Annotated in this window: 55 protein-coding genes (1 of these 55 running past the window's edge); 20 read left to right on the top strand and 35 right to left on the bottom strand. The window is 67.0% G+C overall.

Going from position 1 to position 54,441, the window contains the following annotated elements:
* The 6 genes in view from RZA67_RS03870 to RZA67_RS03895 are tightly spaced (at most 55 nt apart) and all read right to left on the bottom strand, a layout consistent with a single transcriptional unit that may run on beyond the window.
* Window positions 1–1,093, bottom strand: partial view of an RNA polymerase factor sigma-54 gene (locus RZA67_RS03870; protein WP_317211281.1) — the 5' portion only. The gene continues 344 nt to the left of window position 1, outside the view; only the first 1,093 of its 1,437 coding nucleotides appear in the window; it begins with the start codon at window positions 1,091–1,093; the stop codon falls past the left edge of the window.
* 40 nt (window positions 1,094–1,133) lie between these two features.
* Window positions 1,134–1,853: an LPS export ABC transporter ATP-binding protein gene (lptB, locus tag RZA67_RS03875; RefSeq protein ID WP_317211284.1), complete on the bottom strand. Its 720-nt coding sequence runs from the start codon at window positions 1,851–1,853 to the stop codon at window positions 1,134–1,136.
* Window positions 1,853–2,377, bottom strand: coding sequence for a lipopolysaccharide transport periplasmic protein LptA (gene lptA / locus RZA67_RS03880; RefSeq protein WP_317211285.1), 525 nt, complete (start codon window positions 2,375–2,377; stop codon window positions 1,853–1,855). Before lptA ends, lptB begins: the two co-directional genes overlap by 1 nt.
* Window positions 2,378–2,432: 55 nt before the next feature.
* Complete coding sequence (lptC, locus tag RZA67_RS03885) at window positions 2,433–2,996, bottom strand: LPS export ABC transporter periplasmic protein LptC (protein ID WP_317211286.1); 564 nt, start codon at window positions 2,994–2,996, stop codon at window positions 2,433–2,435.
* A complete protein-coding gene (locus RZA67_RS03890) occupies window positions 2,993–3,541 on the bottom strand; it encodes an HAD hydrolase family protein (protein WP_317211287.1) in 549 nt (182 codons plus the stop codon). The genes lptC and RZA67_RS03890 overlap by 4 nt, the downstream gene beginning before the upstream one ends.
* Window positions 3,542–3,591: 50 nt before the next feature.
* Entirely contained in the window at window positions 3,592–4,593 is a 1,002-nt protein-coding gene (locus RZA67_RS03895) for a KpsF/GutQ family sugar-phosphate isomerase (protein ID WP_317211288.1), read from the bottom strand.
* A 54-nt stretch (window positions 4,594–4,647) separates the two neighbouring features.
* On the opposite strand from RZA67_RS03895, the gene RZA67_RS03900 reads away from it, so the two are divergent.
* From RZA67_RS03900 to RZA67_RS03910, 3 genes are read left to right on the top strand one after another with little or no spacing between them, the layout of a single operon-like run.
* Window positions 4,648–4,878: a BolA family protein gene (locus tag RZA67_RS03900; protein WP_005408396.1), complete on the top strand. Its 231-nt coding sequence runs from the start codon at window positions 4,648–4,650 to the stop codon at window positions 4,876–4,878.
* Between the two features lie 20 nt (window positions 4,879–4,898).
* Window positions 4,899–6,170 carry a UDP-N-acetylglucosamine 1-carboxyvinyltransferase gene (murA, locus tag RZA67_RS03905; protein ID WP_317211292.1) on the top strand — a complete coding sequence of 424 codons (1,272 nt, stop codon included), beginning with the start codon at window positions 4,899–4,901 and terminating at the stop codon, window positions 6,168–6,170.
* Window positions 6,167–6,475, top strand: a complete 309-nt coding sequence (locus RZA67_RS03910) for an EF-hand domain-containing protein (protein ID WP_317211293.1) — start codon at window positions 6,167–6,169, stop codon at window positions 6,473–6,475. Before murA ends, RZA67_RS03910 begins: the two co-directional genes overlap by 4 nt.
* A gap of 212 nt (window positions 6,476–6,687) precedes the next feature.
* Here the strand turns inward: RZA67_RS03910 and RZA67_RS03915 are convergent, their stop codons facing one another.
* The 5 genes from RZA67_RS03915 to purM all read right to left on the bottom strand — a co-directional run bounded on the left by RZA67_RS03915 (window position 6,688) and on the right by purM (window position 10,458).
* Entirely contained in the window at window positions 6,688–7,371 is a 684-nt protein-coding gene (locus RZA67_RS03915) for a DUF3108 domain-containing protein (RefSeq protein WP_317211294.1), read from the bottom strand.
* A 1-nt stretch (window position 7,372) separates the two neighbouring features.
* On the bottom strand, window positions 7,373–8,170 hold the full coding sequence (locus RZA67_RS03920) for a DUF3108 domain-containing protein (protein ID WP_317211295.1): 798 nt from the start codon (window positions 8,168–8,170) through the stop codon (window positions 7,373–7,375).
* 73 nt (window positions 8,171–8,243) lie between these two features.
* Window positions 8,244–8,897, bottom strand: a complete 654-nt coding sequence (gene purN / locus RZA67_RS03925) for a phosphoribosylglycinamide formyltransferase (RefSeq protein ID WP_317211296.1) — start codon at window positions 8,895–8,897, stop codon at window positions 8,244–8,246.
* Window positions 8,898–8,903: 6 nt separating this feature from the next.
* Window positions 8,904–9,374 carry a hypothetical protein gene (locus tag RZA67_RS03930; protein ID WP_317211297.1) on the bottom strand — a complete coding sequence of 157 codons (471 nt, stop codon included), beginning with the start codon at window positions 9,372–9,374 and terminating at the stop codon, window positions 8,904–8,906.
* Between the two features lie 25 nt (window positions 9,375–9,399).
* Window positions 9,400–10,458, bottom strand: a complete 1,059-nt coding sequence (gene purM / locus RZA67_RS03935) for a phosphoribosylformylglycinamidine cyclo-ligase (protein ID WP_317211298.1) — start codon at window positions 10,456–10,458, stop codon at window positions 9,400–9,402.
* Window positions 10,459–10,568: 110 nt separating this feature from the next.
* Between purM and RZA67_RS03940 the strand changes: the two genes are divergently transcribed.
* From RZA67_RS03940 to hda, 3 genes are read left to right on the top strand one after another with little or no spacing between them, the layout of a single operon-like run.
* Entirely contained in the window at window positions 10,569–11,678 is a 1,110-nt protein-coding gene (locus RZA67_RS03940) for a DUF2066 domain-containing protein (RefSeq protein WP_317211299.1), read from the top strand.
* Window positions 11,675–12,844 (top strand): AI-2E family transporter, encoded by a 1,170-nt coding sequence (locus RZA67_RS03945; protein WP_317211300.1) that lies wholly within the window; start codon window positions 11,675–11,677, stop codon window positions 12,842–12,844. Before RZA67_RS03940 ends, RZA67_RS03945 begins: the two co-directional genes overlap by 4 nt.
* Window positions 12,841–13,551, top strand: a complete 711-nt coding sequence (hda, locus tag RZA67_RS03950; RefSeq protein ID WP_317211301.1) for a DnaA regulatory inactivator Hda — start codon at window positions 12,841–12,843, stop codon at window positions 13,549–13,551. The genes RZA67_RS03945 and hda overlap by 4 nt, the downstream gene beginning before the upstream one ends.
* Before the next feature lie 49 nt (window positions 13,552–13,600).
* Here hda and murU read toward each other — a convergent pair whose 3' ends face one another.
* The 4 genes from murU to RZA67_RS03970 all read right to left on the bottom strand — a co-directional run bounded on the left by murU (window position 13,601) and on the right by RZA67_RS03970 (window position 17,253).
* Window positions 13,601–14,347 carry an N-acetylmuramate alpha-1-phosphate uridylyltransferase MurU gene (gene murU / locus RZA67_RS03955; RefSeq protein ID WP_317211302.1) on the bottom strand — a complete coding sequence of 249 codons (747 nt, stop codon included), beginning with the start codon at window positions 14,345–14,347 and terminating at the stop codon, window positions 13,601–13,603.
* Window positions 14,344–15,369, bottom strand: coding sequence for a phosphotransferase (locus RZA67_RS03960; RefSeq protein WP_317211303.1), 1,026 nt, complete (start codon window positions 15,367–15,369; stop codon window positions 14,344–14,346). Before RZA67_RS03960 ends, murU begins: the two co-directional genes overlap by 4 nt.
* 50 nt (window positions 15,370–15,419) lie before the next feature.
* A complete protein-coding gene (locus RZA67_RS03965; RefSeq protein ID WP_317211304.1) occupies window positions 15,420–15,689 on the bottom strand; it encodes a GlsB/YeaQ/YmgE family stress response membrane protein in 270 nt (89 codons plus the stop codon).
* A gap of 70 nt (window positions 15,690–15,759) precedes the next feature.
* On the bottom strand, window positions 15,760–17,253 hold the full coding sequence (locus tag RZA67_RS03970) for a M20 family metallopeptidase (protein WP_317211305.1): 1,494 nt from the start codon (window positions 17,251–17,253) through the stop codon (window positions 15,760–15,762).
* 159 nt (window positions 17,254–17,412) lie between these two features.
* Here RZA67_RS03970 and RZA67_RS03975 point away from each other — a divergent pair, with 159 nt between their 5' ends.
* Together RZA67_RS03975 and RZA67_RS03980 are read left to right on the top strand one after the other, a co-directional pair.
* Entirely contained in the window at window positions 17,413–17,817 is a 405-nt protein-coding gene (locus tag RZA67_RS03975) for a ComEA family DNA-binding protein (RefSeq protein WP_317211306.1), read from the top strand.
* Between the two features lie 299 nt (window positions 17,818–18,116).
* Window positions 18,117–18,749: a HutD family protein gene (locus tag RZA67_RS03980; protein WP_317211307.1), complete on the top strand. Its 633-nt coding sequence runs from the start codon at window positions 18,117–18,119 to the stop codon at window positions 18,747–18,749.
* 143 nt (window positions 18,750–18,892) lie between these two features.
* Here the strand turns inward: RZA67_RS03980 and RZA67_RS03985 are convergent, their stop codons facing one another.
* The 14 genes from RZA67_RS03985 to RZA67_RS04050 form a co-directional block, all read right to left on the bottom strand.
* Window positions 18,893–20,494 (bottom strand): sulfite reductase subunit alpha, encoded by a 1,602-nt coding sequence (locus RZA67_RS03985; protein ID WP_317211308.1) that lies wholly within the window; start codon window positions 20,492–20,494, stop codon window positions 18,893–18,895.
* Window positions 20,491–21,450, bottom strand: a complete 960-nt coding sequence (locus tag RZA67_RS03990) for an FAD:protein FMN transferase (protein WP_317211309.1) — start codon at window positions 21,448–21,450, stop codon at window positions 20,491–20,493. Before RZA67_RS03990 ends, RZA67_RS03985 begins: the two co-directional genes overlap by 4 nt.
* A gap of 51 nt (window positions 21,451–21,501) precedes the next feature.
* The gene (locus tag RZA67_RS03995; RefSeq protein ID WP_317211310.1) at window positions 21,502–22,305 is read right to left on the bottom strand and encodes a DUF4198 domain-containing protein; all 804 of its coding nucleotides are present in this window, start codon (window positions 22,303–22,305) and stop codon (window positions 21,502–21,504) included.
* 74 nt (window positions 22,306–22,379) lie between these two features.
* Window positions 22,380–22,892 carry a DUF2271 domain-containing protein gene (locus RZA67_RS04000; protein WP_317211311.1) on the bottom strand — a complete coding sequence of 171 codons (513 nt, stop codon included), beginning with the start codon at window positions 22,890–22,892 and terminating at the stop codon, window positions 22,380–22,382.
* Window positions 22,893–22,918: 26 nt separating this feature from the next.
* Entirely contained in the window at window positions 22,919–23,560 is a 642-nt protein-coding gene (locus tag RZA67_RS04005) for a PepSY-associated TM helix domain-containing protein (protein WP_317211312.1), read from the bottom strand.
* A 119-nt stretch (window positions 23,561–23,679) separates the two neighbouring features.
* Window positions 23,680–26,106 carry a TonB-dependent receptor gene (locus RZA67_RS04010; RefSeq protein ID WP_317211313.1) on the bottom strand — a complete coding sequence of 809 codons (2,427 nt, stop codon included), beginning with the start codon at window positions 26,104–26,106 and terminating at the stop codon, window positions 23,680–23,682.
* Window positions 26,107–26,227: 121 nt separating this feature from the next.
* The gene (locus RZA67_RS04015) at window positions 26,228–26,635 is read right to left on the bottom strand and encodes a hypothetical protein (protein WP_317211314.1); all 408 of its coding nucleotides are present in this window, start codon (window positions 26,633–26,635) and stop codon (window positions 26,228–26,230) included.
* Window positions 26,636–26,851: 216 nt separating this feature from the next.
* Window positions 26,852–27,184, bottom strand: a complete 333-nt coding sequence (locus RZA67_RS04020) for a non-heme iron oxygenase ferredoxin subunit (protein WP_317211315.1) — start codon at window positions 27,182–27,184, stop codon at window positions 26,852–26,854.
* Window positions 27,181–27,720: a GNAT family N-acetyltransferase gene (locus RZA67_RS04025; RefSeq protein WP_317211316.1), complete on the bottom strand. Its 540-nt coding sequence runs from the start codon at window positions 27,718–27,720 to the stop codon at window positions 27,181–27,183. Before RZA67_RS04025 ends, RZA67_RS04020 begins: the two co-directional genes overlap by 4 nt.
* Before the next feature lie 251 nt (window positions 27,721–27,971).
* Complete coding sequence (locus tag RZA67_RS04030; protein WP_317211317.1) at window positions 27,972–29,228, bottom strand: cysteine desulfurase; 1,257 nt, start codon at window positions 29,226–29,228, stop codon at window positions 27,972–27,974.
* Window positions 29,225–30,487, bottom strand: a complete 1,263-nt coding sequence (sufD, locus tag RZA67_RS04035; RefSeq protein WP_317211318.1) for a Fe-S cluster assembly protein SufD — start codon at window positions 30,485–30,487, stop codon at window positions 29,225–29,227. The genes RZA67_RS04030 and sufD overlap by 4 nt, the downstream gene beginning before the upstream one ends.
* Complete coding sequence (sufC, locus tag RZA67_RS04040) at window positions 30,487–31,251, bottom strand: Fe-S cluster assembly ATPase SufC (RefSeq protein WP_317211319.1); 765 nt, start codon at window positions 31,249–31,251, stop codon at window positions 30,487–30,489. Before sufC ends, sufD begins: the two co-directional genes overlap by 1 nt.
* Window positions 31,252–31,317: 66 nt before the next feature.
* Complete coding sequence (gene sufB / locus RZA67_RS04045; RefSeq protein ID WP_317211321.1) at window positions 31,318–32,793, bottom strand: Fe-S cluster assembly protein SufB; 1,476 nt, start codon at window positions 32,791–32,793, stop codon at window positions 31,318–31,320.
* A gap of 16 nt (window positions 32,794–32,809) precedes the next feature.
* The gene (locus tag RZA67_RS04050) at window positions 32,810–33,262 is read right to left on the bottom strand and encodes an SUF system Fe-S cluster assembly regulator (protein WP_317211322.1); all 453 of its coding nucleotides are present in this window, start codon (window positions 33,260–33,262) and stop codon (window positions 32,810–32,812) included.
* A 196-nt stretch (window positions 33,263–33,458) separates the two neighbouring features.
* Here RZA67_RS04050 and RZA67_RS04055 point away from each other — a divergent pair, with 196 nt between their 5' ends.
* Window positions 33,459–33,926: an SET domain-containing protein-lysine N-methyltransferase gene (locus RZA67_RS04055; protein WP_317211323.1), complete on the top strand. Its 468-nt coding sequence runs from the start codon at window positions 33,459–33,461 to the stop codon at window positions 33,924–33,926.
* 234 nt (window positions 33,927–34,160) lie between these two features.
* Here RZA67_RS04055 and RZA67_RS04060 read toward each other — a convergent pair whose 3' ends face one another.
* The 4 genes from RZA67_RS04060 to RZA67_RS04075 form a co-directional block, all read right to left on the bottom strand.
* The gene (locus RZA67_RS04060; protein WP_317211324.1) at window positions 34,161–34,757 is read right to left on the bottom strand and encodes a DUF1439 domain-containing protein; all 597 of its coding nucleotides are present in this window, start codon (window positions 34,755–34,757) and stop codon (window positions 34,161–34,163) included.
* Window positions 34,758–34,831: 74 nt separating this feature from the next.
* On the bottom strand, window positions 34,832–35,377 hold the full coding sequence (locus RZA67_RS04065) for a hypothetical protein (RefSeq protein ID WP_317211325.1): 546 nt from the start codon (window positions 35,375–35,377) through the stop codon (window positions 34,832–34,834).
* Between the two features lie 46 nt (window positions 35,378–35,423).
* The gene (locus RZA67_RS04070; protein ID WP_317211326.1) at window positions 35,424–35,732 is read right to left on the bottom strand and encodes a DUF3861 family protein; all 309 of its coding nucleotides are present in this window, start codon (window positions 35,730–35,732) and stop codon (window positions 35,424–35,426) included.
* 253 nt (window positions 35,733–35,985) lie between these two features.
* Window positions 35,986–36,384 (bottom strand): HU family DNA-binding protein, encoded by a 399-nt coding sequence (locus RZA67_RS04075; RefSeq protein WP_317213800.1) that lies wholly within the window; start codon window positions 36,382–36,384, stop codon window positions 35,986–35,988.
* 361 nt (window positions 36,385–36,745) lie between these two features.
* Here RZA67_RS04075 and RZA67_RS04080 point away from each other — a divergent pair, with 361 nt between their 5' ends.
* Window positions 36,746–37,177, top strand: a complete 432-nt coding sequence (locus RZA67_RS04080) for an OsmC family protein (protein ID WP_317211327.1) — start codon at window positions 36,746–36,748, stop codon at window positions 37,175–37,177.
* 47 nt (window positions 37,178–37,224) lie between these two features.
* Here RZA67_RS04080 and RZA67_RS04085 read toward each other — a convergent pair whose 3' ends face one another.
* Window positions 37,225–38,094, bottom strand: coding sequence for a PhzF family phenazine biosynthesis protein (locus tag RZA67_RS04085; RefSeq protein WP_317211329.1), 870 nt, complete (start codon window positions 38,092–38,094; stop codon window positions 37,225–37,227).
* A gap of 154 nt (window positions 38,095–38,248) precedes the next feature.
* Here RZA67_RS04085 and RZA67_RS04090 point away from each other — a divergent pair, with 154 nt between their 5' ends.
* From RZA67_RS04090 to murD, 3 genes are all read left to right on the top strand, one after another.
* Window positions 38,249–40,843, top strand: a complete 2,595-nt coding sequence (locus RZA67_RS04090) for a bifunctional aspartate kinase/diaminopimelate decarboxylase (RefSeq protein ID WP_317211330.1) — start codon at window positions 38,249–38,251, stop codon at window positions 40,841–40,843.
* A 65-nt stretch (window positions 40,844–40,908) separates the two neighbouring features.
* Window positions 40,909–42,261 carry a UDP-N-acetyl-alpha-D-muramoyl-L-alanyl-L-glutamate epimerase gene (gene murL, locus RZA67_RS04095; RefSeq protein WP_317211331.1) on the top strand — a complete coding sequence of 451 codons (1,353 nt, stop codon included), beginning with the start codon at window positions 40,909–40,911 and terminating at the stop codon, window positions 42,259–42,261.
* The gene (gene murD / locus RZA67_RS04100; protein WP_317211332.1) at window positions 42,242–43,651 is read left to right on the top strand and encodes a UDP-N-acetylmuramoyl-L-alanine--D-glutamate ligase; all 1,410 of its coding nucleotides are present in this window, start codon (window positions 42,242–42,244) and stop codon (window positions 43,649–43,651) included. Before murL ends, murD begins: the two co-directional genes overlap by 20 nt.
* 45 nt (window positions 43,652–43,696) lie before the next feature.
* Here the strand turns inward: murD and RZA67_RS04105 are convergent, their stop codons facing one another.
* A complete protein-coding gene (locus RZA67_RS04105; protein WP_317211333.1) occupies window positions 43,697–44,701 on the bottom strand; it encodes a polyprenyl synthetase family protein in 1,005 nt (334 codons plus the stop codon).
* Window positions 44,702–44,890: 189 nt separating this feature from the next.
* Here RZA67_RS04105 and RZA67_RS04110 point away from each other — a divergent pair, with 189 nt between their 5' ends.
* The 7 genes from RZA67_RS04110 to RZA67_RS04140 all read left to right on the top strand — a co-directional run bounded on the left by RZA67_RS04110 (window position 44,891) and on the right by RZA67_RS04140 (window position 54,301).
* Window positions 44,891–46,504 carry an alpha glucosidase gene (locus tag RZA67_RS04110; protein ID WP_317211335.1) on the top strand — a complete coding sequence of 538 codons (1,614 nt, stop codon included), beginning with the start codon at window positions 44,891–44,893 and terminating at the stop codon, window positions 46,502–46,504.
* A gap of 208 nt (window positions 46,505–46,712) precedes the next feature.
* Window positions 46,713–47,270: a sugar dehydrogenase complex small subunit gene (locus tag RZA67_RS04115; protein WP_317211336.1), complete on the top strand. Its 558-nt coding sequence runs from the start codon at window positions 46,713–46,715 to the stop codon at window positions 47,268–47,270.
* A gap of 67 nt (window positions 47,271–47,337) precedes the next feature.
* Window positions 47,338–48,978, top strand: a complete 1,641-nt coding sequence (locus RZA67_RS04120; RefSeq protein WP_317211337.1) for a GMC family oxidoreductase — start codon at window positions 47,338–47,340, stop codon at window positions 48,976–48,978.
* Entirely contained in the window at window positions 48,975–50,363 is a 1,389-nt protein-coding gene (locus RZA67_RS04125; protein ID WP_317211338.1) for a cytochrome c, read from the top strand. Before RZA67_RS04120 ends, RZA67_RS04125 begins: the two co-directional genes overlap by 4 nt.
* On the top strand, window positions 50,363–51,625 hold the full coding sequence (locus RZA67_RS04130; RefSeq protein WP_317211339.1) for a carbohydrate porin: 1,263 nt from the start codon (window positions 50,363–50,365) through the stop codon (window positions 51,623–51,625). Before RZA67_RS04125 ends, RZA67_RS04130 begins: the two co-directional genes overlap by 1 nt.
* A 549-nt stretch (window positions 51,626–52,174) precedes the next feature.
* The gene (locus RZA67_RS04135; protein ID WP_317211340.1) at window positions 52,175–53,032 is read left to right on the top strand and encodes a hypothetical protein; all 858 of its coding nucleotides are present in this window, start codon (window positions 52,175–52,177) and stop codon (window positions 53,030–53,032) included.
* A gap of 15 nt (window positions 53,033–53,047) precedes the next feature.
* Window positions 53,048–54,301, top strand: a complete 1,254-nt coding sequence (locus tag RZA67_RS04140) for a DUF2235 domain-containing protein (protein WP_317211341.1) — start codon at window positions 53,048–53,050, stop codon at window positions 54,299–54,301.
* Window positions 54,302–54,441 lie beyond the last annotated feature (140 nt).

The raw sequence follows: 54,441 nt of genomic DNA on the forward strand, positions 1-54,441 counted from the left end.
GGCGCAGCGCCTGCGCGCCGAACTCCAGAAAGCCTGCCTGCTGCTGGATCAGGCTGCGCACCACCCGCAGCAGGGTTTCGCCGCGGGCCTCCAGCCCTTTGAGCAGCCAGCGCGCCTCCTGCAGCTGCCCGCGCAGGTAGCCGGCGTCGGCCTCGCCGCAGCGGCCGATCAGCTGTTCGTAGCCGCGATGGATGACCACCCGGGGCCCGGCATGGCCGGCCAGTGCCGCACGCCACACCCCGTTGTGCCGCCAGATGACCGCATCCGGTATGACATAGGCGTCCTGCTCCACGGCGGCAATGCGCGCACCCGGCCGCGGATCGAGCGAGCGAAGCAGGGCGATGGCGGTGTCCACATCGGCCACCGGCTGCTTGAGTTCCTGGGCCAGACCGATCGCACCGCTGCGCGGCAGCCGCTCCAACGGGCCAGCGGCGATCTGCAGGGCCAGCTCACGACCCGGGTGATCCGGCGCCAGCAGCGCCAGCTGCAGCTGCAGGCATTCGCCGAGCGTGCGGGCACCGACGCCGGGCGGGTCGAAGCGTTGGATCTGGTGCAGCACGGTGAGAATCTGCGCATGGTCAGCCCGGATGCCGGGCAGCAGACTCTCGGCAATGGCCGTGAGCGGCTCGCGCAGGTACCCGTCATCGTCCAGAGCGTCGATCAGCACCGCGCCGATGCTGCGGTCGCGCGGCGTCAGGTGCGACAGGTGCAGCTGCCACAGCAGGTGGTCAGCCAGGGTCTCGGTCTGGGCGACACGCTCGGCTGCGCTGCTCGCCTCGTCGTCGTCGAATCCGCCGCCGCTGGCGGCGCCGGTCCAGTCCAGTTCGGCCGGGCGCCCGTCATCGTCGGGGCCGCCTGCCTCGGCCACTCCGCTGCTGTTGTCGGCCGGGCTGGCAGCGGGCTCACTGCCAGCCGGATCAGGCGCGTGGGCCTCGGCAGCGTAGGCCCATTCGAGCAGCGGATTGCTCTCCACCGCAGCAGCGATCTCAAGCTCAAGCTCGGTGCTGGACATCTGCAGCAGCTTGATGGCCTGACGCAGCTGCGGCGTCATGACCAGCTGCTGCCCCAGCGATGTCTGCAGCCGTGTTTTCATGCCTGTGCCGAACACAGAACGAGAGGTTCGGCGGTCGCCCTCACAGCTTGAAGGCGTCGCCCAGATACACCCGGCGCACGTCGGCGTTCTGCAGCAGGTCGTCCGGTGCGCCCTGCGCCAGCACCTTGCCTTCGGCCAGGATGTAGGCGCGGTCACAGATGCCCAGCGTCTCGCGGACGTTGTGGTCGGTGATCAGCACGCCGATGCCGCGCTGCTTGAGATGGGTGACGATGCGCTGGATCTCGCCGACCGAAATCGGGTCGACGCCGGCAAATGGTTCATCCAGCAGGATCAGGCGCGGCTGCGCGGCCAGCGCGCGGGCGATCTCGCAGCGACGACGCTCGCCGCCGGAGAGGCTGGCACCGAGCTGCTCGGCCACGTGGGTCAGCTGCAGCTCCTCGAGCAGGCTGGTGAGCTCGCGCTCGCGGCCGGCGCGGTCCAGGTCTTCGCGCAGTTCCAGCACCAGACGCAGGTTGTCGGCCACGGTCAGTTTGCGGAACACCGAAGGCTCCTGCGGCAGGTAGCCCACGCCGCGCTTGGCGCGCGTATACATCGGGTCGCTGGTGATGTCGGTGCCATCGAGCACGATGGTGCCGGCGTCGGCCGCCACCAGGCCGACGATCATGTAGAAGCAGGTGGTCTTGCCGGCGCCGTTGGGACCGAGCAGGCCGACGACCTCACCGGCTTCCAGGGTCAGGCCGAAGTCCTTCACCACCTCGCGCTGCTTGTACGCCTTGCGCAGGCCCTTGGCGACGAGCATTACTTCTTCCCCTGGCCCGCAGCGGGCGTGGCGGTCTTGTTCTTGGGCTGGATGACGGTGCGAACGCGCGTGCCATCGCCACCACTGTTCATCTCGCCGGTACGGGTGTTGTAGACCATGCGCTGGCCGGCGTTGGTACCCCGCGCGCTGACCACGTTGTAGTTGCCGGTCAGGGTGATGATTTCCGAGGTCACGTCGTAGTCGATGCGGTCGGCCTTGGCGTCCATCCAGCTGCCGTCGTCGAGCTGCTGCTTCATGGTCGCCTGGCGGCCGTTGAAGATCACCCGCACAGGCTCGCCGCCGCGCAGGTGGATTTCGGCATCGGCCGAGCGCAGGTCCAGCGTGCCCTGGGTGATGATGACGCCCTGGGACAGGGTGGTCTTGCCATCGCCGGTCAGCGTGCCGCTCTGTGCACCGGCGTCGATGGTCATCGGCTCATTGCGGTCGCTGGATCTGGCCAGGGCCGAACCGGCAAGGACCAGTGAGGCCAGGACGAGCAATGCGCGGGAGGTGGCGGTCTTCATCGATCATCTCTTAAGTGGGGCCGCGCGGCCGGTGCGGCCCGCGGATGCCGCGCAGTCAACGCGCGGTGGGCGTATAGCGGGATTTTACCGAACTGAGGAAGCGGTAGGTGTTGGCAGCTGAATCGACCTCGAAACCGGTGCCGGCCTGCTCCATGCCCGGGCGGGTCATGGTCACACGGGCATCGGTGCGCGCTTTCTTGTCCTTCGGAAACACGTCCAGGTGGGTGGTACGGAACGTGGTGGGCGGCGTATTGCCGGTGGTCGGGCTGTCGCCGGAGACGTTGCCCTGCAGTTTCAGTTCATCGCCTTTGGGGCTGAGCCAGCCGGTATCGGCGCGCAGGGTCCAGTGCTGGCCCTGGTCATCAGGCATCTCGAACACCGGCGTGGCGATGGCCACGGTCTGATCGGCACGCGTGCGCTCCAGCTTGGGCGCACGCAGGGTGGTGGATTCCTTGCCCTGGTCGTCCAGTGCCACGATCTGGAAGTCGTGCAGCACGTAATCAGTGGTGCCATCGTCCACGGTCACCTCCAGTGGTTTCTGCCGCTCACGCAGCAGCGCCCAGCCACTGAGCAGCACAACCACCAGCAGGATGCCGCCAATGATGCTTCGGTTGTTCATGCGCCAAACTCCGCCAGTACGGCATCGATTCTGCCCTGCGCTGCCAGCAGTACATCGCACAGTTCGCGAGCGGCGCCGCGGCCGCCGGCGGCCCCTGTCTGCCAATGCACGCGCTCGGCCACCCACGGATGGGCGTCGGACGGCGCTACGGCCAGACCCACCTGGCACAGCGGTGCCAGGTCGGGCAGGTCGTCGCCGAGGAAGGCGACCTGGTCCAGCCCGATGCCGTGCTGGTCTGCCAACGCCTTGACGCTGGAGAGCTTGTCACCGACGGCGATCTGCGTGTCGATGCCCAGGTCAGCCCCGCGCTTGAGTGCCGACTGGCTGTTGCGCGCGGTGATCAGCACCGGATGGATGCCGTGCCGCTGCAGCAGTTTCAGGCCCAGACCGTCCTGCACGTAATACGCCTTGCTCTCGTTGCCGTCCCGGTCGTAGTAGAGCCGACCGTCGGTGAGCGTGCCGTCCACGTCGAAGCAGGCCAGGCGGATGCGGGCCGCAGTGGCATGCAGGTGGGTGGGGAAGGCGGGCAGCGGTGACCAGGGCATGGCAGGGTATCGGGTCCGGGTAGTGACTGAATGGGGGCTATTACCTTGGGTTAAACCACCCGCGCCCGCAACAGGTCATGAATGTTCAGCGCGCCGACCGCGCGGCCGGCGCCGTCAACGACGATCAGTCCATTGATTTTATGGGTTTCCATCAGGCGCGCGGCTTCCACCGCCAGCTGGTCGGCACCGATCGTACGCGGGTTGCGGGTCATCACCTCGGCAATGCTGGCGGTACGCACATCCAGTGCGCTGTCCAGCGCCCGGCGCAGATCGCCGTCGGTGAACAGGCCGATCAGGCGCTCGTGTGCGTCGACCACGGCGGTCATGCCCAGTCGCTTGCGGCTCATTTCCACCAGCGCCTGGCTCAGGCTGGCGCCCTCGTCGACCTTGGGCAGTTCCTCGCCGGTATGCATCACGTCGGTGATGTGCAGGAGCAGGCGGCGGCCGAGGCTGCCGGCCGGATGCGAGCGGGCGAAGTCATCGGCGGTGAAGCCGCGGGCATCGAGCAGGGCCACCGCCAGCGCATCGCCCATCGCCAGCGAGGCGGTGGTGCTGGAGGTCGGGGCCAGTGCCAGCGGGCAGGCTTCGGCCGGCACGCTCACGTCCAGATGCACGTCGGCGGCGCGGGCCAGAGTGGACTGCGGCCGGCCGGTCATGGCGATCAGCACATTGCCCTGGCGCTTGAGCACCGGCAGCAGCATCAGCAGTTCGTCCGACTCGCCCGAGTAGGAAAGGGCCAGCACCACATCGGCCTCGGTGATCATGCCGAGGTCGCCGTGACCGGCTTCACCGGGATGCACGTAAAAGGCGGGGGTGCCGGTGGAGGCCAGGGTGGCGGCGATCTTGCGTGCCACATGGCCCGACTTGCCCATGCCGGTGGCCACCACCCGCCCGCCGCAGCGCAGGATGTGCTGGCAGGCCTGCGCGAACGCCTCACCCAGGCGGCCACCCACGGCGGCAAGGGCCTGGCCTTCGATGTCGAACACCCGCTGGCCGCTGGCGACCAGGGCGGCCGGCTCGGCGGAGGAGGGGGGCAGGTTGGAATCGACCATGCGGACGCCACGCAGCGGAAGTAGAATGAGCCGACATTTTATTAGGAAAGCCCGTTGGACGCCGACACCATCCGCAATCTGATCGAAACCGGCCTGCCGGGCGCCCGCGCCGACGTGCAGGGCGACGATGGCGTGCACTTCGAAGCGACCGTGGTCTGCGAGGCCTTTGCCGGCAAGATGCCGCTGGCCCGTCACCGCATGGTCTACGCCACCCTCGGCGACCTGATGGGCGGTGCGATCCACGCGCTGGCACTGAAAACCGTGACCCCGGCCGAAGCCGGCTGACCCGAACAAGAATCCCATACATGGCCAAGATCGTTGTGACCGGCGGCAAAGCGCTGCACGGTGAAGTGAGCATTTCCGGCGCCAAGAACGCCGTACTTCCCATCCTCTGCGCCACGCTGCTGGCCGACGCGCCGGTGGAAATCACCAACGTGCCGCACCTGCACGACGTGGTGACCACGGTGAAGCTGCTGGGTGAGCTGGGCGCCAAGGTCACCATCGACCAGGGCACGCTGTCGCGCGGCAGTGCGATCGTGGTCGACCCGCGCTCGGTGAACCAGCATGTGGCCCCGTATGAGCTGGTCAAGACCATGCGCGCCTCGATCCTGGTGCTGGGCCCGCTGCTGGCCCGCCACGGCGCGGCCGAAGTGTCGCTGCCCGGCGGCTGTGCCATCGGCTCGCGGCCGGTGGACCAGCACATCAAGGGCCTGCAGGCACTGGGCGCGGACATCGTGGTGGAGAACGGCTTCATCAAGGCCACGGCCAAGCGGCTCAAGGGCGGTCACTTCACCTTCGACATGGTCAGCGTCACCGGCACCGAGAATGTGCTGATGGCTGCGGTGCTCGCCGAAGGCACCACCGTGCTGGACAACTGCGCGATGGAACCGGAAGTCACCGACCTGGCGCACTGCCTGATCGCGCTCGGCGCGAAGATCGAGGGCCTGGGCACCGCCCGGCTGGTGATCGAGGGCGTCGAGCGCCTGGAAGGTGGGCGCCACGAAGTACTGCCGGACCGCATCGAGACCGGCACCTTCCTGGTGGCGGCGGCGATGACCGGCGGCAAGGTCACCGTCAACCGTGCCCGCCCGGATACGCTGGACGCGGTGCTGGCCAAGCTGGTGGAAGCCGGTGCGCACATCGAGACCACCGCCGACTCCATCACCCTGGACATGCAGGGCAAGCGGCCCAAGGCGGTCAACCTGACCACCGCGCCTTACCCGGCGTTCCCCACCGACATGCAGGCCCAGTTCATGGCGCTCAACTGCGTTGCCGAAGGGGTCGGGGTGATCAACGAAACGATCTTCGAAAACCGTTTCATGCACGTCAACGAGCTGCTGCGTCTGGGTGCGGACATCCAGGTCGAAGGCCATACCGCCATCGTCCGCGGTGCCGAGCGTCTGAGCGGTGCGCCGGTGATGGCCACCGACCTGCGCGCTTCGGCATCGTTGATCCTGGCCGGGCTGATGGCCGACGGTGATACCACCATCGACCGTATCTACCACCTCGACCGCGGCTACGAGAACATCGAAGAGAAGCTGGGGTCACTGGGGGCCGGTATCCGGCGCATCGCATGATTCTGCGCGGCCGCTTCACCCGTCGCCGCAAGGCGTTGCTGGTGCTGGTGCTGATCGTGCTGGCGTGGCTGGGCTATGCCTGGTACGCCGGCATCGCCATCACGCAGGGCATCGAGCAGAAGGACATGGACTGGAACGGCGACGGCACGGTGACCCGTGATGAGATCCTGCAGTCGTTCTACGCGGTGGGCGTGACCGAAACCCAGGAAGGCAACCGGCACTGCCGCACCTTCGTCTGGCGCCGCAGCGGCGAACAGATCCGGGTCGATTGCCGCACGGTGTTCGGCGAGGCCAAGCCCGAATAAGGGGCACTGCCCGCCACCGTAGCGTCTGGTAGGTGACGACCGTTGGTCGTCACATCTCTGCGGCACCGCCGTGCTTTCGTAGCGCCCGGTGTCCGGCGTGCGCAACAGCGTGACGACCAACGGTCGTCACCTACCGGCTTCATCACGCGTTGGCTGCAGCCTCTGGTAGGTGACGACCGTTGGTCGTCACCCCGTATCGACCGGTCAACGTATCAATTCATCGACTTGATGGTCAGGTCGAGCGCGTCCTTGCCGCTCTCACGCTGCAGCAGGCGGGTCGGCACCGGGAACTCCGGCACGATCCAGGCCAGCAGTTCCTTGTTGCCGTCCACACGCGAGACCTTGGTCGCCTCGTAGTTGCGGCCGTTCACTGTTACCTGTTCCTTGCCGACCACGCGGTAGGTCATCTGCTTGATGCGGCCCTCATCGACCATGCGGTAGTTCAGCGGCCGGTTGGCGGCCACATCGCGGGCGATGGCCAGGTTGATCAGCAGCGCATCCATGTCACCGGCGCGCAGCGCCACCGGGCCACGGCGCTCCGGCTTCACATCGCCGGTCCAGGTGGCCTGGTTGCTGGTCCAGTTGTAGGTGGCCTGCACATTGCGACGCTTGACCAGCAGCACCGAGGTGTCTTCGCTGGTCAGCGGACGCAGGCGGTTGCCCGCTTCCTCGAAGACGGTGCTCTGGCGCAGGTCGGCAAGCTGATTCTTCACCTGCAGGCTGTAGCGCCATTTGCCACTGCCTTCGCTGGCCAGGGTCATGCTGCCGTTGGCCTGCATGCCCATGTAACTGGCCTGGTACTCGGCCTTGAACGGGGCCAGCGCCATGGCTGGCAGGCTGGTCAGGGTCAAGGCGGTGGCGGCGATCCAGGTGATCGGGCGGCTCAATACGGTCATCTCAGACTCCTTGGTATTCGATCAGGCGAAGATCGATGCGGTCTTCGCCGTCTTCACGTTGCAGGATGCGTACGGGCGTGGGAACGCCGTTGGCGATCCACAGAATGGTTTCGTCGTTGCCGCCATTGGTGCGGTGGACCCGCAGGGCGTTGTAGCTGAGCTCGCCCACGGCGACGTTTTCGGTTTCGGCGGCCGCCTGGTAGTCATGCTGGCGTACGCGGCCCACATCGACGTAGCGGTAATGCAGGCTCTGTCCGGGCCGCGCATCGCGCATCAGTGCAAGGTTCAGCAGCAGCGCGCTCTGGTCGCCCGGCTGCAGCGGGATCGGCTGGGTGCGTTCCTTTTTCAGATCGCCCTGCCAGCGCGCCGTGCCGGCCTGCCAGTCATAGGTGCCGGTGACTTTCTTGCCGAGGAACAGGCCTTTGCGCACCGTGCTCTGGCTCAGCGGCACGTATTGCCCGCCACGGTTCTCGAATACCGTGCTCTGTTCCAGGTTCAGCCCCAGCACGCTGGCAAAGCCGCGCCGGCCGATGACCTGCATGTCCACACGCCACTGCGCGCCGCCGGTGTGGGTGACGGTCATCACCGCATCACCGGCTTCCTTGCCCTTGTAGAAGGCCTGGTAGGTGGCAGTGAAGGGCTGCAGTGCGGGCGCCTCCCACGGCAGTTCGGACAACGCGGGCGGCGGTGCCTGCGTTGCCGCAGCCGGTGCAGGTGCAGCAGGCTGCTGGGCCGCCGCAGGCAGCATCAGCAGGGCACTCAACAGCAGGGCAGGACGGGACAGCGGCGTGGTCTTCATACCGGGCAGTGCAGAAGGGAGGGGGGAGGATGCCAGAACGCCGGTCAGTGGCGTGTGCAAGCCAGGCGCGTGTTCAGACGAGTACGCCTGTTGCCGAATCTAGAGTCAGCGGGCTAAACCGGGGATGACCGTCAACGACGATGCTGCCCTCGCGTTCAGCTGCGCGGCCGCTGGTCAACAGCTGCAGAGCGGCTATCAGCAGCGGATGCTCGACGCCGAGCACGCGGGCGGCGAGACGCTCGGGGGTGTCGTCGCTGTGCACGGGCACGCGCGCCTGCGCCAGCACCGTACCGGCGTCCAGCGCGGGCACGACGAAATGCACGCTGGCCCCGTGTTCGGCATCGCCGGCCTGCAGGGCGGCCGCATGGGTATGCAGGCCCTTGTGGCGGGGCAGCAGCGACGGATGGATGTTGATCAGGGTGCCGGCAAAGCGCGCCACGAACGGCGCGCCGAGGATGCGCATGTAGCCGGCGCAGACGATCCAGTCCGGGCGGGCCTGGGCAACGGCATCGGCCAGTGCGGCGTCGAAGTCGGCACGGCTGGCAAACGCTGCCGGTCGCGCTGACCAGCGCTGCGCCGCCGGCACGCGCTGCAGTGCCGGCGCATCGGGCCGGTCGGAAAACACGCCGACCACCCGGGCCGACAACTGACCGGCCTCGATCGCATCAAGAATGGCCTGCAGGTTGCTGCCACGGCCCGAGGCGAGGACGGCCAGACGCGCGCTCATGCCGACTCAGGCCACCGCGTTGGAAACAAACGCCTGCCTGACCTGCGGGCGCAGCAGTACGACCAGCGAGAACACACCAAGGATGGTGCCGATCGGGGTGACCAGGCAGGACAGGCCGGCCACCACCAGACACAGCGTGTGTCGACGACGTTGGGTCAGGCAGCGCCCGGCGTACGCCATGAAGCCGGCCAGGGTGAGCCCACCGAGCACCACGGCACCGCCCATGATGACGAAGATCCAGCCCATGTTCTGCGGGGCGAAGGGCGGCGGCGGGCCGTCTCCGGTTTCCATCGGCAGTGCGCCGTTGACGATGGCAAGGCCCATCACCACGTGCAGGATGAAGATCAGCGAGAACAGCCCGGTGATCGCCGCGACCACGTAGTGGCCGATGGCCAGCATCCGCAGCTGGTCGCTGTCCTGCGGGGTCAGCGACGGGACGCTGGGCGTGACCGGCGGCAGCGGCGGGGTGGCTTCCATGTCGTGCTCCTGTGCGTGCGTAGGCTCAGCCGATGTGGACGCGCTCGTCGCCAACGGCGACGGTCACCTGGCCGATCGTCCAGTGGTCCAGCGCCAGGTCCTTCAGCGCAGCGCCCACCGCAGCCACCTGGTCCGGCGCCACGATCAGCACGAAGCCGATGCCGCAGTTGAAGGTGCGCCACATCTCGGCATCGGCCACCGCGCCCTCGGTCTGCAGCCACTTGAACACCGGCGGCAGGGTCCAGCTGCTGGCGTCGATCTGCAGGCCGAGACCTTCAGGTACCACGCGGATGATGTTCTCGGTCAGGCCGCCGCCGGTGATGTGGGCCATGCCGTGGATGGCCGGACCGTGTGCCTTCAGCAGCGACAGCAGCGGCTTGACGTACAGGCGGGTCGGGGCCATCAGGGCGTCGACCAGCGCGGTGCCGTCTTCCAGCACGTGCGTGGCCGGCTGGCCTGCGCGGTCATAGATGCGGCGGATCAGCGAATAGCCATTGGAGTGCGGACCGGAGGAGGCGATGCCGATCAGCACATCGCCTTCGCGCACGGCAGCGCCGTCCTTGAGCTCGCTCTTTTCCACGCCGGCCACGGTGAAACCGGCCAGGTCGTACTCACCGGGGGCATACATGTCCGGCATTTCCGCCGTCTCGCCACCGATCAGCGCGCAGCCGGCCTCGGTGCAGCCGTTGGCAATGCCACCGACGACCGCTGCGGCGGTGTCGATGTCCAGCTTGCCGGTGGCGAAGTAATCCAGGAAGAACAGCGGTTCGGCGCCCTGCACCAGCACGTCGTTCACGCACATGGCCACCAGGTCGATGCCGATCGTGTCGTGGCGACCCAGCTGCTGGGCCAGCTTGAGCTTGGTACCCACCCCGTCGGTGCCGGAGACCAGCACCGGCTCGCGGTACTTGGCCGACAGGTCAAACAGCGCGCCGAAGCCCCCCAGTCCACCCATCACTTCGGGGCGGAAGCTGCGCTTGACCAGCGGCTTGATCCGCTCGACCAGCTCGTTGCCGGCATCGATATCGACACCCGCATCACGGTAGGTAAGGGGGGACGGGGCGGAAGACGGGCTGTTGGTCACGGGCGTCGGCGCTGGCAGGGTGAAAAAGCGATTTTAACAGGCCACGTTGGCGCACGGGCCGTATTCGCGCAACAATTCCCCCCGGATACGTCGAGCCCATGGAAATCCAGATGCCCCGCACCCTGTTAATGATCCTGCTTCTGGCGTTGTGCCTGCCCGGCACGACGCTGGCCCAGAGCGGCCTGCGCACCGAAGGTGACGTGGCCCAGGCCACGGGTGCCTATGAAGCCGAGGTGCCGGTGCGCGGCCAGGCCGAGAGCGACCGCAACGGCGGCATGGCCCGGGCGCTGGGCGTGGTGCTGGGCAAACTCTCCGGCGACCGCAACGTCACCGCGCGCCCGGGCGTGGCACAGGCGCTGCGCAATGCCAGCGATTATGTGCAGAGTTACGACTTCAAGCAGGACCAGGGCACGGCGGCCAACGGTGCGCCGAGCTTCCAGACCCTGCTGGTGGCCCGCTTCCGCCAGGACGACGTCGATGCGCTGGCCGCCGGCCTCGGGCTGCCGATCTGGCCGCAGCCGCGACCCAAGCCGGTGCTGTGGCTGGCCATCGACGATGGCAGCGGACCGCGGCTGGTGAGCGTGCAGCAGGCCAACGCGGTGCGCCCGGTGCTCAACCGCGCCATCGAGCGTGGCTACAAGCTCGGCCTGCCTACCGGCGGCGCCGCCGAGCAGGCGCTGGTAGGTGCGATCTGGCGCCAGGACACCGCAGCCGTCGCTCGTGCGTCGGCGCGCTACTCACCGCCCATGCAGCTGATCGGCAAGCTGTACCGTGCCGACAACGGCTGGAAGGCCGACTGGGTGTTCATCGACAACGGTCGCGAGCTGAACCGCTGGAGCACCAGTGATGGCAATGCGATGCGCGCGATGTCCGCCGGTGCCGATGGCGCGGCCGACGCGCTGGTGCGCCGCTACGCCAAGGCCGGTGCAGCGACCGGCCAGGCCGGCAGCTACCGCATCGTGGTGGGCGGCGTGGACAGCGCCGACGACTACCTGCGGCTGGTTTCGGGCCTGCGCGCAGTGCCGGTGGTGCGCAACATCACTCCCGTGCGTGCGCAGGGCAGCCAGCTGGAGCTGAGCCTGGACATGACCACCGGCCTGGCCGGCCTGAACCGCATGCTGGGCGACGGCGGGGTGATCGTGCCGAGCGCGGTGCCGTCGGCTGAACCCGCCGCTGAAGGGCAGCTGCCCACGGTCGGCAACGAGTACCGCCTGCGATGAACCTCACCCCTGAAGCCGAGATCGCCCAGTTCCTGCGGCGTCTGAAGTATTTTTTGATTGCGGGCCTGATCGGCTGGGTGATCCTGCTGTTGGGGCCGATTCTGACCCCGTTCGTGCTCGCCCTGGCGCTGGCCTGGCTGGGCGACCCGCTGGTCGACCGCATCGAGGCCACCGGCCGCTCGCGCAACACCGGCGTGATCCTGGTCTTTGTGGCCATGGTGCTGGGCATCACCGGGCTGCTGCTGATCCTGGTGCCGATGATCGAGCGGCAGATTTCCACGCTGGTGGCCGCCGCGCCGCAGGCGCAGGCCTGGGTGCTGGAAAAGGCCGTGCCGTGGTTCGAGCAGAAGACCGGCCTGGAAGTGATGCAGTGGCTGGACCCGGACCGGGTGATGGAATGGGTGCGCAGCCACTGGCAGCAGGCTGGCGGCGTGGCGCGTTCGTTCTTCGGCTATGTGCAGCGCTCGGGCTTTGCGATGGTCACCTGGGTGGTCAACATCGCCCTGCTGCCGATTCTGGCGTTCTACTTCCTGCGCGACTGGGACAAGCTGGTGGAGCGCGTTCGTTCGCTGATTCCGCGCAACCACGTACTGACCATCACCGCGCTGGCGCGGGAATCGGACGAAGTGCTCGGCGCCTTCATCCGTGGGCAGTTCCTGGTGATGGTGGCGCTGGGCATCTTCTACGCGGCCGGCATGAGCCTGGTCGGCCTCAAGCTCGGCCTGCTGATCGGCCTGATTGCCGGCCTGATCAGCTTCATTCCCTATCTGGGCGCCACCACCGGCATCGTGCTGGCAGTGCTTGCGGCACTGGTGCAGGCGCAGGGCGTGGACCTGAAGCTGCTGCTGTTGGTAGGGCTGGTGTTCGCTGCCGGGCAGCTGCTGGAAAGCTACGTGCTGACCCCGCGCATCGTCGGTGACAAGATCGGCCTGCATCCGGTGGCCGTGATCTTCGCGGTGATGGCCGGCGGCCAGCTGTTCGGCTTCCTCGGCATGCTGCTGGCCCTGCCGGTGGCGGCGGTAAGCAACGTGCTGCTGCGCTATGCGCACCAGCGCTACCGCGAAAGCGAGCTGTACGCGGGCGAGAAGCCGACCATCGTGCTGGACTCGTACATCGACAAGCCGACCATCGTGGTCGAAGCACCGAAGGGGCCCGACCTGCCGTGAGTGCGGTGCCGCAGCTGCCGTTGGCCTTGCGTTACCCGCAGGACCAGCGGCTGGAGAGCTTCATCGGTGCCCCGGACGGGGCACTGGCGCAGCTGCGCGCGATTGCTGTTGGTGCCAGCCAGGACTGGGTATACCTGGAGGGCGCGGCGGGTACCGGCAAGACCCACCAGGCGCTGGCCACCTGTTCCAGTGCCGAGCAGGCCGGACGCCTGCCGACCTACGTGCCCGTGCCGGCCGTGGCCGGTCGCCTGCAGGCGGTGCTGGAAGGGCTGGAACACCGCGACCTGGTGGCGCTGGACGGGCTGGACGCGATTGCCGGTTCGCGCGACGACGAAGTGGCGCTGTTCGATTTCCACAACCGTGCCCGCGCAGCTGGGGCGACCGTGCTGTACACGGCCCAGCATGCGCCGGCCGAGCTGGGCCTGCGGCTGCCGGACCTGCAGTCGCGGTTGGGCCAGTGCGTACGCGTGGTGCTGCAGCCGCTGGACGAGGAAGGTCGCGCTGCGGTGCTGCGCGAACGCGCGCAACGCCGCGGGTTGGCCATCGACGAGCCGGCGGTGGAGTGGCTGCTGTCGCATACCGGCCGCGAGCTGGGCGGCCTGATCACCCTGCTGGATTGGCTGGACCGCGAATCGCTGGCGGCCAAACGTCGGATCACGGTGCCGTTTCTGCGGCAGGTGCTGGAAGACGGTCGCCCACGCTACTGATGCACGACGCCGCGGTAGGTGACGACCGTTGGTCGTCACGGTGTTGGTTTCAAGCGCGTGACGACCAACGGTCGTCACCTACCGAGGGCGAGCGTCGACGCAGTTCGGCATCCAGCGCCTGCAGGCGCTCGACCGTGCCGATATCCGCCCAGCGTCCGTGATGATGCTGACCACTCACCCGATCGGCGGCCATGGCATGGCGCAGCAGCGGCGTCAGGCCGAACTTCGGCGGCGTGGCGGCCGCGCCTTCGGTGTCACCGATCACCTCGCGCCAGCCGTCGAGGATGGCCGGACGATACACGCCGACACCGGAATAGGTCAGCCGGGCTGCTTCGCCCTGGTCGCCGACACGGCCATCGGGCTGCAGGATGAAGTCACCCTGCGGGTGCTGCGGCGGATTGTCCACCAGCACCAGGTGCGCCAGCCCGGCCGGCTCGGTGGGCAGGGTGGCAAAATCCAGATCGGTCCAGATGTCCCCGTTCACCACGAGAAACGGTGCCTCGCCCAGCACAGGCAAGGCGTTGAGAATGCCGCCGCCGGTTTCCAGTGGGCCGGTGGTTTCGTGCACAAGGTGCAGTTGCAGACCCCATTGGCTGCCATCGCCCAGACGCGGGGCGAACTGTTCGGACAGCCAGGCCGTGTTGATCACCACCTCGCGCACCCCGGCAGCAGCCAGGCGCTGCAGATGCCAGACGATCAACGGCTTGCCACCGACGTCCAGCAGCGGCTTCGGTGTGTGCAGGGTCAACGGGCGCATGCGCTCGCCAAGACCGGCAGCAAAGATCAGCGCTTTCATCGTGCCATCGCCAGCGGTTCCGCGCGCTCCAGCAATGCGGGCTTGACCTGCTCGTCCAGCAGGCGGCGCAGCCCGTCCAGCTGCGGATAGCGCGGCAGCACTTCTTCCAGGTAGCCGATGAAACGCGGCACGTCGTCCAGGTAATGGCCCTTGCCGTCGCGGTAGCGCAGCCGGCTGAAGATGCCCAGGCATTTGACGTGGCGCTGGATGCCCATCCAGTCGGCATCGCGCAGGAAGATGCGGCGCTCGGGCACCGGCAGGCCCGCCGCCCTGGCACGTGCGTGATACTGCGCCAGCCAATCATCCACGCGCGCCAGCGGCCAGCTCAGAAACGCATCCTTGAACAAACTCACCGGGTCGTAGGCGATCGGCCCGCGCACCAGGTCCTGGAAATCCAGCACCGCCGGTCCGTCCACTACCGGCATCAGGTTGCGTGGCATGAAATCGCGATGGGTCAACAGCTGGGCCTGGCCCAGTGCGTTGTCCATCAGCCGGCGCTGTGCCAGCTGCAGACCTTCGACAGCGCCGCAGTCCAGCCGCAGGTCCAGGTGCCGCTGCAGGAACCATTCCTCGAACAGACCGGCATCCCGCTGCAGCAGCGCCTCGCCGAACTGGCCGAAGCCCTCCGGTACGGGTATCGACTGCAGGGTGATCAGCTGGTCGATGGCGCGGCCGAACCAGTCATCGGCATTGCGCTCGTCCAGCACCTTGGCCAGGGTCGGGCCACCCAGGTCCTCCAGCAACAGCAGGCCAGCATCCAGATCCTGTGCCAGCACGGCAGGCACGCGCAGCGCATGGGTGGCCAGCAGCTCGCGCATGCGCAGCCACGGACGCACATCTTCCAGCGCGGGCGGCGAGTCCATCAGGATGTGGCTGCGACCCCGTGAATGTACGCGCCAGTAGCTGCGGAACCCGGCATCGACCGAGGCGCGCTCGATGCTGGCGCTGTCGTCGCCCAGCTGGATGCGCGCCCAGTGCTGGCGCAGAGCGTGGCGCTGGGGGTCGGAGGCGGGATCGGTCATGCACGAAACTCCAGGCGCAGGCGCCGCAACGGAGGGAAAAAGCAGGGCGGTCAGCGGCGGCCGCTGATCAGCCGCAGCAGGGCAAGCACGCCTACCGCGCCGAGCACTGCGCCAACGAAGCCGGCGGGCTGACCGGGCGCGTACCAACCCATGTACTGGCCGAACCAGCCGGCAGCGAGTGCGCCGACGATGCCGAGCACGATGGTCAGCAGGCAGCCCATGCGGTTGTTGCCGGGCATGAAGAAGCGGCCGAGCAGGCCGACGAAAAAACCCACCAGCAGGATGTACAACCAGCTGTCGCTGCCGAACAGACCGTTCATGATGTTTCGTTGCCTTGAATGGGAAGACGCAGCCTGCCAACAGCAGGCTGCGTCCGTCCAGTGTCTGCGATCAGCAGCAGCCGTGGCCGCCGTGGCGGGTGCCGCTGTCGGCTGCCACCGGCGAGCCGCTGGTTTCACCGCGCAGGCTGGCTGCGTGGTGTTCGCTGATCACCTTGGACACGCACGCGGTGACTTTCTTGCCCATCGGAATGTGCAGGAACTCGTTCGGGCCGTGCGCGTTGGAGTGCGGGCCCAGCACGCCGGTGATCATGAACTGCGCACCCGGGAACTTCTCGCCGAGCATGCCCATGAACGGGATCGAGCCGCCTTCGCCCATGTACATGGCCGGCTTGCCGAAGAAGGTCTGGCTGGCCGAATCGATGGCCTGGGTCAGCCAGTCCGACATGGCCGGCGCGTTCCAGCCGCTGGAGGCCTTTTCCAGGTCCAGGGTCACTTCCGCGCCGTTGGGCGGATCGCGCAGCAGCGCCTCCTTGAGCAGCTCGCCGCACCGCTTGCCGTCGGCGGTGGGCGGCAGGCGCAGCGACAGCTTCACTGCCGTGTGCGGGCGCAGTACGTTGCCGGCCGACTCCAGCGGCGGCATGCCGCCGATGCCGGTCACCGACAGCGCCGGGCGCCAGGTGCGGTTGAGCACCAGCTCGGTGAGGTCCTCGCTCATCGGCTTGAGGCCGTCGACCAGCGGGAATTTGTCGAAGATCGCGGTATCGACCACATCGGCCGCGCGCTGGGCCTGCTGCAGGCGCTCGGCCGGGATCTCCACGTGCAGCCCGTCGAGCAGGATGCGGCCGGTGTCCTGGTCCTCGATGCGCGACAGCAGCTGGCGCAGCAGGCGGAAGCTGGAGGGCACCACGCCGGACGCATCGCCGGAATGCACGCCTTCGTTGAGCACCTTGACCGAGAAGTTGCCGCCGGTCAGGCCGCGCAGCGAGGTGGTGCACCACAGCTGGTCATAGTTGGCGCAACCCGAATCCAGGCAGACCACCAGCGAGGGCTTGCCGATGCGGTCAGCCAGATGGTCGACGTAGGCCGGCAGGTCGTAGCTGCCCGATTCCTCGCATGCTTCGATCAGGATCACGCAGCGTGCGTGCGGCAGGCCCTGCGCCTGCAGCGCCAGGATCGCGGCGAGCGAGCCGTAGATGGCGTAACCGTCGTCAGCGCCGCCGCGGCCGTACAGCTTGTCGTCGCGCAGCACCGGCTTCCACGGGCCCAGGTCGTCGTCCCAGCCGGTCATCTCCGGCTGCTTGTCGAGGTGGCCGTAGAGCAGCACGGTGTCATCACCGGTCTCGCTGCCGGTTGCCGGAATCTCCAGGAAGATCAGCGGGGTACGGCCTTCCAGGCGCACCACTTCAACGCTCAGACCCGGAATGTCCTGCGCCTTCGCCCAGGTCTCCATCAGCGAGACGGCCTGATCCATATAGCCGTTCTTGACCCAGTCGGCGTCGAACATCGGCGACTTGTTGGGGATGCGGATGTAGTCGACCAGCTGCGGGACGATCTCGCTGTCCCACTTTTCGTCGACGAATTGGCCGAGCTTGGCGCTGTCCATCTGATACTCCGGTTGCATTGGCTAAGCCCGCCATTCTACGCCGATGGGCGGGAGGGGCCGAGAGCGTCAGGGAGCTGAGGGCGGCGCGTTGTAGGAGTTTTCCTACAAGAGGTCGGGTATTTAGCTGGCTGTTAGGATCGGGCCTAGACGATAGTCTGTGTGCATGTGGTGACGGACGCTGTTCCCACCGACGGGATTGCCGGTCGGACTGTCCAGAATCACAAGGAGCATTACGTCGTGCCTGGGTGGATCGTGTTGCGGGTGCTGCTTGTGCTGGTGTTGATGGCGCTGTCTTACCGGACGGCCGCCGTGGACATCAACCATGCAGATGCCTCCGCACTGCAGCAGGGATTGACGATGGTAGGCCCGTCGCGGGCCGCCGCCATCGTCGAGCACAGGCGGCAGCATGGTCCTTTCCGCCGCGCCGAGGATCTGGCGCGTGTGAAGGGGATAGGGAAAGCCATCGTCGAACGGAATCGACAACGGATCACGCTGGGACGCATGAAGCGTTCCAACGAACCAGTACCAGGACCGGTACCGGTGCGGCCCGTACCCAGGCGCTGACATCAGGAACTGTCGGGCCGGCAGGATGCCGACCATCGCCCGCTGCGGGAGGCAGCAGGCACCGACCGGCGCACGGACGCGTCAACACGACACCAGGATGGTGGCATCACAGACCTGTGGAAGGGGCTGGGATAAACAAAGAGGGACATTCACGGCCTTTGCAGGATGCATGGCCGACCCCCGACCACGCAGGATGCGCGGGGGAAGGCTGGAGGCCGACAGGGACGTAACCGATGCCCGGCAAGACACATGGCTGTGTCGCCGGGCATTTTCTTTTGTGTCCGGTGCACACTAGGGGCATGGCCATCGATTCAATGCTGCAGGCGCCGACGCGCTGCATTGCCCATGCTGACTATCTGCGCGAACGCTGGCGCAACGGACTGGGCTGGACCCGGGAGATCCTGCGGCTGCCGGCGCAGGGCAGTGACTGGGTGCTGCGTCTGTCCATCGCCGAGATCGAGTGCGACGCGGCCTTCTCCACGTTTGACGGTGTCGAGCGTGAGCTGGTGCTGCTGCAGGGCGAGGGCGTGCGCCTGCGCTTTGCCGACGGCGCGGTCAGCGAGGTGCTGCCGCCTTATGGGCGGGTGCGCTTCGCGGGCGAGGCGCCGGTCCACGGTGAGCTGGTCGACGGTGTGACCCACGACTTCAATCTGATGTGGCAGCGCGACGTGCTCGATGCGCAGCTGCTGCATCGGCCGCTGGTCGGGCCGATGCATTTCTTTACCGAGCCCGGGGTGGCGTGGGCAATCCACCTGTTGGCCGGCCAGGCCGCGTTCGACGCTGGCACGGGATTGCCACCGCTGGCGGCCGGCGACACGGCCTGGCTTGCGGCTGGCGGACGTCAACGTTACAGCCTTGACGGCGGCGGCGAGCTGCTGGCGATCCGCGTCGCGGCCGCGCCTTGCGCGCGGGTGGCCGTTGAGCCGTCGTAGCGCCGACCCCACGGTCGGCAGCTCTCCGGTCAGATGACGCGGGCGCTGCCGCGCTGCGCGCGGAGCCGACCGTGGGGTCGGCTCTACCCGACCATCCGTCCGGTGGGTGACGAGGGTTGGTCGTCACGGCTTCTGCCTTGGGATCAGTACACGTCGCGGCGGTAGCGTCCGCTCAGCAGCAGGGCTTCCTTGCCCTGCGCACCCAGCACCTGCTCGATCACCGCGTCCACTGCCGGGGCCATGCCCTGCAGGCTGCCGCACACCAGTATGGTCGCGCCGTCGTGCACCCAGTGCCGCAGGCGCTCGGCCTCTGCCTGCAGGCGATGCTGGACATAGCGGTGCTCACCGCCGTCGCGGCTGAACACGGTATCCAGCCGCTCCAGCCGTGCCTCCCGGTGCAGCTGCTCCAGCTCACTGCGAAAGTGGAAATCGTGCTGCCGGGTGCGTTCGCCAAACAGCAGCCAGGTGCGTGCGCCGGCCGTGCTGGCGCGCTCGCGCAGGTGCGCACGCAGCCCGGCAATGCCGGTACCGTTGCCGATCAACAGCAGTGGTGTGCCCGGCGACACGCCGTGGAAGTTGGGATTGCGACGCACGCGCAGATCGACGATGCCACCCACCGCGACGTGGTCGCACAACCAGCCACTGGCAAGCCCGGGAGTGCCATCCGCTCTGCGCTGGCGACGCAGCAGCAGCTCAAGCGCACCATCGGCCATCACCGAGGCGATGGAGTATTCGCGATGCGGCAACGGCTGCAGTTGCTGCAGCAGGGCAGGCGGATCGTCCGCAGGCGCGTCGGGCAGGTGCGCGCTGGAAAGATGCTGGGCCAGCGTGATGCCATCGTCGTCCTGCCAGCTGCCATCGATGTCATGGCGCAGCAGCCACGCCTCGACGTGCGCCACAGGATGGCGTGGGCCCACTTCGGCGATGTCGCCGGCCTGCCACGGCGGCGTCTCACCCGGCGGCGGCTGCAGGCGCAGCCAGTACACCGGCCCGCCCACACTGCCGGGGTTGAGATGCTCACGCGCCAGCAGCCTCCATGGCTGGTACTGGGCCGGGCTCCAGTCGGGCTGCTCACTGGCGCTGCCGCCAAGCTGGCCCAGCAGCTGCTGCCAGTGGCGCAGGGTCGCCGGGTCGGCGTTGTCCAGTTCCACCGTATCGAACAGCGCGTGCGCGCCGTGCTGGCGCAGCCAAGCGTCCAGCTGGTGCCCGAACGCGCAGAAGTTGCCGTAGCTGCGGTCACCCAGCGCAAGCACGCCGTACTGCAGGTGATGCAGGGATGGCGCGGCCGACATCACGCGGCGCAGGAACGGCAAGGCGTGGTCGGGCGGGTCACCTTCGCCGCTGGTGCTGACGATGAACAGTGCGCGCTGCATGCGCGCGAGCAGCGGCCCGTCAACCTGGTGCAGGCTGCGCACGCGCACGGCCAGCCCGGTCTCGCGCAAGGTCTGTGCGCTGCGCTCGGCCAGCGCGAGCGCAAAGCCGGTCTGGCTGGCCCACACCAGCAGAAGCGGCGGATGCGCGCTGTCCACGGCTTCTGCGTGGCTGCGGCCCCGCCACCACACCGCCAGGCAAAAACCCGCGTACACCAGCAGCGCGGCCGATGCCAGCAGCCAGGCCGGCTGGCGCGGCGACGCCCACCACGCGGTATCGCCCAGGTGCAGACGCAGCAGCAGGGCGCCGATCACCAGCAGCGCCAGCATTACCAGCACGTTGCCCAGTGTGGCGCGCGAGGGCCTTGGGCTCATCGCAGCAGGGCCTCGAACGCCGGGCTGCGGGTTTCCTGCGGACCTTGCTCGCCGCGGTCGAGGAAGCGCGCCGCCAACTGCAGGCGCGTGGCCAGTGCCAGTCCGGCCGCACTGCCCAGCACGGTCAGTGCGGTGGCCCACGCGTCGGCCTGCATGGCGTCGGCCGCCACCACGGTGACCGCTGCCGCCGCGCGTTGCACCGGCATGCCGGTGCGCGGGTCGATGCTGTGACTCACGGCCTGACCCTCGTGCTGGTACTGGTGCCAGCGGTCGCCCGAGGTCGCTACCGCGTGTTCGTCCAGCGCCAGCACACACGGCGGGCCGGGGGTGGCCGCATCTTCCTCGGGCGCGGACTCGATCAGCACGCGCCAGGCACTGCCGTCGGGCTTGCGGCCGTAGCCGTAGAGTTCGCCGCCCACGTCGATCAGCGCGGCTGTTATGCCCTGCGCGCGCAGCCAGCGTGCTGCCTGGTCGACGCCAAAGCCCTTGGCGATGGCAGACAGATCCAGTTCCAGCCCGCCCGGCTGCAGCAGGGCATCGTCGCGCCACTGCAGTTTCTGCCAGCCACAGCGGGCCCGGGTGCTGGCCAGCGTGTCGGCGGCAGGCGCGCGACGCTCACCGGCCTGCGCGCCGAAGCCCCAGAGGGCAACCAGCGGCCCGACGGTGGGGTCGAAAGCACCCTCGCTGGCGGCAGCGATCGTCTGCGCACAGTCAAGCACCTGCCGCGTCTGCGCGGGCAAGGGAAGCCAGCTGCCTGCAGGCGCATGGTTGAAGCGGCTCAGGTCGGAGTCCGCTTCCCACGTGCTCATCTGTGCCACCACCTGATCCAGTTGTCCCTGGATGCCGGCGTGCAGCGGATGCAGGTCGCGCTGGCGCGGCGCCACCAGGCTTACGCTCCAGTGGGTGCCCATGGTGGTGCCGCCGAGGCGGGCGATGTCGAGCAAGGTATCGGTCATTGGGTCTTCAAGGTCGGCCGGGTGCCGGGCGCCCGGCCGACCGGTACGACATCACTGCGGCAGGACTTCCAGCGTAGCGACATAGCTCAGGCGGCGCTTGGCGGCCTGCTTGACCGAGGTCCTGTCGTCCTCGCTGGAGGTCTCCAGCCAGTACATGCCCGGCTCGCCCCAGGCGACACTGAACTCGCCCTTGGCATCGCTGCTGACCTTGAGCTCGTCCTGCGCATTGCGGTAGCGGGTGGCGCCGCGCACGATCTCCACGTCCAGACCAGCGGCGGGCTGGCCGTCAACCAGCAGGCGGAAGCGCGCGGTCTCGCCGGCGAACTGGTCATTGGGATGCGACAGTGCCACCAGCTCGATGCCGCGGTTGGTCGGCGCCAGTGCGGTGGCATTGGGGGCGCCGTTGGTCACGAAGGTTTCCACGCGGCCCACGCTCTGCGACAGCTGCACATTCTTCGCGTCCTTGGGCAGTTCGCCCAGCGTGGCCTCGCTGCCGCGCCAGCGCTTGCGCTCGCCGTTCTGCTCGTAGGTGGCGAACAGGCCGTCGTTGACCGAGGCGATGCGGTAGGTGCCCTGCTGCTTGAGCTCCACGTCGAACACGCTGCGGAACTTGCCGGTGGCACCGTTGCTGGGCTGCACGCGGCTGCCATCCGGGGCGGTGATCTGCAGCGATTCCAGGCGGATCGGCACGTGGTTGAAGTAGAACAGGTCATTGGAGACAGCCGCATCCACGGTGATCCACGGCGCATTGCCGGCCATGGTGGTCTGCGAGGGCAGCAGCCAGGCCTTGTGCGCCGAAGCGGTAAACGGAAGGGCAGCGGCCAGAACGGCGGCGAGGACAAGCGTGCGCTTCATGCGGTGAACTCCATGACGGATGGAAAGCGGTACAGCAGTGCGGGGTGCAACAGCGGCGTGGGCCATAGCGGCGTTCACGGACGGACCGACAGGGTCACTTCGCCCAGCTCGGTGCTGCCCTGGGCACGCCCGGTGGCAGCGGCCGGCCAGGTGAAGGGAATCTTCAGCAGTTCGCGGCCGCCGACTTCGCGCACGGCCTCGACCACCAGGGTGTAGTTACCCGGCGCGAGCTGCTTCAGCGGCGCCTGCTGCTGACCGAAGGACAGGGCATGCTTGCCCACTGGACGGGTCGGCCCGGTGATGCCGTCCACCGGCAGGTCCAGGGTGCGGCCACTCTTGCGCCACCACTGGCGCAGGTCGGGCAGCCATTTGGTGCCGTGGCCCTCGCTGTTGCGCGTCTGCTGGTACCAGACCGAGAGGTTGGCGGCGACCTGCTGGTCGGCACCCTCCACCCACACCGCCACATAGGGGCGGTGGTACTCGGCAGCGTTGATCTTCGGCACTTCGACGCTGATGTCGAGCGTGGCGGCGTAAGCCGGCGAGGTGGCCAGCAGGCCGCTCATGGCAATGGTCAGGGTCATACGCATGGGCGCATCCTTCAAAGGCGAGGGGGTCAATGGATCAGCAGCAGGGCAATGAGCAGCGGGATCATCAGGCCCAGCCCGACCAGGGGCCAGGTCATGCGCCGCTGCCGCGCATGCAGATGCAGCAGGAACAGGCCGGTAATGCAGAACACCAGACAGGCCACGGCAAACAGGTCAAGGAACCAGCCCCAGGCAGGGCCCGCGTTGCGTCCCTTGTGCAGATCGTTGAGATAGGAGATCGCACCGCGTGTGGTGGACTCGTACTCGACCGCGCCGGTCTGCCGGTCAATGCTCAGCCAGGCATCGCCGCCCGGACGTGGCAGCGACACATACAGCTCTTCGGCCGACCATTCTGCTGCGCGGCCGCCCAGCGAAATGTCCAGCTGGTCATCCAGCCAGCGCCGCACCGGCAGCGGCACGGGCGCGTTGCCGTCCTGGCGTTCGCCCAGCGCGGCGAGCACCGTAGACGGCATCTCCAGCTGGCGGTTGTCCACCGTTGGCGTCGCCTCGATCTTCGCGGCGTGGTTCAAGGTGATGCCGGTGGCCGCAAACAGCAGCATGCCGACCAGGCAGACCGCTGAACTGATCCAGTGCCACTGGTGCAGCGTGCGCAGCCAGAAACCACGGCTGGCCTGACGCTGGACGGAGGTGGCGGTGGATTCGGGCGACACGCAGGACTCGGCTCGGAGAGGGCGGAAAGCGAATTACAGCATTGTTGAGAATTGGTCGCAATTAGGTGTCGTAATGTATCGAACCTGCGGCCACCACTCGTCGGCGGCGGCCGCCGCGTTCAGAACCTGAAGTTCAGGCTCAGCCAGATGCTGCGCGCCTTGTCCTTGTTGTTGTAGTCGTCCTCCACCAGCACTTCGGCGGTGTTGTCTTCGTAGACGCCATCGCCGTTGAGATCGGTGAACTGCACGTGGTAGGTGGTGAAGTCGCGGTCGAGCAGGTTGTTGATGCGCGCGTTGATGGTCAGCCACTGCGTGGCTTCGTACGATGCGCCCAGGTGCAGCACGCTGTAGTCCTTGTAATAGCGCGGCTGGCCGGTGACGCTGCTGGTGCCGTTGTAGCGCCTGGAACGCGCTTCGGCGGTCAGGAACAGGTTAAAGCGGTCGCTGGCCTGCCAGTCGAAGGTGGCATTGGCCATGTGCTTGGCGGTCAGGCCCAACGGCAGCCCCTTGCCGACACCGCTTTTCTGTTCGCTGTCGGTGTAGGTGTAGTTGGCGCGCAGGCCGAACCGGTCGCTGATCTGCCAGCGTCCCGCTACCTCGGCGCCCTGGATGATCACCTTGTCGATGTTCACCGTGCGCGTGCTGCTGGCGTAGCCCAGCTCGGCATACTCGCCGCTGGAGGTGCAGGGCTGGGTCAGCGTGGGGCCGCAGGGCTGGCTGCTGATCTTGTCGTTGAAACGGTTGTGAAACAGCGTGGCGTTGAAGTTGTGCCCCTGCGGATGCTGCCAGTACACGGCCAGCTCGGTGCTGGTGCTGGTCTCCGGCTGCAGGTCCGGGTTGCCGAACATCGGTGAGGTGCCCTGGCCGCCGAAGCCGGTGACGCCGTCGTACAACTGTGTGGTCTTCGGGGTCTTGAAGCCGGTGCTGACGCCGCCCTTGATCGTCCACTGCTCGCTGACGGTGAACACACCGTACAGGCGCGGACTGAGGTGGCTGCCGAACACCTGATGGTCGTCGTAGCGCAGGCCATAGGTGACGGCCAACGGGGCGAGTACGGTCCAGGTGTCCTCGGCGAACAGCGAGTACATGTTGTGCTCCTGTTTCTGCCCGGGCGTGCCGCGCTCGGTCCCGAACACGCCGTCGGTGAGTTCGCCGCGGATCACCTGCGCGCCGACCACGGCCACGTGCTCGCCGGCAGCCTGGAACGGAATGTCCAGCTTCGCGTCCAGCGTGTACTGCGCGCTTTCCAGCGTGCGCTTGGGCCGGGGCAGGAAGGTGGACGCTGCCAGCGCACGTCGCTCGTCCAGACTCATGCCGGCGTACGGACCGGTGGCGTCGATCATCTGCAGCAGCTGCCCGCGCTCGGCGACCGTGAACGGCATGGTGCGGCCGTCATTGTTGGTCTCCACGTGCGAGAGCGAGACCAGACTGTTGCCGAAGGACCACTGACCCTCATGGGTCACGGCCCAGGCATCGCGGGTGAAGGTCTGGGTCGGGCCGTAGCCCACGCGCGGGTCGGCGCGGCGCGACCAGTTGCCGCCGTTGGTGCGGCACGCGGCGGCGTTTGCACCGGTCGCGCCACGGCAGAAGCTGCTGCTGCGCCAGATGCTGCTGAGGCTGTCCACCGTGCCGACCGGATACTCCTCTTGACCTGCATCGTTGATCTTGATGGCGTTGTCGTATTCCTGCCGCGAGGCATCGTAGTCCAGCGTCAAGGTCTGGTTGTCGGCGAGGTTCCAGGCCAGGCTCAGGCCGCCAGCCTTGTTGGTGTTGTCCACTGTCTTGCCGCCCGCGCCGAAGCCCAGCGTACGGCTGTGGGTGACGCCGCTGGGGTCGGTCACCGGTGCGTATACCGGGTTGGAGGCGTCGCGGTCATACCAGCTGGCGCGCGCGCTGAGGTTGAGCACGCCGGGCAGCAGCGGGCCGGTCACATACAGGTCGGCGGTGCTGTCATCACCGAACTGGTCGTCGGTCTCGAAGGTGCGTGCCACGGTTACCGAGCCGCTCCAGCGGTCAAGCGTGCGCTTGGTGATGATGTTGATGACACCCCCCATCGCATCGGCGCCATACAGCGTCGAGGCGGGGCCACGGATCACCTCGATCCGCTCGATCGCATCCAGCGGCGGAATGTGGTTGAACTGGTTGCCGCCGAAGTTGTTCGGGTAGATGTCGCCGTGATTGTTCTGGCGGCGACCGTTGATCAGGATCAGCGTGTAATCCGAGCCCATGCCGCGCATCGAGATGCTGCCCTGGCCGGTCTTGTCGCGGGTTTCGCCAACATCGACGCCTTCCAGGTCACGCACGGCATCAAGCAGGGTCATGTAGGGACGCCTGGTCAACTGTTCCTGCGTGATGACCGAGATGCTCGCCGGCGCGTCGGTGATTTTCTGCTCGAAGCCGGACGCGGTGACCACGACCGTATCCAGGGTCTGCGGCGCGCCGCTGGCCGCGACCTCAGCAAAGGCGGGAGCCGACAGCGCGGTGAACAGGGCAGTGTTGAGCACGGTACGGGAAACGGACACGCAACGACGATGGCGCTGGGCCATGGCAGGAACCTCGAAGGATGAAAGGGCCGCGCGCAGGCGGCTTGGTCAGGGCGAAACCCTGTGTGGCTGTCACGGATGGGGGGGGGCGGTGCCGCAGCAGCGTGCGGACGGGTCGGACAGGTCAGGCCCGCGGCGGGGCCTGGCCGCGCTGTACACGCCGCCCGGGTCGCTCCTGGGCAGAAAAACCAGCACCGGCGCGCGGCCAGACGGTGGCAGGAACCGGCTCCACCAGCACTGCCAGCAGCGCCAGCTGCGACCAATGTCCGTTGACCAGCAAGGCCGGTCCGTCCAGCTCTGCGGTGTCCTCGCGCGTTGGCGCAGACGGAGCACGGCGCAGCTTCGCCGGCTCCGGTTCCTGGGGACGGTCATCACCGCTGCCCTCACCGGACGGTACCGGAAGCGACATCGATGCAGCGGAGAATCCGCGATCGTCCGATGGACTGTGCAGCGCGGGCACGCTGACCAGCAGCAGCGCCAACAGCACGAGCCACGCCAGCAGCACAGCCGGCGTCGGCCGCTGTCCGCGCATGGCGGTACCGAGCTGATGTGGGCGGTGTGGATGGCGCAAGGCAGGTGTCCCGGAGGGAGGTCGACGAAGCGAGCACTACGGGGCGGGAGTGTAATGAAATGTTACTGGAGGTGCAAATGAGAACCGTTAGCAGATGCGAGCCGTCCGCGACACGCACAGACGCTGCTCACGCTCGCCGCGGGCCAGGCCATCGCGTCACCGCGCAGGGCGGCCCGGTCAATCCCGGTCGTCGCGGGTCCAGATCGCGTCATGTTCCCGTTTGACCGGGAACTTCGGCACCGGGCTGTAGGCCGGCGCGCACAGGGCCCGCCCGTCGCGCACGTCGAAACGCGCGCTGTGCAGAACGCATTCAATGCTGCCTTCAGCGGTGTTGAACTCACCCGAAGACAACTCGAATTCCTCGTGTGTGCACTGGTCTTCCAGGGCGTACAGATCACCGTCCAGGTTGAACACCACGATGGGCGTGCCGGTGACTTCGTCGAACACGCTCTTCATTTCACCGGGCAGCAGTTCGGCACCGGCGCAGACAAAGGTCCAGGTATCGCTCACGAGCGCGTCCCCGCCAGCGGCTTTTCCAGGATTTCAAAGCGCAGGTCATCCCGCCTGGGCGTGCCGAAGCGTTCATCGCCGTAGGGGAAGGGTTTTTTGATACCCGTGCGCACATACCCACGCCGCTCGTAGAAGGCAATCAGTTCGTCGCGCACGTCGATCACCGTCATCTGCATCACCGGTACGCCCCACTGGTGATGCGCGTGGGCCTCGGCCGCTGCCAGCAGTTGCTTGCCGATGCCACCTCCCTGCTGGGTCGGGTCAACCGAGAACATGCCGAAGTAGCCTTTGCCCTGCTCGTCGGCCACATGCGCGCAGGCGAGCAGCTGCCCGTCACGTTCGGCAAGCAGGATGACCGAGCGGGGCCGCGCGAGGTCGGCCTGCAGTCCTTGTGCATCGATGCGGGCGCCGTCGAGGAGATCGGCTTCGGTGGTCCAGCCCGCACGGCTGGCGTCACCCCGGTAGGCGGAGGTGACCAGTTCGATCAGGGCGGGAATGTCGGCTTCGGTGGCCGAGCGGAAAGTCAGTGTGCTCATGCGCCCATTCTAGGCGCGCCGGGAACGAAAAACCCGCAGACTCCCGCCCTGGGTAGGTGACGACCGTTGGTCGTCACGCTCCTGCGTTGGGTGCTGCGGTGGCCCGGAAGCGGGACGACCAACGGTCGGCACCTACCACAGCCGCGGCGTCGGCCGTTCCCGGCAGGGCATCGGTCCGGGTAGGTGACGACCAACGGTCGTCACGTGCCGCAGCTCGGCGCTGGGTGCGGCGGGGACGGCGGCCTGGCCGGTCAGGCCAGCAGCCTGCGGACCTTGTTCAGCGCTGCGATGAAGCGCTCGATTTCCTCATGCGTGTTGTAGAACGCCAGCGAGGCGCGACACGTCGCCGCCACGCCGTAGTACTGCAGCAGCGGGTGCGCGCAATGCTGGCCCGAACGCACTGCCACGCCTTCGAGATCAAGCAGGGTGGCCAGGTCGTGCGCGTGTGCACCTTCGATCAGGAACGACACCACGGCGGCCTTGTCGGGGGTAGTGCCGAAGATCCGCAGGCCCTCCACCTTCTGCAGCTCTTCGGTGAAGTGCGCCAGCAGTTCGGCCTCACGTGCCTCCACCTGGGCAAGGCCCAGCGCCTGCAGGTAATCCACCGCTGCACCCAGCCCGATGAAACCGGCGATGTTCGGCGTGCCGGCCTCGAACTTGTGCGGGGCCTCGTTGAACACGGTGCCGTCAAAGCTGACTTCCTTGATCATCTCGCCGCCACCCAGGAACGGTGGCATCGCCTGCAGGTGCTCGCGGCGCGCCCACAGCGCGCCAGTGCCGGTCGGCCCACACATCTTGTGGCCGGTGATGGCATAGAAGTCGCAGCCGATGGCCGTCACGTCGACCTTGCGGTGGGGCACGGCCTGTGAGCCGTCGACCACGGTGACGATGCCGCGCTTGCGGGCCTCGCGGCAGATCTCGCGGACCGGATTGACCGTCCCCAGCACGTTGGACACGTGGGCTACCGCCAGCAGCTTGACCTGCGGCGTCATCGCCGTGCGCAGGGCATCCAGGTCCAGCGCGCCTTCCGGGGTGATCTCGGCCACGCGCACGGTAGCGCCGGTGCGTTGTGCCACCAGCTGCCACGGCACGATGTTGGCGTGGTGCTCCATGCGCGACACCAGAATCACATCGCCGGGCTGCAGCCGGGGCAGGGCCCAGGAATAGGCGACCAGGTTCAGCGCGAAGGTCGTACCACTGCACAGCACCAGTTCGTCGCCGCGCACATTGAGGAAGCGCGCCAGCTTGCTGCGCGCACCTTCATAGGCGTCGGTGGCCTCGGTGCCCAGCGCATGCACTGCACGGCTGACATTGGCGTTGTAACGACGGAAGTACTCGTCCACCGCGCCGATCACCTGCACCGGCTTCTGCCCGGTGTTGGCGTTGTCGAAGTAGACCAGCGGTTTGCCGTGGACTTCGCGCATCAGCAGCGGGAAATCGGCGCGCACGCGCTCCCAGTCGGGCTGCTCGCCGACGACGGCCTGCGGGTGCAGGGTGGACTGGCTCATGCAACGCCCGCCTCGGCCAGGGCACGATCAAGCTGCTGTGCCAACTGCGCGCGCAGCGCCTCCGGCAGCACCTTCAGCGGCTCGTGACAGAACGCCGCACTCAGCAGTGCCTGCGCCTGATCCTGCGGCAGCCCGCGCGAACGCAGGTAGAACAGCGCATTGGCATCGAGCTGGCCCACGGTGGCACCGTGCGCTGCCTTGACCTCCTCGGCGTCGATCACCAGCGTGGGCTGGGTGTCGATCTCGGCGTCGGCCGACAACAGCAGATTCTTGTTGGACAGGTTGGCGTCGGTACCGTCGGCACCCTCACGGATGTGGATGCCGCCATGGAACACCACGCGGCTGCGGTTGGCGGCCACGCCGCGCCACAGCAGCTCGGCATTGGTATCGCGGGCGATGTGCTCGATGCCCAGACGGGTTTCAACGTGGCGGCGGCCCGTGCCCAGCAGCACGCCGTTGGCAGTCAGGTGGGCGTTGTTGCCCTCCAGCCGCACATTGAGCTCGTGGCGGCCAAGCCCGGCGCCCAGTTCGAGGTCGACCCGGTGGTACTGCGCATCGGCGGCCAGCACCGCGTCGGTGCGCAGGAAACTGGTCTGGCGCGCGCTGCCGGCCTGCAGGCGGGCGTGCTTGAGGCTGGCGCCGCGCGCTACATGGGCGTGCAGCACGGTGTTGTCCAGGTGGCTGGCCTCGCCCACGCCCAGGCGGTGTTCGACCAGGCCGAGGCTGGCGCCAGCGCGCAGTTCCACCAGGTGGCGGTGATGCCAGGCCAGGTCCTGTTCGCCGGCCACGCTGATGAAGACCAGCTGCAGCGGGATCTCCACCTGCACACCCTCGTCCACGCGCAGCACCACGCCCTCATCGGCCAGCGCGGCATTGAGGCGGGCGAACACCGCCTCCCGGTGTTCGTAGCGGCGGGCGAGGAAACGGGCGCTTTCCTCGCCAGCGGCCAGTACGGCCGACAGCGGCTCCAGCTGCACACCGGCCGGCAGGGCATGGGTGTCGCTGAGCGCGTCGTGCAGACGGCCGTTGACGAACACCAGGCGTGGGCCGGGAATGTCACCCACCAGCTGCGCATCCACCGTGGGCGGCGCCAGCGGCGCAGGGGCGAAGCTGCGGCGTTCCAGCTGCCGCAGGGAGGTGTACTTCCAGGCTTCGCTGCGTGCGCCGGGCAGGCCGTCGCGCAGCGCGGCATCAAGGACGTCGCGGCGTGCATCGCTGCCGCAGAATGCCTGGGCCATCGAATCGAGCAGCGCGCTCATCAGACCGCCGCCTCCGGCACCACACGATCCTTGAGGAAATCGTAGCCGTGCGCTTCCAGTTCCAGCGCCAGTTCCGGACCACCGGATTTGACGATGCGGCCATCGGCCAGCACATGCACCACGTCCGGCTTGATGTAGTCGAGCAGACGCTGGTAGTGGGTGATGACCAGGAACGAGCGATCACTGCCGCGCAGCGCGTTGACGCCGTCGGCCACGCTCTTGAGCGCGTCGATGTCCAGGCCGGAGTCGGTCTCGTCCAGGATCGCCAGCTTGGGCTCGAGCACGGCCAGCTGGAAGATCTCATTGCGCTTCTTCTCACCGCCGGAGAAGCCTTCGTTGACGCCGCGGTGCAGCAGCTCGTCCTTCAGGTGCAGCACGGCCAGCTTCTGCCGCACCAGCTTGAGGAACTGCATCGAGTCCAGCTCGTCTTCGCCACGCGCCTTGCGCTGGGCATTGAGCGCGGCGCGCAGGAAATAGGTGTTGTTGACCCCGGGAATCTCCACCGGGTACTGGAAGGCCAGGAACAGGCCTGCCGCGGCGCGGGCCTCGGGCTCCAGCGCCAGCAGGTCAGCGCCGTCGAAGGACACGCCGCCTTCGGTCACTTCATAGCCTTCCCGGCCGGCCAGTACATTGCCCAGCGTCGACTTGCCAGCGCCGTTGGGTCCCATGATGGCGTGCACCTGGCCCGGTTTCACGTCCAGCGACAGGCCCTTGAGGATGTCCTTTTCGCCGATGCGGGCGTGGAGGTTTTCAATCTTCAGCATGATACGAATCCGAGATGGAGCCACGCCATGCGTGGCTGAACAATTCAAACGAAGAGGCGTGTCGGCTCAGCCGACCGAACCTTCCAGCGAGACTTCCAGCAGCTTCTTGGCTTCAACGGCGAACTCCATCGGCAGCTCGCGGAACACCTGCTTGCAGAAACCATCGACGATCATCGACACCGCATCTTCCTGGCCGATGCCGCGGGCCCGGCAATAGAACAGCTGATCGTCGGAGATCTTCGAGGTGGTGGCCTCGTGCTCGACGGTGGCAGCCGGGTTTTTGACCTCGATGTACGGGAAGGTGTGCGCGCCGCACTTCTTGCCGATCAGCAGCGAGTCGCACTGCGTGTAGTTGCGCGCGCCGTCGGCGCCGCGCTCGATCCTGACCAGACCACGGTACGTGTTCTGTCCGTGGCCGGCGCTGATGCCCTTGCTGACGATCTTGCTCTTGGTGCGCTTGCCGACGTGGATCATCTTGGTACCGGTGTCGGCCTGCTGGCGGTGGTGAGTCAACGCGACCGAATGGAACTCACCCACCGAATCATCGCCGAGCAGCACGCAGGACGGATACTTCCAGGTGATCGCCGAGCCGGTCTCGACCTGCGTCCAGGTAACCTTGCTGCGCGCACCACGGCACTCGGCACGCTTGGTGACGAAGTTGTAGATCCCGCCTACGCCATTCTCATCGCCGGGATACCAGTTCTGCACGGTCGAGTATTTGATCTCGGCATCTTCCAGCGCCACCAGCTCGACCACCGCGGCATGCAGCTGGTTCTCATCGCGCATCGGCGCGGTGCAGCCTTCCAGGTAGGACACGTACGCCTTGTCCTCGCAGATGATCAGTGTGCGCTCGAACTGGCCGGTGTGACCGGCGTTGATGCGGAAGTAGGTGCTCAGCTCCATCGGGCAGCGCACGCCCTTGGGAATGAACACGAAGCTGCCATCGGAGAACACCGCCGAGTTCAGCGCGGCGAAGTAGTTGTCGCCGACCGGCACCACGCTGCCCAGGTACTGACGCACCAGCTCGGGGTGTTCCTTGATCGCCTCGGACATCGAGCAGAACACGATGCCTTTCTCGGCCAGTTCCTTGCGGAAGGTGGTGCCCACCGAGACCGAATCGAACACCGCATCAACGGCAACGCCGGCCAGCTTGGCACGCTCGTGCAGCGGCACGCCCAGCTTGTCGTAGGTATCCAGCAGTTCCTTGGGTACCTCATCCAGCGAAGCGTACTTCGGGCCCTTCGGTGCGGAGTAATAGCTCAGCGCCTGCAGGTCGATCGGTGCTATCTCCAGCTTGGCCCAGTCCGGCATCGGCATGGTCAGGAAGTGACGGTAGGCGTCCAGCCGCCATTGCGTCATCCATTCAGGCTCGTCCTTCTTGGCCGACAGGGCGCGGATGGTGTCCTCGTCCAGGCCGGGAGGCAGCGAGTCCGATTCGATCTCGGTGATGAAGCCGGCCGAATACTTGCGCCCCAACTGCTCGTGGATCTCACGGTTGGGGGTGTCTTCGCTGGCGGTGGTTTCGATGATTTCGGTGGCCATGGGGGCTGCCTGTGGATCAGGAGACGACATCGACCGCGATGCGTCGCGGAGGATGGTCGGCAAGGGGAAGAGGGGGCAGGATCTGTGCCAGGGTGACGCTGCGCAGCGCTTCGGAGACGACGTCGTTGATCAGACGCCAGCTGCTGCGCGCGCCACACTTGGGCGCCATGCCACACTGGTGCTGCTCGTGGCTGCATTCGGTCAGGGCCAGCGGCCCCTCCATCGCTTCCACCACGTCGCACAGCGAAATATCGCCAGGTGCGCGGGTGAGCCGGTAGCCGCCACGCACACCGCGCAGGCCTTCGACCAGCCCGGCCTGGGCCAGCGGTTTGAGCACCTTGCTGACGGTGGGCGGCTCAAGGCCAGTGAATTCAGCCAGCTCGGTGGCGCTGAGCACATCGCCCGGACGGACGGCGAGCACGGTCAGCACCACGGTGGCGTAGTCGGTGAGCTTGGTGACGCGGAGCATGGCAATGCGGCGGGTTATCAAAGCGGACCGAAATTGTACGCTTTTCTCCGTGCGCATCCAAGGGGCGCATGACGCGGGCTGTTGCAGCCAGTAACGCCCTCGGGGCCGCCATGCTGCCGGTTGACGATGATTTTGGCAATCACGAAGATTAAGCGAGAATCAACGACTCCCCATCGCACCAGGACGCGCCGCGCCCATGCCGAAGAAGATCCAAGCCCGCAGGTCGGCCATCCATGGCAACGGCGTGTTCGCCGTGGCACCGCTCAAGCAGGGCGAACGGGTGATCCAGTACAAAGGTCTGCTGCGCAGCCATGCCGACGTGGACGCTGACGACACCGGCGATGTCGAAAGCGGGCACACCTTCCTGTTCACCCTCAACGATGACTACGTCATCGACGCCAATTACCGCGGCAATGATGCGCGCTGGATGAATCACAGCTGCGAGCCCAACTGTGAGGCGATCATCGAAGAAGACGAAGACAAGGACCCGCGCCAGGACAAGGTATTCATCGAAGCGCTGCGCGATATCGCGCCCGGCGAAGAGTTGACCTACAACTACGGCATCACCCTGGCCGAGCGCCACACTCCCCGGCTGAAGAAGATCTGGGAATGCCGCTGCGGATCGCCCAGATGCACGGGGACCATGCTGCAGCCCAAGCGCTGATCGGGCGCTCGCCGGGCAGATCCCGGCGCTACGAACATCGCGCTCCGGTAGGTGACGACCGTTGGTCGTCACGCCGTCGCCCTGGAGCGTGACGACCAACGGCAGGACGCAGCAATGAGGCATGCAGGGCAGGTAATGAAGAGCATGGGTGCAGTGCGGGCCGGTCGGCCGGTGGTAGCCGGGGTCCTACCGCGCGTCGCGTAGAGCCGGGCTCTGCCCGGCTGCCTTTTTTCGTCAGTTGCCGAGCATACCGGCCGGCACGAGCGCACCCAGATCCTGATTGAAGGTCACCTGCAGACGGCCGTCCCTGACCTGCGCCGACTGCACCTGCAGCGCGCCCAGCATGCCAGCCACCGCCGGGTCGAGGCGGTAGATCGGCTCACGCTGTGCGTAGTCGCCCAGCCAGGCGTTGAGCAGCGTGCGCGTGCGCGCATCCAGACGGCCACCCTGCTGGGCGGGGATGAACTCATCCAGCGTCGGCTGCTGCAGATGGAAGCCCTGGGTCTGGGCGTCGTACCGCAGGCCACTGCTCAGCTCGACGGTGCCCAGCCGGGTGGGCGCGCCGCCAGCGGTGGCCATCGCCACATCCATGCCCAGTTTCAGCCGCTCGCCGGCGGGCAGGGCGAGCTTCGGCTGGCTCAGGGTCAGTTGCAGCAGGCCGCCCAGCGCATCCTGGTTGCGCGGGAAACTCTGGTCGAGGTACTGCTGCACGTCGGCGGCGCCCACCGACAGCTGGCGTCCTTCGATCGTCGGTGCTGCCTGGGCGCCGACAGCAGCTGCCACCAGCGCAGCGGAGAGGACAAGACGGGTGAGCAGGGGGCGCAGGGACATGGCGGGGCATCCAACGAAGGTAGGCAAGAAGATAGCCTGACGTGCTGAATCAGGCATGCACGAGCAGTGCCGCGCTACTGCAGGGCAGGCTGAAGCTGGGCGGATTGGATCAGCCAGCCATCGCCTCCAGGTCCGGGCACCAGCCGGTACCAGCCGCGATAGGTGAAGCTGCCGTGGGCGGTCGCCGCCCGTATCACCACCGGGACTTCGAGCAGGCGGCCCTGGCGCGGGTCGTCGCGTACGATCGGCGCGTCGGTGGTCACCCGCAGGCGCTGCACACGCGTAAGTGCATGCAGCGCCGCATCGTCGCGCGTGTTGCTGTCGTGTTGCCAGTAACGCCCGATCGCGTCTGCATCGCGACGCAGCACGGCAGCGACGTAGTCACGCACGACGCGGCCCGGGGAGCCTGTGGCACCGGGAGCAGTCCGGGAAGGTTCTGCCCCGGGTGTTGTCCCGCCGAGCGCGACGGCGTCAGGACGGTCGCGACGGGCGCGCGCCTGTTCTTCGGCGCCTTTGACTTCTTCCCGCTGCGGCAACGGCGTCGGCGCCGATCTGGAGCAGGCGGTGAGCAGCAGGGGGCCGAGCAGCAGCGACAGAGACAACGGCAGGAGAAGGCGCATGGCCGGGCGTCCAGCGGCAGAGACCGCCAGTGTAGCCATCGCCGGCTCAGCGCGGTCGGTGCAGGGCGTCCAAGGCGTCCAGCGCGTCGCCGATGGTCGTGGCGTGTGCGCTGAGCGGGTGCTCGGGTTCGTCGGCATGACGATGCACTACGTCGCGCAGTACCTGGGTGGCAATGAGCACGGCCGCGCGCTCGTCACCGCTGAATCCTGGCAGGCGGGGCGCATTCTCCAGCAGCCGCATCCAGTTCTGACGGGCGCGGTGCTCGAGTTCAATGGTGCATCGGCCGGCGCACTGCAGGCCGTCTTTCTCGATCGGGGTGACCGTCAGGCGGTAACGGGTGGAGGTGCTGGACATGGCTGCGTGCTCGGGCGGGGTGTCCAACCACCTTAGGTGGCCCGATCACTGGCGGCGACGGCCAGGAACGCACGCAGTGTTCCATCGCACCCGGGGGCCAGGGGAACGCCCGCGCCCGCCCTTGTGCAGCAAGGTACTGTCCGCACACTGCGTCTGCGGCAACGCTGTGTTGCGCACCTGTGCGAGGGCCAGAAACGCGGACGGGACGGCGCAAAGGCCGTCCCGTCCGCGCAGAAGCCGGTTGTCGGCGCGCTTACAGCGCGGCGTCCTTGAGCTTCTTGAGCGGGCGAACCTTGAGCTTGGTGGTGGCCGGCTTGGCGGCGAACCACTGCTCTTCCTTGGTGAAGGGGTTGATGCCCTTGCGCTTCGGCTTGGCCGCAACGCTCACCGTGGTGATCTTCAGCAGACCCGGCAGGGTGAAGCTGCCAGCGCCCTTCTTGTGCACGGAGGCCGAGACAGCGCTTTCCAGCGCAGCCATCACAGCGCGCACGTCCTTGGCGACGACACCCGATGCTTCGGCGATGTGCGCAACCAGACCAGACTTCGTCAGAGCTTCCTTGATCGGCTTCGGAGCGGCCGGCTTGGCAGCTGCCTTCGTAGCGACTTTCTTCACTGCCTTCTTCGGGGCAGCCTTCTTAGCGGTCTTTGCCATGGTTTCCTGTTCCGTGAACGGTTGGTTGTATGTTCGCGCCGAACACCGCTCGGCAAGCGCAATGTAGGGCAACAATGCAGCCCCGCCAATAGGGCGAACGCAGAAATTCCGGCTTTTTTGCCTTGGTTCGACCTTCGTCGCAGCACGCGGGACCTGCGCCTGTGCCGCCTGGTCTCCTGCAGGACCGGGCGCGAACACTTGAAAAACAGGGGGATGCGGCCGTTCGGCGCGCTGCAGCGCGGCAGCCGGTCTGATCGGCGACCGTTCGTCGGCGCGTCGACGCATGCCCGATGCAGCGGCCACATCGTGCTAACGCGCCGCTGCGTAGGGTGTCCGTGTCTACCACCGAAGGAGTCCGCTGATGGGTATTTCGCGCCAAGCCAATGCGCACTGGGAAGGTGACCTGAAGACAGGCACGGGACAATTGAGCACCCCGCAGAGCGGTCTGATGGACAAAACGCGCTACGGCTTCAACAGCCGGTTCGGCGAGGAAAAGGGCACCAACCCGGAGGAGCTGATCGCCGCCGCACACGCCGGCTGCTTCACCATGGCGCTGTCGGCCAAGCTCGCTGAAGCTGGCTTTACCGCCACCTCGCTGGATACGGTGGCCAAAGTTGATCTGTCCACCGAAGGCGGCCCGCAGCTTTCGCAGATCACCTTGACCCTCAAGGCAGTGGTGCCCGGCATCGAGGCCGCACAGTTCCGCGCGATCGCCGATGACGCCAAACAGAACTGCCCGGTTTCCAAGGCGCTCAGTGCGGTGCCGGTGACCCTGGACGCCAACCTCGCCTGAGCGGGGCCCAGCGCTACGCAGCCGGCCCCCGGCCCGGCTGCTACCGCTCAGGTCCAGTCGATGCTGCCGCGGATAACGGTCTGTACCTGACCCCCTGACCACACCTCGCCATCGGCGTCCACCTGCAGATGCAGCTGCGCGTCGTGGCCCACCTCCCGGCCCTGGCTCACCTGCAGCCGTCCGCCAGCCGGCAAGGCGCCGCGCAGATCCAGCCACGCGGCCAGAACTGCGTTGGCCGCCCCGGAGGCCGCGTCTTCGAAGCGCCGACCGTTGCCGACGAACGCGCGTACTACCAGATCGTTGTTGCCGTCCTCGCAGCGCGCATAGGCGAACACGCCCATGCTGCCGCTCTGCTCGGCCAACGCTGCTACTGCGTCCCAGTCCGGCTGCAGACCACGCAGGTGAGCCTCACCGCTCACTTCCACCAGCCACCAGCTGCGCCCACCGACCATCAGGGCCGGCGGCAGGGTGCCCAGTGACCAGCCGGCGATGGCGGGGCCGAGCTCGTCTGCGTTGGCTTCGCGCTCAAGCCGCGCCCGCGGTGTGCGGATCGCAATGCGGCGCAGCGGGCCGTCATTTTCCACGCGCAGCGGCAATTGACCCGCGATGCCGTCCTGGACCAGCACGCCGTCCACCGGAACCGCCAGGCCCGCTTCCAGTACGGCGTGTGCAGTGCCGATGCTGGGATGCCCGGCGAACGGCACCTCCTTCTGCGGGCTGAACATGCGCAGCCGGTAGCTGGTGCCAGGCTGCTGCGCGGGAAGCACGAACGTGGTTTCCGGCAGTCGCGTCCAGCGCGCAATAGCCTGCATGGCGTCGTCGTCCAGCCCCTCGGCGTCCAGGACCACGGCCAGCGGGTTGCCAGCGCCGGGCCGGGGAGAGAAGACATCCAGTTGCAGGAAACGACGCGCGCGCATGGGCTGGGCTCGGGCTGTAAAGACGGGGCCGCAGCTTAGCAGCGTGGCCGCCCGGCTGGGCTGTCGGTAATGGCTGCCCATTCGGCGTGGATCAAGGCTTAGAATCGAAGGTTCCGCCCCCGGGCGGTCCCCTCCACAATGCATAAGCCTATCCATGTCAGCTTCCCCCCTTGACGATCGCTGGATCGTATTGAAGTTCGGCGGCACTTCGGTGTCGCGCCGCCACCGCTGGGACACGATCGGGAAGCTGGCGAAAAAACGTGCGGAAGAGACCGGTTCGCGGGTGCTGGTGGTGGTGTCGGCCCTGTCCGGGGTCACCAACGAGCTGACCGCCATCGCCGACGGCGCGGCTGACAGTGCGCAGCGCGTCGCGGCGCTGGTGGAGCGTCACCATGCGTTTCTGGCCGAGCTGGAGCTGCCGGGCAGCGTGCTGCAGACCCGGCTGGACGCACTGCAGGCGTTGCTGGCCGACCCGCGCGCAAGTTCGCGCACGCTGGACTGGCAGGCCGAGGTGCTGGGCCAGGGCGAGCTGCTGTCCTCGACGCTGGGCGCGGCCTACCTGCACGCCAGCGGCCTTGACATGGGCTGGATGGACGCGCGCCAGTGGCTGGACGCATTGCCGCCGCAGCCGAGCCAGAGTGCCTGGTCGCAGCGCCTTTCGGTGAACTGCCAATGGCGCTCGGACAAGGAGTGGGGCACGCGCTTCAACGCGCAGCCGTCCCGCCTGCTGATCACCCAGGGCTTCATCGCCCGCCACGCTGACGGTGGCACCGCCATCCTTGGCCGTGGCGGCTCGGATACCTCGGCTGCCTACTTCGGTGCGTTGCTGGGCGCCAGCCGTGTGGAAATCTGGACCGATGTGCCCGGCATGTTCAGTGCCAACCCGAAGGATGTGCCCGACGCACGCCTGCTGACCCGGCTGGACTATTACGAGGCACAGGAAATCGCCACCACCGGCGCGAAGGTGCTGCACCCGCGCTCGATAAAGCCGTGCCGCGACGCCGGTGTGCCGATGGCGATCCTGGACACCGAGCGCCCCGAGCTGCCCGGTACCAGCATCGACGGCAGCGCCGCACCGGTGCCGGGCGTCAAGGCGATCAGCCGTCGCAACGGCATCGTGCTGGTGTCGATGGAAGGCATCGGCATGTGGCAGCAGGTCGGCTTCCTGGCTGATGTGTTCGGTCTGTTCAAGAAGCATGGGTTGTCGGTGGACCTCATCGGCTCGGCCGAGACCAACGTGACGGTCTCGCTGGACCCGTCGGAAAACCTGGTCAACACCGACGTGCTGGCTGCTCTGTCGGCCGATCTTTCGCAGATCTGCAAGGTCAAGGTCATCGTGCCCTGCGCGGCGATCACCCTGGTCGGCCGCGGCATGCGTTCGCTGCTGCACAAGCTGTCCGATGTGTGGGCCACGTTCGGCCGCGAGCGTGTGCACATGATCTCGCAGTCGTCCAACGACCTGAACCTGACCTTCGTCATCGATGAAACCGACGCCGACGGCCTGCTGCCGATCCTGCATGCCGAGCTGATCGACAGCGGTGCGATGCCGGTGGAGGAAACCGAAGTGTTTGGTCCGCGCTGGCGCGAAATCGCCGGTGCCGTGCGGCCACGCGAGACGCCCTGGTGGCGTGGCCAGCGGGCACGGCTGCTGCAGCTGGCCGAGGTTGGCACGCCGCGCTATGTCTACCATCTGCCCACGGTGCGCGCGCGCGCCCGCGCGCTGGCCGCGATCACGGCGATCGACCAGCGTTTTTACGCGATCAAGGCCAACAGCCACCCGGCCATCCTGCAGTTGCTGGAAGCTGAAGGTTTTGGACTGGAATGCGTGTCGCAGGGCGAGCTGGACCACGTATTCAACGTGTTACCGGCGTTGTCGCCCTCGCGGGTTCTGTTCACCCCCAGCTTCTGCCCGCGCGCGGAGTACGAAGCCGCGTTCGCGCGGGCGGTGACGGTCACGGTGGACAATGTCGAAGCCCTGCAGCGCTGGCCGGAGCTGTTCAGCAACCGCGCGCTGTGGTTGCGCGTGGACCTGGGGCGCGGCGAAGGCCACCATGCCAAGGTGCGCACCGGCGGCAAGGATTCGAAGTTCGGCCTGCCCACTGCGCGCGTGGACGAGTTCGTCCGCCTGGCCACCGAGCTGGGCAGCCGGATTGTCGGCCTGCATGCCCACCTGGGCAGCGGTGTCGAGACCGCGCAGCACTGGCGCCTGATGTGCGATGAGCTGGCCGGCTTTGCCCGCCGCATCGGCAGCGTGCAGACCATCGACATCGGCGGTGGCCTGCCCATTCCGTACAGCGACGAGGATGAGCCGTTTGATCTGCAGGCGTGGGCCGAAGGCTTGGCCGAGGTCAAGGCGGTGCACCCGGCATTCCGCCTGGCCATCGAGCCGGGCCGTTATCTGGTGGCCGAGTCGGGCGTGCTGCTCAGTCGCGCCACCCAAGTGGTGGAGAAGGATGGCGTGCGCCGGGTCGGCCTGGATGCGGGCATGAACACGTTGATGCGCCCGGCACTGTACGACGCCTGGCATGACATCGAGAACCTGAGCCGTCAGGGCGGGTATGCGGAGGCGGCCTTCGATGTGGTCGGGCCGATCTGCGAATCCAGCGATGTGTTCGGCAAGCGGCGCAAGCTGCCGGTCTCCACCGCCCCTGACGATGTCATGGTGGTGGCTGATGCCGGTGCCTACGGCTATGTGATGGCGAACACGTACAATCAGCGGTCGATGCCGCAGGAGGACGTGATCGAATGAGCCGTGCCTGCCACCATCCGCCCGTTGCCTGCGCCGCGCGAAAACGCGCCTGATCCGGACACTCCATGACTGCTTTTGATAAACACCAGGTCGCCTGCTTCCGCTTTGTCGGCTGCGATTTCTCGGCCGACACCGGCGTAGCCCGGCTGGTCTATGCCTTCGACGATGGCCCGCAGATGGTCGAGACGGTCACCATTCCCGGTGCGCCGTTCCAGCTCGACGGCGAGCGCGCGGCCGCCGTGCAGCGCGCCCTGCAGCTGCTGCACCTGATCGCCGGGGTGAGTTACTACAAGGCCGGGGTTCCAGAGACGGTCCGCATCGACAGCTACAGCGTTGATGCGGAGACCGCGGCGCTGGTGGAAAGCATCTACCTCAACGGGCTGGGCGAGTTCGCCTACCGCAACGGCCTCAACCTGCGTGGGCGCTTCCGCCTGCCCGTGCAGGGCGAGCCGACAGCGGCGCCGGTCCTGGGCCTGCGCCCGCACGCACTGGTGGCCATCGGCGGCGGCAAGGATTCACTGGTGAGCATCGAAGCGCTGCGTCGTGCCGGTGTGGACGAGACAGTGACCTGGATCGGCGGTTCGCAGCTGATCCGCGCCTGTGCCGAACGCACCGGCCTGCCCACGCTGAATCTTGGGCGTACGCTGGCCCCTGAGCTGTTCGAGCTCAACCGCCAGGGCGCCTGGAACGGGCACATCCCGGTCACGGCGGTGAACTCGGCGATCATGGTGCTGGCCGCGCTGCTGCAGGGCGTGGACCAGGTGGTGTTCTCCAACGAGCGCTCGGCCAGCTATGGCAGCCAGATTCCCGGTACCGGCGAGGTCAATCACCAGTGGTCGAAGGGTTGGGCGTTCGAGCAGGCCTTCGGTATGTATGTGCAGCGTCAGGTGGCAGCCGATCTGCAGTATTACTCGCTGCTGCGGCCGATGTCCGAGCTGGCGGTGGCGCGGCAGTTCGCCAAGAACGATTTCTACGACGCGCATTTTTCCAGCTGCAACCGCAATTTCCATATTCTCGGCGAGCGCCCGGTGAACCGCTGGTGCGGCGTGTGCCCGAAGTGTCACTTCGTGTTCCTGGCACTGGCGCCGTTCATGCCCAAGCCTCGTCTGGTGGGCATCTTCGGCCGCAACCTGCTGGATGATGCCGAGCAGGCCGCCGGGTTTGATGCGCTGCTGGAGTTTCAGGACCACAAGCCGTTCGAGTGCGTGGGCGAGGGGCGTGAGTCGCGCGCGGCGATGGCCGTGCTGGCGCAGCGTCCGGAATGGAATGAAGACGCGCTTGTGAACCGCTTCTGCAATGAGATCCAGCCCAAGCTGGATGCCTCCGAACTGGCGTTGGCCCCGCTGCTGGTGCTGCAGGGCGAGCATCGCATTCCGGCCGCACTGTGGGACGCGATCCGTGCAGATTTCGCAGCTTGACGGCAAGCGCGTTGCATTATGGGGCTGGGGGCGCGAAGGCAGGGCGGCATTTGCCGTTCTTCGCGCCCGGCTTCCATCGCTGCCGCTGACCCTGTTCTGTCCGGCCGCTGAGGCCGAGGCGGCCCGCGCTGAAACCGCAGGTGCGTTGACCGTACTGGGCGAGCCCGATGCCGCTGCGCTGGGCAGCTTCGACGTGGTGATCAAGTCGCCTGGCATCAGTCCCTACCAGCCGATGGCACTGGCTGCGGCGGCGCAAGGGACGGTCTTCATCGGCGGTACCGCGCTGTGGTTTGCCGAACATGCCGGTGCCGACGGCGTGGTGCACGACACTGTCTGCGTGACCGGCACCAAGGGCAAGAGCACTACCACCGCGCTGCTGGCGCATCTGCTGCGCGCGGCCGGCAAGCGTACCGGGCTGGCCGGCAACATCGGCCTGCCGCTGCTCGAAGTGCTCGACGCACAGCCCGCGCCTGAGTACTGGGCGGTGGAGTTGTCCAGCTACCAGACCGGCGAAGTCGCGCGCAGTGGTGCGCGGCCGCAGGTAGCGGTGGTGCTCAACCTGTTCCCTGAGCATCTGGACTGGCATGGCAGCGAGCAGCAGTACGTGGCCGACAAGCTGCTGCTGGTCACTGCGGCCAACCCGAAGATCGCCGTGCTCAACGCGGCCGACCCACATCTGCGCAACCTTGCACTGCCGCACAGCGACGTGGTCTGGTTCAACCAGCCGCAGGGCTGGCACATGCGCGGCGAAACCGTGTTCCGCGGTGAGCAGGCGGTGTTTGATACCCGTGACACGCCGCTGCCAGGCCGCCATAACCGCGGCAACCTGTGTGCGGTGCTGGCCGCGTTGGAGGCACTTGGCCTGGATGCGGTGGCGCTGGTGCCGGCTGTCCAGCAGTTCTGTCCGCTGCCCAACCGGCTGCAGCAGATCGGCCGCGCGGCAGGGCTGCTCTACGTCAACGATTCGATCAGCACCACACCGCATGCCAGCCTGGCTGCGCTGGACTGTTTTGCCGGCCAACGCATCGCGCTGCTGGTGGGCGGGCACGACCGTGGCCTGGACTGGAGCGATTTCATCGCGCATATGGCGCAGGACGAACCGCCGCTGGAGATCGTGACGATGGGCAGCAATGGGCCGCGCATCCACGCGATGCTGGCTCCGCTGGCCGCAGCCGGGCGCTTTGGGCTGCATGCGGCGCAGGACCTGCCCGAGGCCATGGCACTGGCGCGCAGCGCGCTGGGTGAGCAGGGTGGGGTGGTGCTGCTGTCGCCGGGTGCCCCCAGCTTTGGCGCCTATCGCGATTATGTGGCCCGTGGCCGGCACTTCGCCGAGCTGGCAGGCTTCGACCCGGACAGCATCAGCGCCATCTCTGGCCTGGGCATCGCCTGACCCCACGTAGAGCGGGGCTCTGCCCCGCTGCCCTGCCAGCCGGCTTCAATGCGACCGCTGCACGGCATAACGGGCCAGCCCGCGCAGCGCGGCAACCGCCTCGTTCTCGCCCAGCCCCGCAAGCGCGCGCTCGGCCCGCTCGGCATACTCTTCAGCACGCACGCGGCTGTAATCCAGCCCGCCGGTAGCGTGGATCGCGGCCAGCACCTCCGGCATCGCCGAGGCATCGCCATCCTGCACGATGCTGCGCAGGCGTTCACGGGTAACCGCGTCCGAGTGCGCCATGGCATGGATCAGCGGCAGCGTGGCCTTGCCTTCAGCCAGGTCATCGCCCAGGTTCTTGCCCAGCTCATCGGCGTTGGCCGAATAGTCCAGCACGTCATCGGCAATCTGGAATGCGTAGCCCAGGTTCATGCCGTAGTCGTACAGCGCCTGCTGGGTGGCTTCATCCACGCCGCTGGCCAGCGCACCCAGGCGGGTGGCGGCGGCAAACAGCACCGCGGTCTTGCGCTCGATGACGCGCAGGTAGGCCGCTTCGTCGGTATCCGGGTTGTGCACGTGCAACAGCTGCAGCACCTCACCCTCGGCGATGCGGTTGGTGGTATCGGCCAGAATGCGCATCACCGGCATGCGGTCCAGTTCCACCATCAACTGGAAGCTGCGCGAGTACAGGAAGTCGCCGACCAGCACGCTGGGCGCGTTGCCCCACAGCGCGTTGGCGGTGCTGCGTCCGCGCCGCAGGCTTGATTCGTCCACCACGTCGTCATGCAGCAGCGTGGAGGTGTGGATGAACTCGATGATCGCGGCCAGTTGATGGTGCTCGGCGCCAGCGCCACTGCCGCCCACCGCATGACCGGCCAGCATCACCAGCATCGGGCGCAGGCGCTTGCCGCCGGCGGAGATGATGTGGTCGGCGATCTGGTTGATCAGCACCACGTCCGAAGACAGCCGGCGCCGGATCAGGGCATCCACGGCAGCCATGTCGGTCGCTGCAAGCGACTGGATCTGGGGCAGGCCCAGGGCGGGACGGGTGTCTTCGATGGTGGTCATGCGATCGGGCTTTCAGGCTTGACCTTGATTATAGGCGTTGTGGCGGGTTTGCGTCGGAGGCCGGGGCTGTGGCCGCGTGTGGAGGTGAATACGTATGCAGGCAGCACCATGCCTGGAAGTGCGCGGCTAAGCTGGACGGGTTGAATCTGGGCCCCGCCGCACGGGGCCGCGCACGCCCGGAGGGGGCCGATGTCCAGCAGTCCATGGTGGCGGGGTGCCGTCATCTACCAGATCTACCCGCGCAGCTTTCTCGACGCCAATGGCGACGGGGTAGGTGACCTGCCGGGCATCATCGAGAAACTCGACTACGTGGCAGCGCTGGGCGTGGACGCGATCTGGATTTCGCCGTTCTTCAAGTCGCCGATGGCCGACTTCGGCTATGACATCGCCGATTACCGCGACGTCGACCCGCTGTTCGGCGACCTGGCCGACTTCGACCGGCTGCTGGCCCGGGCGCACGCGCTCGGCCTGAAGGTGATGATTGACCAGGTGCTGAGCCATACCTCGATCGAGCACGCCTGGTTTGCCGAAAGCCGCCAGGACCGCACCAATCCCAAAGCCGACTGGTACGTGTGGGCCGACCCGCGCGAGGACGGTACACCGCCGAACAACTGGATGTCGCTGTTTGGTGGCGTTGCCTGGCAATGGGAGCCGCGACGTGAGCAGTACTACCTGCACAACTTCCTTGCCGATCAGCCGGACCTGGATTTCCACAATCCGCAGGTGCAGCAGGCCACGCTGGACAACGTGAAGTTCTGGCTGGACCGCGGCGTGGATGGCTTCCGGCTGGACGCGATCAACTTCTGCTTCCACGACCGGCAGCTGCGCGACAATCCGCCCAAGCCGCTGGAAAAACGCGTGGGCCGCGGTTTCAGTCCGGATAATCCGTACGCATACCAGTACCACCATTTCAACAATACCCAGCCGGAGAATCTGCCGTTTCTGGAGCGCCTGCGCGCGCTGATGGACCAGTACCCCGATGTCGCCGCGCTGGGCGAGATTTCCAGCGAGGATTCGCTGGCCACGACGGCCGAGTACACCAGCCGCGGGCGCCTGCATATGGGCTACAGCTTTGAGCTGCTGGTCGAGGATTTCAGCGTGGCGTACATCCGCGACACCGTGTCGCGGCTGGAAGCGGCGATGACCGAGGGCTGGCCCTGCTGGGCGGTGTCCAACCACGATGTGGAGCGTGCGGTGACCCGGTGGGGTGGCCACCCGGCCAATCCGCGCTTCGCCCGTCTGGTGGTGGCGATGCTGTGCTCGCTGCGCGGGTCGATCTGCCTGTACCAGGGCGAGGAGCTCGGGCTGGGCGAGGCCGATGTGCCTTACGAAGCATTGCAGGACCCGTATGGCATCACCTTCTGGCCGACATTCAAGGGGCGCGATGGTTGCCGCACCCCGATGCCCTGGAAGGCCAGCGAGGCGGCAGGCTTCAGCAGTGGCCAGCCGTGGTTGCCGATTCCCGCCGGACATCGCGCGCAGGCGGTGGCGCTGCAGGAGCAGGACCCGCATTCGGTGCTCAACGCCTTCCGTGGTTTCCTGGCCTGGCGGCGCAGCCAGCCGGTGCTGACCGAGGGCAGCATCCGCTTCATGGACAGTGACGAGCCGGTGCTGCTGTTCGAGCGCAGCCTGGGGGAGCAGGTCCTGTTGATGGCGTTCAACCTGTCGGCCGAACCGGCCAGGCACCCACTGCCGGCGGGCAGCTGGCACCAGGTGGCCGTACCCGGGCCGGATGCAGGACGCATCGAGGCCGGCGAACTGGTCCTGCCTGCGCACGCGGTGGTCTGCGCGCAGCGCAGCTAGACGATTTCTCCGGGCGGTACTTGGAGGACCCGGCTCCGGCCGGGTCCTCTTTTTGTTTGACGCCCCGCGCGCCTTCACCCGGTGCCGACCTGCAACCATGCTATTTAGCCAATTCGTTGCTAAATGCAATTAATAGTGCGCGCAATTGATACTGAAAACGGTTCCATGCAACCATGCTCCGACCCCCAACGTCACGATGGAAACGTCCGTGGATAACAGCACCGGTCAGCCAATCCACGCTTCATCCCCGTCGTGCTCGCGCCGCCGCTTCCTGCTGGGGTCGGTATCCGCCGTCGTTCTTGCGGCCTGTCAGCGCCGTGACCGATCGACATCCGTCGACCCGTCCAGCGCAGGCAGCGCTCCGCAGGCATATTCGGACGAGGAGATGCGGTTCCTCACGCTGAGCACTGCTCTGACCGGCAAACCGGATCTGGACCCCTTCGTCTCCCGCCGCATCCTCGCCGCGCTGACCGAACAGGAGCCGCAGACCGTTGTCGCCATTCCGGCGCTGATCGCGGTGTCCAAGGCCAACCCCGATCCCGCCGCGATCCTCGCCGCCGCAGACGTGGCCAGACCGGCTGCGCTGTCCATCGTTCGCTGCTGGTACACCGGCACGGTGGGTAAAGGCGTATCTGCCGTGACCGTCGCTTACCGCGACGCGCTGATGCAGCGGCCGGTCGCTGATGGTCTGTTTCCGCAGACCTACGCCAAGGGCGGGCCCGGCTGGTGGGTAGCAACACCGCCGTCGGCAGTGGCAGCCAGCTAGGTCCGAACACTCCAGCCAATCCGTTTTCCGCGTGGTGCCCTGTGCGCCGCGCCAGCCGAGTGATCCCATGAACACACCTCAATTCAAGGATGGCGACGCCGAAGCCGACGTCGTCATCGTAGGCTCAGGCGTCGTCGGCGCTTTGATAGCCCATCAGCTGGCCAAGGCCGGCAAGTCGGTTCTCGTGCTCGAGGCGGGCCCGCGCCTGGAGCGAGCCGAAGTCGTGGCGAACTGGCGCAACGTCAGTTTCGAGCGTCGTCTGGGCAGTGACTTCCAGGGACCGTACCGGCAGTCGCCGCTGGCGACCGCGCCGCTGTACTACCCGGCCAACGACTACGTCGCACTGACCGGCCCTGATGCCAGCAGTTTCCGCCAAGGCTTCATCAAAGCCGTCGGTGGAACCACCTGGCATTGGGCGGCCTCGTGCTGGCGCCACCTCCCGGTGGATTTCAGGATGCGCAGCGCCTACGGCGTGGGCCGGGACTGGCCGATCAGCTACGACGATATCGAGTCGTATTACTGCAGGGCCGAGGAGGCCATGGGTGTATCCGGTCCCAACGACCCTGCCCAGCAGAGTCCGGTGGAGCGCTCCAGACCGTATCTGGCCGACATGATTCCCTGGGGCCACGGTGACAAGGCGTTCGCCGAGGTCGTCAATCCGCACGGCTACAACCTGGTGCCCATCCCGCAGGGGCGGATGATCACGCCCTGGAACGAGCGGCCTGCCTGCTGCGGCAACAACAACTGCCAGCCGATCTGCCCCATCGGCGCGATGTACAACGGCGTGCACACGGTCGACGCGGCTGAAAAAGCAGGCGCTGTCGTACTGGAAGAATCGGTGGTCTATCGCATCGACACCGACGCACAGAACCGGGTGACTGCCGTCCACTGGTATGACAAGGATCGGACGAGCCATCAGGCGCGCGGCAAGCACTTCGTGGTGGCCTGCAATGCACTTGAAACGCCGCGGCTGCTGCTGCTGGCGGCCAACGAGAACAACCCCACCGGCATCGCCAACTCCTCCGACCAGGTCGGGCGGAACATGATGGACCACTCCGGTTTCCACTGTTCCTTCCTTGCCGACCGGCCGATGTGGCTGGGACGTGGTCCGGCGCAGTCGAGCTGCATGGTGGGGCCGCGCGACGGCGCGTTCCGCGCCGAGTACTCGGCCACCAAGATCATCCTCAACAACATCAGCCGCGTGCCGGTGGCCACCGAGCAGGCGCTGGCGATGGGCCTGGTGGGTGAGGAACTGGACGCGGAGATCCGCCGACGTTCGATTTACGGGGTTGACTTGTCGATCAGCCTGGAACCCTTGCCTGACCCGAGCAACCGCCTGACCCTGTCCACCACGCGCGTGGACGGACTGGGTCTTGCCTGCCCGGACATCCACTATTCGCTGGGGGATTACGCACGCAAGGGGTATGACAGGTCCTGCGAGCAGCTGCGCCACATCGGCTCGCTGTTCAACGCCGACGAGTTTGTGATCACCACGGCGCTCAATGCCAACAACCACATCATGGGTTCGACGATCATGGGCAGCGACCCGCGCGATTCGGTGGTCAACGGTGACTGCCGCGCACACGACCACCCCAACCTGTGGCTGCCGGGCGGCAGCGCGATGGCATCGGCCAGCGTGGTGAACAGCACCCTTACCATGGCGGCTTTGGGACTGAAGGCAGCAGATGCCATCGAGCGTGCGCTGTGAAGCGCGCCCTGCTGTTCGCGCTGAGCCTCGCTGCGGGCGTTGCGGCAGCGGCCGCCCATGCCGATGAGGCGGTGGAGCGCGGTCGCTATCTGTCCATCGCCTCTGACTGCATGGCCTGCCACACCAAGCCGGGCAGCGATACGCCGTATGCCGGTGGCTATGCCATCAGCTCGCCGTTGGGGCAGATATGGGCGAGCAACATCACCCCCTCAACGAAGTTCGGTATTGGCAGCTATACCGAGGCCGAGTTCTCGCGCGCGCTGCGCGAGGGCATCCGCAAGGACGGTTCGCATCTGTATCCGGCCATGCCGTACACCGCCTACGCCAAGCTGTCCGAGCAGGATATCAGCGACCTCTACGCATACTTCATGAAGGAGGTGAAGCCGGTGGAGAAGCTCGCGCCGCAGACCCATCTGCCATTCCCCTTCAGCATCCGCAAATCGATGGCGGTCTGGAACCTGCTGTTCCTGGACACGTCGCGGTTCGCCCCCGACCCCTCCAAAGACGCGGCGTGGAACCGTGGCGCCTATCTGGTGGAAGGCCCGGCGCACTGTGCCAGCTGCCACAGCCCCAGAGCCCTGCTGATGCAGGAAGATGCCGGCAAGGCGCTGTCGGGCGGCTCGCTGGGCATGTGGTACGCCCCCAACATCACCTCTGACAAGGTGGGCGGCATCGGTGCGTGGACCGACCAGGAGATCGCGCAGTATCTCAGGACGGGCAGGGTCGTGGGCAAGGCGCAGGCCGGCGGGCCGATGGCCGAAGCGGTCGAGCACAGCCTGTCCCGGCTTACCGACGAAGACATTTCCTCGATCGTCACCTACCTTCGCAGCGTGCCAGCCGTGGCCGACCCCGCTGCAGAGCGACCGGCCGGAGCGTGGCCGCTGCGCGGCGGAAGTACCGCCGGGGAAGCCGCCATCCGCGGCACCGGCGTGCAGCTGGGCAATGGGCAGGCCCTGTATGACGGCGCCTGTGCCAGCTGCCACGGCACCAAGGGTGAGGGGAGTGACGACCAGTACTACCCTGCACTGGTTCACAACACGGCGGTGGGCGCACCCACTCCACAGAATCTCATCGCCACCATCCTTACCGGCGTCGACCGCACCGTTGACGGCAAACATGTGCTGATGCCGCATTTCTCCGCAGGCTCTTACGTACAGCCGCTCACCGATGAAGAGGTCGCCAGCCTGGCGAGCTACGTGCGGCAGGAATTTGGTCCTGGCGGTGATGTCAGCGTGGCGGATGTGAAGATCGCGCGCGCCGGTGGGCCCAAGCCGCTGTTGTTGAAACTGGTCAGCATCGGTCTGCCTGCAGGTGGTCTGGTTGTGGTGATCGGGGCGATCTGGTTCTGGTTCCGCCGCTCGGCGAAGAAAAAGAGGGGCGGCTGATGCGCGCGAACACACTACTGGTTGCCATTGCACTGGCCACCACCGGCCTGCAGGTGCAGGCTGCCGACAGCGACAAGGCCAGCAAAGCCGTCGAAGCGGTGAAGCAGGTTCCGCTCAGCGCCAACCTTCCTGCGCGCCAGTGGCTGCAGGACCGCGGCATCACGCCGAGCGCCCGTGTGGTTGTGGCCACCAGCCACGCCGATGGCGGCTACCGCGGCTCGGGCCTGGCAACGGCCACGCACGTGGATGTGGGAGCCGTCATCGATACCGGCAAGGCGCTGGGTCTGGAGGGTACCGTGCGGATCGTCCTGTCCGACCGCTTCGGTCAAGCGGCGCACGATCGCTATACCGGCAGCTACATCCAGAACCAGGCGTTCTGGGGACAGGGCCAGAATTTCCGTTTGAACGAGGTGTCCTACGAGCGCTCCCTGCTGGACGAGAAGCTGAGCCTGAAGGGCGGTTTTTTCTCCATGGGCAATGATTTCGGCGGTCTGCCCTACGTCTGTAATTTCAACAACAACGGGCAGTGCGGCCATCCGCTGGGACCGATCTACAGCTCGGGCTGGCTCGACAATCCCACCGGCCAGTGGGGACTGCGCGCGAAGTGGTCCGACCCTGCCGGCTGGTATGCGCAGACAGGTGTTTTCGACGTGAACCCCACGCGCAAGCAGGCAGACAACGGCTTCAAGGTGGCGTTGGATGGCAATACCGGTCTGTTTTTCCCGGTGGAGGTGGGCTACGTGCATGGCAGCAGTCAGCGCGACTACGGCGGTACCTACAAGGTGGGCTACTACTGGGACACCTCCAATGCTTCGCGACTGGATGATCCGCAGGCGCGACAGGCATCGCATCGCAGTGGCGCGTACGTACAGCTGGCACAGCGCCTCTGGAAGCCGGAGCAGGAAACCGTGCGTGGCATTTCCGGTTTTGCGATCGGCACACAGGCCGATGCAGCGACCGGCACGCTGCGGCGTTCCTGGGAGCTGGGGCTGAGCTGGCGCGGGCCGCTGCGGTCGCGCGAGGACGATGCGCTCAGCCTCGGGTGGACACGTCTGGACTTTTCCCCGCGCCTGCGCGGCTACCAGCGTCGGAGCGGCGTTCCGGTACAGACCCGCGAAGAGATGATCGAACTCAATTACGGCATGCAGGTCTCGCCGTGGCTGGTGCTGCGTCCTGCGCTCCAGTACGTGAGCCGCCCATCGGGCCTGTCCGAGCGGCCCGATGCGTGGGTGTTCACGCTGCAGGCGCAGGCGACGCTCTGACCAGGACGTAGAGCGGGGCTCTGCCCCGCTGGGGTTATCCAGCACAGCGCGAGGTGCCGGGCAGAGCCCGGCACTACGGGCCACGAAGCCGTCCGGTGCAGCGTAGAGCGGGGCTCTGCCCCGCTGGGGTTATCCAGCACAGCGCGAGCTGCCGGGCAGAGCCCGGCACTACGGGCCGCGAAGCCGTCCGGTGCAGCGTAGAGCGGGGCTCTGCCCCGCTCGGGTGATGCAGCACAGCGCGAGGTGCCGGGCAGAGCCCGACAGGACGGGCCACGAAGCCGTCCGGTGCTGCGTAGAGCGGGGCTCTGCCCCGCTGGGGTTATCCAGCACAGCGCGAGGTGCCGGGCAGAGCCCGGCACTACGTTGGGGCGTGTGCGTCACCGGGCGGCACCGTGACGCAGCGCGTTCTGCCCGAGGTCTGGGCGCGCGCTTGTCTGATGGTGGAGCTCAACAGGTACACGCTACGGTCCACGCATCAGCTCCTTGCGGATGGCGGCGCCGATGCACCAGTTGCGCACGCGAACCCTGACGACACTGCTCATGGTGTGCATGGCGGCGCTTGCTGCCGATCTGATGGCAGGGGCCCTGCTGCTGTGGTGGCTCGACCTTGCTGAGCCGCTGCAGCTGTCGACCTGGTGGCAGCACTGGCAACTGCTGACACTGACCCGCTACCGCCCCGATGCGGTGGCTCTGCGGGTTACCGGTCTGCTTGGTGCGACGTCGTTTGTTCTGCTGTCCGCAGTTGCGGCGGTGCTCATCTGGCAGGCGCGCTCGCGCCGGACGCAGCAGGCGGGCGCCACACCGGGTCTGCTCAACCCCATCGTGGCTGCCACCGCGCTTGGCCTTGGCGCGTGCAGTCATGGGGGTGGCGACGTCGCGCGCACGCTGACCACCCGGCAAGCGCTGTTTGAGGGTGACAAGACGGTGGTCAAGGTGTGGCCGCTGCGGTTCAACCAGCACGCGTGGAGCATCCTGTGTTTTGACACGTTGTACTGCAGGGCCTGGTATGCACGTATGACGCTGGGGGATGACACACCCACCCGGCCTAGTGCCGCCTATGGTCCCGGTTATCTTGAGCACTGGAGTGCCGGCGTCCACGTGGATGGGTTCCCGCCACCGGCCGAGATCAAGTGGCAGACCCGCGATGGCCGCTGGCGCGAAACCCGCATCGACATCGACGCCCTCTTCAAGGACAGACGCGTGCGGCACAACGTACCGCGCGAGGAGGTGCGTGGTGCGCGCAACGGGAGGCCCGCGGTGCCGCCCTCGATCCTGATCGAGGTGAATGGAAGTGTCATCCGGATATACATGCGCGCATGGATCGGTACCAAGCACATGCAGAAGGCAGGCAACGAGTACAGCTACCACCGAGACGATTTGATTCTCGTCAAGACCCTTAATTACTGAACCAGATGGGTCAACGTGGGCAGACTTCTGGACAATACCGGCACCCGACAGCTCATGCAGAGCGATCTGCAGCGCTATGCGTCGCTACGGCAGGAGCTCGCGCAATTGCCAGTCCCTCTGTTACAGGATCGAAGTGATATTCACGACCATCTGTTCATCGCGCTTTTCGACGGCACTGGTCACGACAGTGACGACAAACGGCAGAGGTCATCCAACATCGGTGAGATGGCTGGTCAACTCCGAGCAAAGGCGCCGGAGCTGGCAGGGGAACGCATTCGATGGGACTACGCATCCGGAATAGGCACGCAACCCTTTGCGCCTGCACGTGCATTGGATGGTGTGCATCCTTTTTCATGGGATGAACGCATTGAGAAGATGTACCAGTCCCTCACGAGGTTCTCCGCGGATTGGAAGCGACGCGATCCTGAGGCTCAGGTCCGTGTGATCGCAGTAGGCTACAGTCGCGGCGCGGTCCTGGTGCCGGGATTTGCCCGCCTGGTCGATACGTACGGCATCGCCGCAGACCCGGAAGAACTCCGCTTTGGCCGCGATCGCCATGGCGCCATCACCGTGGAAACCGGCCTGCCCAGACTGGCTGAGCCCGGAACCGTCGCCCAGGCGGTTGGCCTGTTTGATCCCGTGGCCACCGGGATGCCGCGTCATTACGATGCCCGTCTGCCGCCATCGGTGCTGTCGGGCGTCTCACTGCTGGCAGCGGACGAACAACGCCGCTGGTTTCCGCACCAGCTCATCATCGGGCAACAGGTCAGTGCGGATGGACGCTTTCTGGGGGCAACCGTGCCCGGTGGCCATGCGGATGTGGGCGGTGGCAACGCGGCGACCGGCCTGGAAGTGCAGGCGTTCAACCACATGGTCGACTACCTCAATACGCTCAGCGATCAGCGTTTGTTTACGCACCGCCCGGTTCCGGGCGACGCCCGCGCGTATGTGGTGCACCAGCAGCGCGGTGTAACAGCGGGGTGGGGCCTGGCGATGGACCGGGATGGTCAGCGCAATCTGCGGCACGCGTTGGCCGACTGCACCGTGGTCGATATCTGTGGTGCTTCCGAACCGGTGAATCAGCGGTTGGCTGCACGGTTCACTTACCGTCACCCGCGCGTGCAGGACGTTGCGCTGCGACCGGAGTTACCTGCCCACGCGTTGGCACCGGTGCCGATGAATGATGTCGAGCGGGCACTGCTGCCCGATGTGAGTGTGTCGTTGCCGTGGCACGCGCCGGAGAGCCCGACCCGGGGCAGGGCGCGCTGATACAGCACGTAGAGCGGGGCTCTGCCCCGCTGGGGTGATCCAGCACGGCATGAGCTGCCGGGCAGAGCCCGGCACTACGGGCCACGAAGCCGTCCGGTGCAGCGAAGAGCGGGGCTCTGCCCCGCTGGGGTGATGCAGCA

Source organism: Stenotrophomonas sp. C3(2023), from assembly GCF_032911385.1.
Taxonomy (GTDB): domain Bacteria; phylum Pseudomonadota; class Gammaproteobacteria; order Xanthomonadales; family Xanthomonadaceae; genus Stenotrophomonas.

What these genes read in the sequence shown, in the direction of transcription:
- RZA67_RS04120 (WP_317211337.1), top strand. Translation starts at nt 47,338, where the DNA reads ATGAACACACCTCAATTCAAGGATGGCGACGCCGAAGCCGACGTCGTC.
- RZA67_RS03965 (WP_317211304.1), bottom strand. Translation starts at nt 15,689, where the DNA reads ATGAACGGTCTGTTCGGCAGCGACAGCTGGTTGTACATCCTGCTGGTG.
- RZA67_RS04000 (WP_317211311.1), bottom strand. Translation starts at nt 22,892, where the DNA reads ATGCGTATGACCCTGACCATTGCCATGAGCGGCCTGCTGGCCACCTCG.
- murA (WP_317211292.1), top strand. Translation starts at nt 4,899, where the DNA reads ATGGCCAAGATCGTTGTGACCGGCGGCAAAGCGCTGCACGGTGAAGTG.
- sufB (WP_317211321.1), bottom strand. Translation starts at nt 32,793, where the DNA reads ATGGCCACCGAAATCATCGAAACCACCGCCAGCGAAGACACCCCCAAC.
- RZA67_RS04135 (WP_317211340.1), top strand. Translation starts at nt 52,175, where the DNA reads ATGGCGGCGCTTGCTGCCGATCTGATGGCAGGGGCCCTGCTGCTGTGG.
- RZA67_RS04010 (WP_317211313.1), bottom strand. Translation starts at nt 26,106, where the DNA reads ATGGCCCAGCGCCATCGTCGTTGCGTGTCCGTTTCCCGTACCGTGCTC.
- RZA67_RS03920 (WP_317211295.1), bottom strand. Translation starts at nt 8,170, where the DNA reads ATGAAGACCACGCCGCTGTCCCGTCCTGCCCTGCTGTTGAGTGCCCTG.
- murL (WP_317211331.1), top strand. Translation starts at nt 40,909, where the DNA reads ATGACTGCTTTTGATAAACACCAGGTCGCCTGCTTCCGCTTTGTCGGC.
- RZA67_RS03945 (WP_317211300.1), top strand. Translation starts at nt 11,675, where the DNA reads ATGAACCTCACCCCTGAAGCCGAGATCGCCCAGTTCCTGCGGCGTCTG.
- RZA67_RS03930 (WP_317211297.1), bottom strand. Translation starts at nt 9,374, where the DNA reads ATGGAAGCCACCCCGCCGCTGCCGCCGGTCACGCCCAGCGTCCCGTCG.
- sufC (WP_317211319.1), bottom strand. Translation starts at nt 31,251, where the DNA reads ATGCTGAAGATTGAAAACCTCCACGCCCGCATCGGCGAAAAGGACATC.
- RZA67_RS04130 (WP_317211339.1), top strand. Translation starts at nt 50,363, where the DNA reads ATGCGCGCGAACACACTACTGGTTGCCATTGCACTGGCCACCACCGGC.
- RZA67_RS04030 (WP_317211317.1), bottom strand. Translation starts at nt 29,228, where the DNA reads ATGAGCCAGTCCACCCTGCACCCGCAGGCCGTCGTCGGCGAGCAGCCC.
- RZA67_RS03990 (WP_317211309.1), bottom strand. Translation starts at nt 21,450, where the DNA reads ATGACCGATACCTTGCTCGACATCGCCCGCCTCGGCGGCACCACCATG.
- murU (WP_317211302.1), bottom strand. Translation starts at nt 14,347, where the DNA reads ATGAAAGCGCTGATCTTTGCTGCCGGTCTTGGCGAGCGCATGCGCCCG.
- RZA67_RS03890 (WP_317211287.1), bottom strand. Translation starts at nt 3,541, where the DNA reads ATGCCCTGGTCACCGCTGCCCGCCTTCCCCACCCACCTGCATGCCACT.
- lptB (WP_317211284.1), bottom strand. Translation starts at nt 1,853, where the DNA reads ATGCTCGTCGCCAAGGGCCTGCGCAAGGCGTACAAGCAGCGCGAGGTG.
- RZA67_RS04015 (WP_317211314.1), bottom strand. Translation starts at nt 26,635, where the DNA reads ATGCGCGGACAGCGGCCGACGCCGGCTGTGCTGCTGGCGTGGCTCGTG.
- RZA67_RS04080 (WP_317211327.1), top strand. Translation starts at nt 36,746, where the DNA reads ATGGGTATTTCGCGCCAAGCCAATGCGCACTGGGAAGGTGACCTGAAG.
- RZA67_RS04070 (WP_317211326.1), bottom strand. Translation starts at nt 35,732, where the DNA reads ATGTCCAGCACCTCCACCCGTTACCGCCTGACGGTCACCCCGATCGAG.
- RZA67_RS04050 (WP_317211322.1), bottom strand. Translation starts at nt 33,262, where the DNA reads ATGCTCCGCGTCACCAAGCTCACCGACTACGCCACCGTGGTGCTGACC.
- RZA67_RS03910 (WP_317211293.1), top strand. Translation starts at nt 6,167, where the DNA reads ATGATTCTGCGCGGCCGCTTCACCCGTCGCCGCAAGGCGTTGCTGGTG.
- RZA67_RS04105 (WP_317211333.1), bottom strand. Translation starts at nt 44,701, where the DNA reads ATGACCACCATCGAAGACACCCGTCCCGCCCTGGGCCTGCCCCAGATC.
- RZA67_RS04060 (WP_317211324.1), bottom strand. Translation starts at nt 34,757, where the DNA reads ATGTCCCTGCGCCCCCTGCTCACCCGTCTTGTCCTCTCCGCTGCGCTG.
- sufD (WP_317211318.1), bottom strand. Translation starts at nt 30,487, where the DNA reads ATGAGCGCGCTGCTCGATTCGATGGCCCAGGCATTCTGCGGCAGCGAT.
- RZA67_RS04025 (WP_317211316.1), bottom strand. Translation starts at nt 27,720, where the DNA reads ATGAGCACACTGACTTTCCGCTCGGCCACCGAAGCCGACATTCCCGCC.
- RZA67_RS03985 (WP_317211308.1), bottom strand. Translation starts at nt 20,494, where the DNA reads ATGAGCCCAAGGCCCTCGCGCGCCACACTGGGCAACGTGCTGGTAATG.
- RZA67_RS03995 (WP_317211310.1), bottom strand. Translation starts at nt 22,305, where the DNA reads ATGAAGCGCACGCTTGTCCTCGCCGCCGTTCTGGCCGCTGCCCTTCCG.
- RZA67_RS04055 (WP_317211323.1), top strand. Translation starts at nt 33,459, where the DNA reads ATGCCGAAGAAGATCCAAGCCCGCAGGTCGGCCATCCATGGCAACGGC.
- RZA67_RS03960 (WP_317211303.1), bottom strand. Translation starts at nt 15,369, where the DNA reads ATGACCGATCCCGCCTCCGACCCCCAGCGCCACGCTCTGCGCCAGCAC.
- RZA67_RS03980 (WP_317211307.1), top strand. Translation starts at nt 18,117, where the DNA reads ATGGCCATCGATTCAATGCTGCAGGCGCCGACGCGCTGCATTGCCCAT.
- RZA67_RS04075 (WP_317213800.1), bottom strand. Translation starts at nt 36,384, where the DNA reads ATGGCAAAGACCGCTAAGAAGGCTGCCCCGAAGAAGGCAGTGAAGAAA.
- RZA67_RS03970 (WP_317211305.1), bottom strand. Translation starts at nt 17,253, where the DNA reads ATGGACAGCGCCAAGCTCGGCCAATTCGTCGACGAAAAGTGGGACAGC.
- purN (WP_317211296.1), bottom strand. Translation starts at nt 8,897, where the DNA reads ATGAGCGCGCGTCTGGCCGTCCTCGCCTCGGGCCGTGGCAGCAACCTG.
- RZA67_RS04090 (WP_317211330.1), top strand. Translation starts at nt 38,249, where the DNA reads ATGTCAGCTTCCCCCCTTGACGATCGCTGGATCGTATTGAAGTTCGGC.
- lptA (WP_317211285.1), bottom strand. Translation starts at nt 2,377, where the DNA reads ATGAAGACCGCCACCTCCCGCGCATTGCTCGTCCTGGCCTCACTGGTC.
- RZA67_RS03915 (WP_317211294.1), bottom strand. Translation starts at nt 7,371, where the DNA reads ATGACCGTATTGAGCCGCCCGATCACCTGGATCGCCGCCACCGCCTTG.
- RZA67_RS04085 (WP_317211329.1), bottom strand. Translation starts at nt 38,094, where the DNA reads ATGCGCGCGCGTCGTTTCCTGCAACTGGATGTCTTCTCTCCCCGGCCC.
- RZA67_RS04110 (WP_317211335.1), top strand. Translation starts at nt 44,891, where the DNA reads ATGTCCAGCAGTCCATGGTGGCGGGGTGCCGTCATCTACCAGATCTAC.
- RZA67_RS04065 (WP_317211325.1), bottom strand. Translation starts at nt 35,377, where the DNA reads ATGCGCCTTCTCCTGCCGTTGTCTCTGTCGCTGCTGCTCGGCCCCCTG.
- RZA67_RS03895 (WP_317211288.1), bottom strand. Translation starts at nt 4,593, where the DNA reads ATGGTCGATTCCAACCTGCCCCCCTCCTCCGCCGAGCCGGCCGCCCTG.
- RZA67_RS03940 (WP_317211299.1), top strand. Translation starts at nt 10,569, where the DNA reads ATGCCCCGCACCCTGTTAATGATCCTGCTTCTGGCGTTGTGCCTGCCC.
- lptC (WP_317211286.1), bottom strand. Translation starts at nt 2,996, where the DNA reads ATGAACAACCGAAGCATCATTGGCGGCATCCTGCTGGTGGTTGTGCTG.